General features: G+C 55.2%; 43 protein-coding genes (1 of these 43 only partly in view). 20 read left to right on the plus strand and 23 right to left on the minus strand.

Annotation, left to right across the window (positions count from 1 at the left end; translation table 11 throughout):
• Positions 1-26: 26 nt before the first annotated feature.
• Together HCH_RS21430 and HCH_RS21435 are read right to left on the minus strand one after the other, a co-directional pair.
• Positions 27-4,889, minus strand: a complete 4,863-nt coding sequence (locus HCH_RS21430; RefSeq protein WP_011398536.1) for an NAD-glutamate dehydrogenase — start codon at positions 4,887-4,889, stop codon at positions 27-29.
• A gap of 371 nt (positions 4,890-5,260) precedes the next feature.
• Positions 5,261-5,719, minus strand: coding sequence for a hypothetical protein (locus HCH_RS21435; RefSeq protein ID WP_011398538.1), 459 nt, complete (start codon positions 5,717-5,719; stop codon positions 5,261-5,263).
• Positions 5,720-6,132: 413 nt separating this feature from the next.
• Here HCH_RS21435 and HCH_RS21440 point away from each other — a divergent pair, with 413 nt between their 5' ends.
• The 10 genes from HCH_RS21440 (at position 6,133) to HCH_RS21485 (ending at position 15,730) form a co-directional block, all read left to right on the plus strand.
• Positions 6,133-7,092, plus strand: coding sequence for an AAA family ATPase (locus HCH_RS21440; RefSeq protein WP_011398539.1), 960 nt, complete (start codon positions 6,133-6,135; stop codon positions 7,090-7,092).
• Between the two features lie 29 nt (positions 7,093-7,121).
• Complete coding sequence (locus HCH_RS21445; RefSeq protein ID WP_011398540.1) at positions 7,122-8,048, plus strand: DUF58 domain-containing protein; 927 nt, start codon at positions 7,122-7,124, stop codon at positions 8,046-8,048.
• Positions 8,048-8,512 (plus strand): DUF4381 domain-containing protein, encoded by a 465-nt coding sequence (locus HCH_RS21450; RefSeq protein ID WP_011398541.1) that lies wholly within the window; start codon positions 8,048-8,050, stop codon positions 8,510-8,512. The genes HCH_RS21445 and HCH_RS21450 overlap by 1 nt, the downstream gene beginning before the upstream one ends.
• Positions 8,506-9,543, plus strand: coding sequence for a vWA domain-containing protein (locus tag HCH_RS21455; RefSeq protein WP_011398542.1), 1,038 nt, complete (start codon positions 8,506-8,508; stop codon positions 9,541-9,543). Before HCH_RS21450 ends, HCH_RS21455 begins: the two co-directional genes overlap by 7 nt.
• On the plus strand, positions 9,540-11,519 hold the full coding sequence (locus HCH_RS21460; protein ID WP_011398543.1) for a VWA domain-containing protein: 1,980 nt from the start codon (positions 9,540-9,542) through the stop codon (positions 11,517-11,519). The genes HCH_RS21455 and HCH_RS21460 overlap by 4 nt, the downstream gene beginning before the upstream one ends.
• Positions 11,513-13,249 (plus strand): BatD family protein, encoded by a 1,737-nt coding sequence (locus tag HCH_RS21465; RefSeq protein ID WP_011398544.1) that lies wholly within the window; start codon positions 11,513-11,515, stop codon positions 13,247-13,249. Before HCH_RS21460 ends, HCH_RS21465 begins: the two co-directional genes overlap by 7 nt.
• 13 nt (positions 13,250-13,262) lie before the next feature.
• Positions 13,263-13,865, plus strand: coding sequence for a DUF6940 family protein (locus HCH_RS32640; protein ID WP_011398545.1), 603 nt, complete (start codon positions 13,263-13,265; stop codon positions 13,863-13,865).
• Positions 13,866-14,183: 318 nt separating this feature from the next.
• Entirely contained in the window at positions 14,184-15,035 is an 852-nt protein-coding gene (locus tag HCH_RS21475; protein WP_011398546.1) for a substrate-binding periplasmic protein, read from the plus strand.
• Between the two features lie 113 nt (positions 15,036-15,148).
• Positions 15,149-15,451: a hypothetical protein gene (locus HCH_RS21480; protein WP_011398547.1), complete on the plus strand. Its 303-nt coding sequence runs from the start codon at positions 15,149-15,151 to the stop codon at positions 15,449-15,451.
• A 63-nt stretch (positions 15,452-15,514) separates the two neighbouring features.
• Positions 15,515-15,730, plus strand: coding sequence for a dodecin (locus HCH_RS21485; RefSeq protein WP_011398548.1), 216 nt, complete (start codon positions 15,515-15,517; stop codon positions 15,728-15,730).
• A gap of 95 nt (positions 15,731-15,825) precedes the next feature.
• Here HCH_RS21485 and HCH_RS21490 read toward each other — a convergent pair whose 3' ends face one another.
• From HCH_RS21490 to HCH_RS21510, 5 genes are all read right to left on the minus strand, one after another.
• Entirely contained in the window at positions 15,826-16,299 is a 474-nt protein-coding gene (locus HCH_RS21490; RefSeq protein ID WP_011398549.1) for a VOC family protein, read from the minus strand.
• A gap of 186 nt (positions 16,300-16,485) precedes the next feature.
• Complete coding sequence (locus HCH_RS21495) at positions 16,486-19,134, minus strand: family 20 glycosylhydrolase (RefSeq protein ID WP_011398550.1); 2,649 nt, start codon at positions 19,132-19,134, stop codon at positions 16,486-16,488.
• Between the two features lie 211 nt (positions 19,135-19,345).
• The gene (locus HCH_RS32645; RefSeq protein WP_011398551.1) at positions 19,346-21,073 is read right to left on the minus strand and encodes an RICIN domain-containing protein; all 1,728 of its coding nucleotides are present in this window, start codon (positions 21,071-21,073) and stop codon (positions 19,346-19,348) included.
• A gap of 447 nt (positions 21,074-21,520) precedes the next feature.
• Positions 21,521-23,545, minus strand: a complete 2,025-nt coding sequence (locus HCH_RS35045) for a glycosyl hydrolase family 18 protein (RefSeq protein WP_011398552.1) — start codon at positions 23,543-23,545, stop codon at positions 21,521-21,523.
• Between the two features lie 882 nt (positions 23,546-24,427).
• Positions 24,428-25,060 (minus strand): hypothetical protein, encoded by a 633-nt coding sequence (locus HCH_RS21510; RefSeq protein ID WP_011398554.1) that lies wholly within the window; start codon positions 25,058-25,060, stop codon positions 24,428-24,430.
• Between the two features lie 395 nt (positions 25,061-25,455).
• Between HCH_RS21510 and HCH_RS21515 the strand changes: the two genes are divergently transcribed.
• Positions 25,456-26,490, plus strand: coding sequence for a LacI family DNA-binding transcriptional regulator (locus HCH_RS21515; protein ID WP_011398555.1), 1,035 nt, complete (start codon positions 25,456-25,458; stop codon positions 26,488-26,490).
• A 103-nt stretch (positions 26,491-26,593) separates the two neighbouring features.
• Here the strand turns inward: HCH_RS21515 and HCH_RS21520 are convergent, their stop codons facing one another.
• From HCH_RS21520 to HCH_RS21550, 7 genes are all read right to left on the minus strand, one after another.
• On the minus strand, positions 26,594-26,794 hold the full coding sequence (locus HCH_RS21520) for a DUF2788 domain-containing protein (protein WP_011398557.1): 201 nt from the start codon (positions 26,792-26,794) through the stop codon (positions 26,594-26,596).
• A 112-nt stretch (positions 26,795-26,906) separates the two neighbouring features.
• Positions 26,907-27,668 (minus strand): SGNH/GDSL hydrolase family protein, encoded by a 762-nt coding sequence (locus HCH_RS21525; RefSeq protein WP_011398558.1) that lies wholly within the window; start codon positions 27,666-27,668, stop codon positions 26,907-26,909.
• Positions 27,665-28,030, minus strand: coding sequence for a hypothetical protein (locus HCH_RS21530; RefSeq protein WP_011398559.1), 366 nt, complete (start codon positions 28,028-28,030; stop codon positions 27,665-27,667). The genes HCH_RS21525 and HCH_RS21530 overlap by 4 nt, the downstream gene beginning before the upstream one ends.
• Positions 28,031-28,236: 206 nt before the next feature.
• Positions 28,237-29,007, minus strand: a complete 771-nt coding sequence (gene yaaA / locus HCH_RS21535; protein WP_011398561.1) for a peroxide stress protein YaaA — start codon at positions 29,005-29,007, stop codon at positions 28,237-28,239.
• A gap of 2 nt (positions 29,008-29,009) precedes the next feature.
• Positions 29,010-29,273, minus strand: a complete 264-nt coding sequence (locus tag HCH_RS21540) for a glutaredoxin family protein (protein WP_011398562.1) — start codon at positions 29,271-29,273, stop codon at positions 29,010-29,012.
• A 129-nt stretch (positions 29,274-29,402) separates the two neighbouring features.
• On the minus strand, positions 29,403-31,355 hold the full coding sequence (gene acs, locus HCH_RS21545; protein WP_011398563.1) for an acetate--CoA ligase: 1,953 nt from the start codon (positions 31,353-31,355) through the stop codon (positions 29,403-29,405).
• 151 nt (positions 31,356-31,506) lie between these two features.
• Positions 31,507-32,415: a LysR family transcriptional regulator gene (locus tag HCH_RS21550; RefSeq protein WP_083769809.1), complete on the minus strand. Its 909-nt coding sequence runs from the start codon at positions 32,413-32,415 to the stop codon at positions 31,507-31,509.
• Positions 32,416-32,542: 127 nt separating this feature from the next.
• Between HCH_RS21550 and HCH_RS21555 the strand changes: the two genes are divergently transcribed.
• Positions 32,543-32,980 (plus strand): DoxX family protein, encoded by a 438-nt coding sequence (locus tag HCH_RS21555; RefSeq protein WP_011398565.1) that lies wholly within the window; start codon positions 32,543-32,545, stop codon positions 32,978-32,980.
• A 127-nt stretch (positions 32,981-33,107) separates the two neighbouring features.
• Entirely contained in the window at positions 33,108-33,875 is a 768-nt protein-coding gene (locus HCH_RS21560) for a DODA-type extradiol aromatic ring-opening family dioxygenase (RefSeq protein ID WP_011398566.1), read from the plus strand.
• 46 nt (positions 33,876-33,921) lie between these two features.
• Here HCH_RS21560 and trhA read toward each other — a convergent pair whose 3' ends face one another.
• Both trhA and HCH_RS21570 read right to left on the minus strand, forming a co-directional pair.
• Positions 33,922-34,566, minus strand: a complete 645-nt coding sequence (gene trhA, locus HCH_RS21565; protein ID WP_011398567.1) for a PAQR family membrane homeostasis protein TrhA — start codon at positions 34,564-34,566, stop codon at positions 33,922-33,924.
• A gap of 193 nt (positions 34,567-34,759) precedes the next feature.
• Entirely contained in the window at positions 34,760-36,382 is a 1,623-nt protein-coding gene (locus HCH_RS21570; RefSeq protein WP_041598854.1) for a methyl-accepting chemotaxis protein, read from the minus strand.
• A 312-nt stretch (positions 36,383-36,694) separates the two neighbouring features.
• Between HCH_RS21570 and HCH_RS21575 the strand changes: the two genes are divergently transcribed.
• Both HCH_RS21575 and HCH_RS21580 read left to right on the plus strand, forming a co-directional pair.
• Positions 36,695-37,489 (plus strand): substrate-binding periplasmic protein, encoded by a 795-nt coding sequence (locus tag HCH_RS21575; protein WP_041599830.1) that lies wholly within the window; start codon positions 36,695-36,697, stop codon positions 37,487-37,489.
• A 52-nt stretch (positions 37,490-37,541) separates the two neighbouring features.
• Positions 37,542-38,306 carry a substrate-binding periplasmic protein gene (locus HCH_RS21580; RefSeq protein ID WP_011398570.1) on the plus strand — a complete coding sequence of 255 codons (765 nt, stop codon included), beginning with the start codon at positions 37,542-37,544 and terminating at the stop codon, positions 38,304-38,306.
• A 24-nt stretch (positions 38,307-38,330) separates the two neighbouring features.
• Here HCH_RS21580 and HCH_RS21585 read toward each other — a convergent pair whose 3' ends face one another.
• Positions 38,331-38,702 carry an MmcQ/YjbR family DNA-binding protein gene (locus HCH_RS21585; protein WP_011398571.1) on the minus strand — a complete coding sequence of 124 codons (372 nt, stop codon included), beginning with the start codon at positions 38,700-38,702 and terminating at the stop codon, positions 38,331-38,333.
• Positions 38,703-39,087: 385 nt separating this feature from the next.
• Here HCH_RS21585 and HCH_RS21590 point away from each other — a divergent pair, with 385 nt between their 5' ends.
• Positions 39,088-40,665 (plus strand): carboxylesterase/lipase family protein, encoded by a 1,578-nt coding sequence (locus tag HCH_RS21590; RefSeq protein WP_011398572.1) that lies wholly within the window; start codon positions 39,088-39,090, stop codon positions 40,663-40,665.
• 149 nt (positions 40,666-40,814) lie between these two features.
• The gene (locus tag HCH_RS21595) at positions 40,815-41,738 is read left to right on the plus strand and encodes a recombination-associated protein RdgC (protein ID WP_011398573.1); all 924 of its coding nucleotides are present in this window, start codon (positions 40,815-40,817) and stop codon (positions 41,736-41,738) included.
• A 66-nt stretch (positions 41,739-41,804) separates the two neighbouring features.
• Here the strand turns inward: HCH_RS21595 and HCH_RS21600 are convergent, their stop codons facing one another.
• Positions 41,805-44,537: a bifunctional acetate--CoA ligase family protein/GNAT family N-acetyltransferase gene (locus tag HCH_RS21600; protein WP_011398574.1), complete on the minus strand. Its 2,733-nt coding sequence runs from the start codon at positions 44,535-44,537 to the stop codon at positions 41,805-41,807.
• Positions 44,538-44,783: 246 nt separating this feature from the next.
• Between HCH_RS21600 and HCH_RS21605 the strand changes: the two genes are divergently transcribed.
• The gene (locus HCH_RS21605) at positions 44,784-45,707 is read left to right on the plus strand and encodes a histone deacetylase family protein (protein WP_011398575.1); all 924 of its coding nucleotides are present in this window, start codon (positions 44,784-44,786) and stop codon (positions 45,705-45,707) included.
• A gap of 102 nt (positions 45,708-45,809) precedes the next feature.
• Here the strand turns inward: HCH_RS21605 and fliS are convergent, their stop codons facing one another.
• The 5 genes from fliS to HCH_RS21630 form a co-directional block, all read right to left on the minus strand.
• Positions 45,810-46,205 carry a flagellar export chaperone FliS gene (fliS, locus tag HCH_RS21610; protein ID WP_011398576.1) on the minus strand — a complete coding sequence of 132 codons (396 nt, stop codon included), beginning with the start codon at positions 46,203-46,205 and terminating at the stop codon, positions 45,810-45,812.
• A 61-nt stretch (positions 46,206-46,266) separates the two neighbouring features.
• Positions 46,267-48,237 carry a flagellar filament capping protein FliD gene (gene fliD, locus HCH_RS21615; protein ID WP_011398577.1) on the minus strand — a complete coding sequence of 657 codons (1,971 nt, stop codon included), beginning with the start codon at positions 48,235-48,237 and terminating at the stop codon, positions 46,267-46,269.
• 129 nt (positions 48,238-48,366) lie between these two features.
• Positions 48,367-48,813, minus strand: coding sequence for a flagellar protein FlaG (locus HCH_RS21620; RefSeq protein ID WP_011398578.1), 447 nt, complete (start codon positions 48,811-48,813; stop codon positions 48,367-48,369).
• An 80-nt stretch (positions 48,814-48,893) separates the two neighbouring features.
• Complete coding sequence (locus tag HCH_RS35050; protein ID WP_011398579.1) at positions 48,894-50,954, minus strand: flagellin; 2,061 nt, start codon at positions 50,952-50,954, stop codon at positions 48,894-48,896.
• Between the two features lie 177 nt (positions 50,955-51,131).
• Positions 51,132-53,195 (minus strand): motility associated factor glycosyltransferase family protein, encoded by a 2,064-nt coding sequence (locus HCH_RS21630; protein ID WP_011398580.1) that lies wholly within the window; start codon positions 53,193-53,195, stop codon positions 51,132-51,134.
• A gap of 568 nt (positions 53,196-53,763) precedes the next feature.
• Here HCH_RS21630 and HCH_RS21635 point away from each other — a divergent pair.
• Both HCH_RS21635 and HCH_RS21640 read left to right on the plus strand, forming a co-directional pair.
• Entirely contained in the window at positions 53,764-55,815 is a 2,052-nt protein-coding gene (locus tag HCH_RS21635; protein WP_011398581.1) for a flagellin, read from the plus strand.
• 35 nt (positions 55,816-55,850) lie between these two features.
• Positions 55,851-57,671, plus strand: the 5' portion of a protein-coding gene (locus tag HCH_RS21640) for a tetratricopeptide repeat protein (protein ID WP_011398582.1). 180 nt of this gene lie beyond the right edge of the window; only the first 1,821 of its 2,001 coding nucleotides appear in the window; its start codon is at positions 55,851-55,853; its stop codon lies beyond the right edge, outside the window.

Consider the following 57,671-nt stretch of genomic DNA (forward strand, 5'->3'; position numbering starts at 1 on the left):
CGTCGGCGTTACGTTACGTTACCTTATCAGATCTTAGTGGTGGCGTGCGTCGTGCTTTGCGCCAGATCCAACAGCTCCCGCAGAGCCACAGAGTACATGGGGAACTCAGGATCTTTGGTCGCTTTCAGCTCGGTCAACATACCGCGCCAGCGCTCGATCAGGTCCGTATTGCACCCAGACCAGGCGTCGATCCGCTGATCGATATCTTCCGGCGCCTCCGTCATACGCAGAATGCCGACGGTGAGCGCGCGTTGCTGCCAGTCGAGATCTTCACGGAAGCTCTCTCTGGCCAGCGCCTGCCAGTGCGTTGCGGGCTGCGCAATGTTGAGCTGGTGCGCAAACCACTGCATGTCCAGCCTTTCGCCCATACGGAAGAACATACGCGCCACATAATCCAGTTCGGCGTTAGTCTGTTCTTGCGCCTCAATGATGCCCAGCGCCGAGTACAGGTAAGGCGTTCCCGCCACTGTAGCAGCCAGTTCATCAGGCACGCCGGCCTGACGGTAGCCGTCATAACGCTCCTGCCACAGCTTGAGCTGGTCGCCGGAGAGCAGTTCCTTGAAGTGGTGCGCGATATAGTCGATACCAGTGGAGAATTTATCCATGTTCTCCATGACATTCAGCTCACTGCGACGATTTCTCAAGAACCAGCGCGTAGCTCTGCGCACCAGACGGATCAACTCGGACATCATCGCGACCTGCATGCCGCTGCCGACTTTATAATCCAAAGCCTCGATCGCCGCCCACTGGTTCTGCACCTGGAATACATTTCTGGCGATAACGTAAGCCTGAGCGATCGCCGCCACCGGCGCGCCGGTAGACTGGCGCAGGCGGTCCACAAAGGTGATGCCCATATGGTTGACCATATCGTTGGCGACCTGAGTGGCGATAATCTCGCGACGCAGACGGTGACTGCGCATCTGACGGCCAAACTTCTCCACCAGCACCTGAGGAAACTCAGTGTGCAGTTCGTTGGCCAGGTATTCATGATCCACCAGATCGCTATCGATCAGAGTTTCTTTCAACCAGCCTTTGACGTAGGAAATCAGCGTACAAAGCTCCGGTCTCACCAAGCCGCGTTTCATGGATTTACGCTCGGTGATGGTTTCATCATCCGGAATAAACTCCAGGCCGCGATTCAGCTTACCGATGGACTCCAGATGGTTGATCAAGCGGCGATACTCTTCGATACGGGTCGCCGCATCTGTTTCCGCGATACTCAACGCCTGGGTCTGACGATAGTTGTTCATCAGCACCAGATCAGCGACGGATTCAGTCATGTCCGCCAGCAACTTATTACGCTGCTTCATGGTCATGTCGCCGCTGGCGACAATCTCGTTCAGCAGGATCTTAATGTTGACTTCGTGGTCAGAACAGTCCACGCCGCCGGCGTTATCAATGAAGTCGGTGTTCAGGCGACCATAGTTGAAGGCGTATTCGATACGAGCCAACTGCGTCATCCCCAGGTTGCCGCCTTCACCGATGACCTTCACCTGCAGGTCGCTTGCATCAACCCGCAGCGCGTCATTGGCTTTATCGCCCACGTCCGCGTGTGTCTCTTCCGAGGATTTCACATAGGTGCCGATACCGCCGAACCAAAGCAGGTCAACCGGGGCTTTCAACAACTGGGAAATCAGCATGTTGGGGGGCAAGCGATCCTGCTTGATGCCGAAACGCGCTTTCATTTCCGGACTGATGGGAATCGACTTGGCGTTGCGTGAGAATACGCCGCCGCCCGCCGAAATCAGTTTGCTGTCATAATCCATCCAGGTGGAGCGTGGCAGCTCGAACAAACGCTGGCGCTCTACGAAGCTGGACGCAGCATCCGGATTCGGGTCAATAAAGATGTGCATATGGTTGAAGGCGGCCACCATAAGAATATGCTCAGAACGCAACATGCCGTTGCCGAACACGTCCCCGGACATATCGCCCACGCCCACCACGGTAAAATCGTCAGTCGCTGTATTCACGCCCATTTCACGGAAGTGACGCTCGACTGAAACCCAGCCGCCGCGCGCGGTGATGCCCATCTTCTTGTGGTCGTAACCCTGGCTGCCGCCGGACGCAAACGCATCGCTCAACCAGAAGTTATATTCTTCCGACAGTGAGTTGGCGATGTCGCTGAACGTTGCGGTGCCTTTGTCGGCCGCCACAACCAAGTAGTAGTCGTCTTCGTCGTGACGCACTACATCTATAGGTGGAACCACTTCGCCGCCAGAAAGGTTGTCAGTGACATCCAGCAGGCCGCGGATAAAGGTTTTGTAGCACGCAATACCTTCATTCAGCATTGCTTCACGGTCATTTTCAGGCAGTTGCTTGGCTACGAAACCGCCCTTCGCGCCGACCGGCACGATAACGGAGTTCTTGACCTGCTGCGCTTTCACCAGGCCAAGCACTTCCGTCCGGTAATCCTCAAAGCGATCAGACCAGCGCAAACCGCCGCGAGCGACTTTGCCGCCGCGCAGGTGTACGCCTTCCACTCGCGGAGAGTATACAAAGATTTCGAACATCGGCAGCGGCAGCGGCATTTCAGGAATGTCGCGAGGGCTGAACTTGAAGGACATGTACCCCTTCACGCCGTTGTCTTCGCCGCGCTGATAGTAATTGGTGCGCAACGTCGCCTTGATCAGCTCGACAAAGCGGCGTAATACACGGTCTTCGCTCAGGTGCTCGACTTCATCCAGCGCCTGATTGATTTCAATCTCCAGCTTCTGTTGCGCAGCGCCACATTGAGCTTCGCTCTGAATTTTCGCCGGGTTGAAACGCGCTTCGAATAGCTCGTAAATGGATTTGGCGATATGGACGTGGTTGACCAGCGTATTGGCGATAAAGTCCTGGCTGTAGCTGAAGCGAATCTGACGCATGTAGCGCGCGTAGGCGCGGAACATGGCGATCTGACGCCAGTCCATCTGCGCCGCCAAAACCAGACGGTTGAAAATGTCGTTTTCAGCTTCGTTGGTCCAGACGCGCAGGAACAGTTCTTCAAACTTCTTACGGATTTTCTGAATATCAATGACTTCACCGCCACGGCTTTGCAACGAAAAGTCATGAATCCAGACTATCTTGCCATTGCGATCAACCGCTTCAAACGGGTGCTCGCCCAGCACTCTCAAACCGAGGTTTTCAAACAGCGGCAACACGTCGGACAAAGGCACTTGCACAACGCCATGGAACAGTTTGAAGTGCAGAATGCTCTCATCTTCTTCCAATGCGCGATAGAAGCTCATCGCCAACGGACGCGCTTCGCTCAACGAGGCGATATGCTCGATATCGATCACTGCGCGACGAGGTGAAAACTCTTCTCTGTATGCGCCATTGAAAGCATTGGCGTAAAGATGAATATAGGAGTTCGCCTGCTCTTCACCATGCGCTTCGTACAAGCTTTCCATCAGGCCATCCTGCCAGGACTGAGCGGCGGCGATGATGCGCTCTTCCAGTTCCGCAGGACGCAGATCGCGACGCTCCGCCTGAGGTACGCGCAGGTTGAACTGCGTACGCGCCAGTACGGATTCAGAGAAATAAGTGGTGAACTCTACGTCTTCGGCGCCGGTGGCCTTGACCAGAATGTCGGAGATGCGCAAACGCAGATCAGTGCTGTACAGGTCTCTCGGCACATACACGATGGCGCTGACAAACTGTCCATACACGTCCTCGCGTATAAACAGACGGATTTTGCGACGCTCCTGGATATACAGAATACCCATCGCCACATCGAACAGATCATCGCGGCCCAACTGGAACAGTTCGTCTCTGGGATAAACCGCCAGAATCTGATCCAGCTCTTTACCGGCGTAGTCGCTGGGATTGAAACCGGAGCGCTTCAGAACATGTTTGACTTTGCGTCTCACCAACGGGATATCGTCAGGACGCTGGTGGTAAACCCGTGACGTATACAGACCAAGGAAGCGACGCTCCCCGATAACTTCGCCCTGCTCGTTGAACTTCTTCACTGACACATAGTCAGGATAAGCGGGCCGATGCACTCGCGAACGTTGCGATGATTTGGCGAAAGTGAAAATCTCGGATTGCAACAGTTGACGACGGGCTTTCTGCGGCAGATCGCTCATCTTCATCATCGCGGGGCGCTCTGGATGGCTCTTCAAGATACCCAGTTCGGAACCCGCAACCTGCTGAATGATAGTGTCCTTACCGGCTTTCTTGAATTGATACTCGTCGTATCCGAGGAAAGTGAAATGGTCTGCAGCCAGCCACTTCAAAAACTCGCTCGCTTCTTTTAAATCCGTTTTTTTGACGTTGGGAATATCTTTCTCGAACTCGCTGATAAGTTCTTGCGCATGCGACTTCATTTTTTCGTAGTCGCCCACCGCTGTGCGCACCTCGCCGAGAACCGTCTCCAGCTCCTCTTTGATGCGCTGATGATCAGCGGGATCGTTATGTCGGTCGATTTCCACATACACCATGGACTCGCCCAACTCCCGCGCCGGCTCTTCATCACGGCCGATAACGCGCTTGAGTTTGGCGGAACTATCGCGCTCGATGTACAGAACCGCGTGCTGAATGGAGTGCAGCGTCAGCTCCATGCGGTTCAGCCCCATACGCACCGAGTCAACGATAAAGGGAATGTTATTGTGAAGTATGCCGATAACGGTGTGGGTGGATTGCCAGCCGTGAGTTTCCAGGTCCGGGTTGAAGACGGTGACCTTGGGCTGGTCTTGATGATGTTCTTGCAGGAAGTGCCAACAGGCGACGACTGCGCCGTAGATATCCGCCAGGCGGCGACTACGGATTTCGTCCAGAGGCGACATTTCGAGATAAAGCCGGGCGAACCGGTTCACATCCTCCGCTAAGCCAGGTTCCAGTTTCTTTTTGAACTCCTCCTCTAAAAGTTCAAAAAACTGCTCCCTGGTCTCTACGCTAATCTGCTTCATTAAATTTGCACCTTTTTATTATTGGCTCAAAAAAAGCAACGACCCCAAAACTTCTTTTACAACGAGGCAGTGAACTGAGTGAGATGACGCCTGCAGTTTTAAGAATAGTTCAGGTATTGAAATCTGTTTATGCTGTTTGGGAGCCAAGAGCCTAGCAGGGCGGATAGGCGTTTTTAATACAGTTTAGTACCTACTACAAAAGATCAAAAATCGCCGCTAACGAAAATTTTTTCTTATTTTTATCATGAAGTTGCAGAACAAGCCTGACAAAAAAGCGATCTACCCCCAGCATCCGAATGAGTGAAAATACCTAGGCAATAACACGCAGTCAAAAGAGCGGTTTTTAACCACTCAATTTAGCCCCCGCATTATCAGAGCGCTTCGACTTTAATATTTGGATATGAAGTCTGCATTTTATTTATCAGCGTTTTGATATGAGGCAGGAATTTTTTTGAGAAGGGAGCTTCCTTCGCATAGGGGTATACGCCTTCAAAGTACACGAAGGTATCGCCATAACGTATCAACTCGACTTTAGAAATTAAAACCTCAATGGGGCGTAAATCTTTACGTTCAGGGCGAAGATTAAACACCGCCTTATCCCCGTCATACGACAACAATACGTCCAACACCCAGCGGCATTTGGTTCGTCGCGCAATGCGCCAAAGCGCGTATAATCCAAGCAAAAGAACTAACAGGCCCAGCACCGGATAGGGATTCCACAAGTCATGACCGGATGTAAAGATCAATAGCCACACAATGCCGAGCACTATTTTTTCCAGCCACAAAGGTTTCTCTTCAAAGGCCACCTTTCTCCATCTTTCAATTTTCATACACCCGCCGTTTACAACACTCTATTCAATTTCTACTGCAATTCGAAATGAATGCCAGGCCTCGCGGCCCACCTCTTAATCAAGGTTAAAAAATCTTAACCCCCCTTGAATCGGTATTCTACAGCACGCACTTTGAAAACATGATGGTTAGGCAGCTTTGGTTTCTCATTGCGCAACGAGCGTGTCGCTTGAGAACGACTGCCGGGGTCGCACCGATAGTTTAATGTTATGACGAATAATTAATAACGAAACTAAGTTAATTATTGCAGAATGCTGTCTCGTTGGCGCTGGACGCCTGCAGCTGAGTTTTCTAACATCTTAAGCCCTCTACAGGCCCGAAGCCTCCGACGGATGCGTCGAGGGTTTGTCGACGTTTTTGGAAGAACAACGCAAACACTGGTATTAGGTTAAGCATGTCCTTACAGGCCACTCTTCTAGATCTAAAGAACCAACTCAGCGAATCCATTATCGGGCAGTCGCACCTGCTCGATCGATTGCTGATCTCTCTGCTCGCTGACGGCCACTTATTGGTCGAAGGGGCGCCCGGCCTCGCCAAGACCAAAGCAATCAAAGAGCTGGCGTCAAACATTGAAGGCGACTTCCAGCGTATTCAGTTCACCCCTGATTTATTGCCGGCGGATATTACCGGGTCCGACATTTATCGTCCGGAAACGGGAAACTTCGAGTTCCGCAAAGGCCCTATTTTTCACAACCTGGTCCTGGCTGACGAAATCAACCGCGCTCCCGCCAAAGTGCAAAGCGCGCTACTGGAAGCCATGGCGGAGCGGCAGGTTACCGTAAGCGGACGCAGTTATCCGCTAAACGGTCTGTTTATGGTCATGGCCACGCAGAACCCCATCGAGCAGGAAGGCACCTATCCGTTGCCGGAAGCGCAGCTGGACCGTTTCCTGTTGCATGTCCGCATTGATTACCCTGACTCTGAGTCGGAGTTGAGCATTCTGCGTCTGGCTCGCCACGAAGCGGCGGGACCAAAAGTCAAAGAAGCTCAACCGCTGGAGCAGGAAGCCATTTTTCAGGCTCGCAAAGAAGTATTGGACGTGTATATGGCGGACTCTGTTGAGCAATACATCGTTCAGATTATTATGGCGACACGCTTTCCCGAGAAATACGACGCCAAGCTGGCGGAGTGGCTCGAATACGGCGGCAGCCCCCGCGCCACCATCGCCCTGGACCGATGCGCCCGCGCTCACGCCTGGCTGAACGGCAAAGACTTCGTCGCTCCCGAGGACGTGCAGGCGATGGCGTTCGACGTACTGCGTCACCGTCTGATCACCAGTTTCAAAGCGGAAGCGGAAGGGGTATCGACAGACAAGGTCATCGCCCGTTTGCTGGAGCAGGTTCCCGTTCCCTGACATTAATCCTGAAGCACCCACAGGACACAATGAATCAACATCGCGTTTACTGCCAATTGGATGAACTCATTCAACTGCGTATCGCCGCCGCGCGGCTCAGCTTGCGCTTTGACCCGCGCAAGCTGCAACAACAGGCGGGAGCGCACTTATCGCGCTTTCGCGGGCGCGGCATGGATTTCGCTGAGTATCGACCTTATCAGGAAGGCGACGACCCTCGCTCCATCGACTGGAAAGTCACTGCCCGACGCAGCCGCCCTTTCACCAAAGTTTTCCATGAAGAAGTTGAACGCCCCATATTGATATTGGTGGATCAGTCCATCAGCCTGTTTTTCGGCAGTCGCCGCGCCTTCAAATCTGTGCTGGCGGCGGAAATTGCGTCTTTGCTGGCCTGGGCGGGACTGGCGCAAGGCGACCGTATTGGCGGTCTGGTGTTTTCTCACCTGGGCCATCAAGCGCTGAAGCCCTCCCGCCATCCCCGTCAGGCGTTGCGTATTCTGGAGTGCGTCAACTCGTTCAACCAGGCGCTAAACCTGCAACATAGCGAGGTCAGGTTCAGCTTTAACGACGCATTGCTGGAGTTACGCCGCATCGCTCGCCCCGGCAGCCAGTGCTTTATTGTTTCCGACTGGCGTCAGTTCGACGCCACCAGCAAGAACCTGCTATTCGATTTGCGCCGACACAGTCAGGTGTTGCCGTTCCAGGTGTTTGATCCGCTAGAGCAAACCTTGCCGCCCGGCGCTTTTCGCATTACTGACGGTCACTCTCACCTGGACCTGGACACCCGCAACGAGCGGCTGTCTCAAGGTCTGAAAAATGAGTATGAGCAGTGGCAAAACCAGCTGTTGCAGGAACTCGCTTCGATTGGCCTGGCCTGCGCGCGACTCTCCACCTGGGAAGACCCGGCGGAGAAACTGCATCAGTTGCAGTTCTCCAGCGGCGCGCGAGGAGCCGCCTGATGGACCCGACGCAATCCATACAATTGGTGGATATCATGGACCCCTCTCCCGCCGACTGGTGGCCGCTGCCCTGGGGTTGGTGGTTCGTGATTCTCGAATGTTTTTTTGCGCTGGTGGGACTCATCTGGCTTGGATTATGGCTGTATCGTCGTCACAAGCGAACCAAAGCTTCTCTGTCCGTCCTTGATCAGCACTGGCGCGAATTCAGTGACCATGGCCGCCCCGGCGACTTTCTCGCCAACGTCAATCTTGTGCTTAAACGCCACTGCCGCACCCTGGGCTTGAAAGCCGCCCTGCCGCTTTCCGGCGACGCCTGGGGAGTTTTTCTGAAGCAACGTCTGCCCGCCAGTCAGCACAATCATATCGACGCCTACCTGCAAAGCCTGTATAGCCCGCGTCCCGCTCTGGCCCCTGACGCGGCTTATAAAGCCGCGCAGCGCTGGATAAGGAGGTTGCGGTGCTGACTCTCGCCTGGCCCTGGCTGTTGCTGGCGCTTCCACTCCCCTGGCTGATCAGGAAGCGCAGGAAGAATAATGAAGAAGGACGTAATCTGGCGTTGCGGGTTCCTTTCTATCAACAGGCCGCACGGGTGCTGGAAGGCGCTGACGCCAGTTCGAGCAGCGCGCCGAGCGGCCGCTGGAGCGCGATATTACAAGTGCTGGCCTGGACCCTGTTGGTGGTGGCGGTTTGCCGTCCGCAATGGCAGGGCGAGCCCATCCCCATGGACTATGAAGCCCGCGACCTTTTGCTGGCGGTGGACATCTCACCCAGCATGCAGGAAACCGACCTGCAACTGAAAGGCAATCAGGCCACGCGCCTGGACGTGGTGAAGTCTGTGGTCACCGACTTTATTCAAGTTCGCCAGGGGGACCGCCTCGGGCTAATTCTGTTCGGCGCGCAACCCTACATTCAGGCGCCGCTGACATACGATCTGGTTACAGTAGGCGAACTGCTGAATGAAGCCACCCTGGGCATCGCCGGCAACGCCACCGCCATCGGGGACGCCATTGGACTGGGGATTAAGCGCTTGCGGGAACGCCCGGCCGACTCCCGGGTGCTGGTGCTGTTGACTGACGGCGCCAACACTGGCGGCGAAGTCTCCCCCGAACAAGCCGCCAAACTGGCCGCCGACGCCGGCATCAAAATCTATACTGTCGGCGTCGGCGCAGATGAAATTATCCGCCGCGGCATTTTCGGCTATCGCAAGGAAAACCCTTCCGCCGACCTGGACGAAACCTTATTGCAAAGCATCGCCGACGAGACAGACGGGCAATACTTCCGCGCCCGCAATACCGGTGAACTGGAGTTGATCTACGAATCCATCAACCAATTGGAGCCGATCAAACAGCAACAACGATTCTTCCGCCCTACAACGGAGTGGTATTGGGGGCCCCTATTGGTCGCTCTCATCTTGCTGGCATTCTGCTGGCTGGTCCCCGCTCTCTCCGGGCTGTCTCGCCGAAGCGCGTCAACGCAGTTGGAGGAGGCGCCATGATGGAGTTTCTGACTCAATTTCACTTCCTGCGCCCTACTTTATTATTGCTGGCGCCGGCGTTGTTGGCGCTACTGTTTCTTATGCGCCATCGCAGAAACGGGCAAAACTCCTGGCGCACCTTATTGCCGCCGGAGTTCCTCGCCGCGCTGAGCGAAACGCCGCCACAGACCGTTAAGCGCAGCAGTTTCTGGCTATGGCCGCTGATTCTGGTTTTGTCCGTCGTCGCATTGGCTGGCCCCACTTGGTCAAAACAGGAAACGCCTGTCACCTTGAAGCAGGAAGCCCTGGTGGTCACGTTGGATTTGTCTCTTTCCATGCTGGCGACCGACTTAACGCCAAACCGCCTGACCCGCGCCAGGCAAAAAGTGTACGACCTGCTGGACGCTCGTAAGGAAGGACAAACCGCACTGGTGGCGTTTTCCGGCAGCGGCCATGTCGTCGCGCCGCTGACGGAAGACAGCAATACGCTGCGCGCTATGTTGCCTGCGCTGGACCCGTTCATCATGCCTGAAATGGGCAGCAACGCCGCCGCCGGAATTGAAAGCGCCCTGAATGTCATCAAGCAGGCCGGCGCCGTCAACGCCCGTATTTTGTTGATCACGGACGGCGTCGAAGAAGTGGACGTACAGCCGATCAATGATCTGCTCAGCAAAGCTGGCGTATCCATTTCCGTGTTAGGGGTCGGCGCCGATGACGGCGGCCCGATCCCCATCCCCAATCGGGGCTTTATCAAGCAGGGCGATCAGGTCGTCATCGCCAAGCCAAACTTCGCACTAATGCGCGAGATCGCTGGACGCCCCGGCGACCGTTTCAGCAAAATGACGCTGGACGGTTCAGATTTGCGTCGCTTGCTGCCCAACGCCAACTCCAAAAACTTTCAAGACGCTAACGAGGATAATAGGCTGCAGGGCGAACAATGGCATGACGCAGGCTATCTCCTGCTGTTGATCGTGATACCGCTATTGCTCTGGCAACATCGTCAAGCCGGCGTCGCGTTGTGTCTGTTGGTCTTACTGGCGCAACCGCAAGTCTCTCACGCCATTGAATGGGATAACCTTTGGTCAACCCCGGATCAACGAGGCTGGGAGTTCTATCAGGATAATAAATACGAGGACGCCGCGAACGCCTACAACAGCGCCCTGGGTAAAGGCGCGGCGTATTACCGCGCAGGCGACTACGCCAAGGCGGAAGCAGAGTTCAGCAAGCTGGATTCGGCGCAGGCCCATTACAATCGCGGTAATAGTCTCGCCCTTCAGCAGCGCTATCAAGAAGCGATCAAAGCATACGACGAGGCCCTGCAGCGAAACCCGGATATGGCGGAAGCGGCGGAAAACAAGCGTCGCCTGGAAGAACAGCTGGAAAAGCAAAAACAGCGACAGGACAGCAAGGACTCGCAAAAAGACCAGCAACAGTCGGATCAGAACAACGCCGATCAACAACAGAATCAGCAGCAAAATTCGTCCGACTCGCAACAGCAGAACAGCCAGTCCTCAGATCAGGACAGCCAGGGTCAGCCTGGCCAGCAGGGCGGAGATCCTTCGCAACAACCACCTTCGCAACCGCAAGATCAAAGTACGGACAAACAGGACAACGCCTCCTCCCAAGATACGGATGAGCAGAAAAACGCCGAGCAGGCGCAAAACGCGGTTAAAGAAGACAAGGCTGATCCCAAGGACGCCCAATCTAAAGCCGCTGACGCAGAGCAGCAGGAGGCTGAAAAGAAGGACGGCGACAAAGAGGCTCAGACAGCCGGACAGGCCGGCGAACCTGAAGACGCCCCGGACAAAGAGCCATCGGAAGATGCTTCCGCCGCCCTATCAGACAACATTTCATTGAAGGACCAGCAGACGGAGCAATGGCTGCGCAGGATACCTGACGATCCCGGCGGCCTGCTGCGCAGAAAGTTTCTGCAACAATATCAACAAGGCTCGCGTCCTTCTTCGTCCAAACAAGACAGCGGTAGACCCCTATGGTAACTCCTGTAAACCGGATTTTATGTCTGTTCATGCTATGCGTTCTGAGCCTGGGAGCCTGGGCGGAGGACAGCCTGAACGTCAGCGTGGACCGCCAGGAAGTCAGACAGAATGAATCCCTGCAACTGACGATCACCAGCAAACTGGAAGTCGACTCCGCTCTGGACTTCTTTAACCTGAATACTCTGTCCGTACCACAGCCGGATGTCGGCGAGCTGGACAAAGACTTCGAGGTCATGGACCGCCAGCAAAGCTACCGGGTGCAAATAGAGAACAACAAGAATAGCTCCGTCATTACCTGGGTCTACACCCTGTTGCCCAAACGCAGCGGCGATCTTGAGATTCCAGCGGTCAAGTACAAAGACAATGAATCTCAGCCGATCGCCATAAAAGTGGTCGACACCAGCCAGCAGGCGACGGCGAAAGAAGAAAAACCCGTCTTCCTGGAAGCGGAGGTGGACAACAAGTCCGTCTACGTGCAACAGCAACTGATCTACACTATCCGCCTGTTTTACAGCGACGATATGCTGCGGGGCGAGCTGACGCATCCCGACCATACGGACATTCTGGCCAAACAGCTTGGCAAGCAGAAAGAGTACACGCGTTACCTCGGCTCCCGCCGCTTCAGCGTGGTGGAGCGTCAATACGTCATCTTCCCGCAGAAGGCGGGCAAGATCGTCATACCTGAGCAGATTTTTACCGGCACGCTGATCCAGCGTCGCATTGGACGCCGCTTCTACAGTGAGGAGAAGTCCCCTGCGGTGGAAATTGAGGTAAAAGCGCCGCCAGCGTCCTTCTCAGGCAAGCAGTGGGTGCCGGCGCAAAGCCTTAGCATTCGCGATGTGTGGAGCGATCCAGCGCGGGAAATCAAAGTGGGCGACTCGCTGACCCGTACTATCAGCGTCCAGGCGCTGGGCATTGAAGGGGTGCAGATTCCACCGCTGAACACTGATAGCGCGGAAGGCATCAAAGTCTATCCAGAGCCTGAAAGTATTGACACGGAAGAGCATGCCGCAGGCGTTACCGGCCAGCGCAAGGAAACCCAGGCCCTGGTGGCGATCAAGCCGGGAACCTACACCCTGCCCGCCGTCAGCATTCCCTGGTGGGATGTGACGAACGATGTAGAGCGGGTGGCGACGCTGCCGGAACGCACGATTACAGTACTCCCTGGCGCTCAATCCGCCATCGTCAATACGCCTACCGCGCCGTCGCAGACAACGCTGGCGGACGACAATACCGACTTAACCCTGGACTCAACGCCTGAACCGCTGTCGACGCCCACTGCCGCGCCCTCAGACGCTGGCGTATTCTGGCCCGCCCTGTCCGGGCTGTTGCTGATCGCCTGGCTGGCCACGTTATACGCCTGGTGGAAAAAGCCTACTATCGTCAAACCCGTCATGCGGGAGCACCCACGCCAGGGCGCGCAGCATATCGAGCTGAGCCAATTGAAGAAGCTGGCGAAAAACGATGTCGTCAAGTTCGTGGACCTGTATACGCGCTGGTTGCAACAAGCCGCCCTGGAGCAACGCTACGCTCATCATGTGCTCAATCAGCTGCGCGAACTCAGTCGAGAACCGCTCAACCAGCTGCAACGCGACCTGTATGGACCGAACGCCAGTACCGCCAACGCGGATTTAAGCGAGTTGGCGCTGAAATTAGTAGCGAGCAGCGAACAGGCGATCAAAGCCGAATCCAATACCCAGGGCGAGCCTGCGCCCTTGTATCCCACTTAGGCCGATCATCGTCATGGCGCCATTCAGCGTAGAAGAAACCCGACTCGCGCATTATGACGGTCGTCGTTACGCCCTGTTTCATCAAGGCGCTCCGCTCAGCTACCTGGAAGCCTTGCGGCGCCTGGAGGAGAACGCAACGTTCCGGGCCTTCTTCAACTCAATTTTCGCCTCCGCCGATAGTCCGGGCTATTTCTGGGAGTCGCCGCCATTGTCCGTCGCCAATGCGAACCAGGCATGTGAGTTCGTATTGATCAATAGTGGTCCGCTCACGCGTTTGCAGCCTGATTGGCGACCTTTCGCCAAACCGTTTCGCGCCTCTCGTCAATCCGATCTGGTGACGGCGTTCAACAATCTGGGCGGGGACGCTCGACTGGTGTCGCCCCGTCCGCAGACGAAACAGTGCGACTACGCTCACTTGGCTCGCTTTATCCACAACGCGCCGCCGCAACAAGTTGAAGCCTTCTGGATATACCTGGCCCGGGAGACGCTGGCGCGCATTGGCGAGCATCCCGTCTGGCTCAGCACCGCCGGCCTTGGCGTGTCCTGGCTGCACGCGCGCATCTGCGTCACCCCCAAGTACTATCGATACGCGCCCTACGCAGCGCACCCAGCTTGATTCGCCGCCCGGAAATATTCCCATCGCCTGCTAAACTTATTAATCAGGCGGACAAATAGCTTCCTTCTATTTACCTGAAACGACAAGGCTGGCGCATGTCAGGCCCGGTCTCCCGCGGCTTGTCGCCGCGCAGGCGCGTCCATGCGCCTGGTGATTAACATGGCAATATCATTGCCATGTTAATAATAATCGATGCGCAGTATTCTCTGTGTCCATCAGTGAATAATGCTTTGAGGGAATCATCAGCCCCTGATCCAGCCGCCAACAAGGGATGTTGTCAAAGGAGGGTCCCGGTATTGACGCGTAGAGGCATATTAATTGAGCCACATACTTTTTCTAATACAGCGCTTCCTGACCGGCCTGTTGTGCCTGTTGGCCGTCATCACATCCCTACCGGCCTGGGCGCAAAACGAGACGGTTAAACTAAAAGTCGCGCACTTCGCCGAAGCCGGAAAAGACGGCGCTTATTACAGAGAGTTGATCGAAAGCGCTCTGTCGCAGGCGGGGTACGACTACGAAATCATCACCTCCCCGCCATATCCCCAAAAGCGAGTGATCCAGATGCTGGAAAAGGGCGACGTCACTATCGCCTGGATGCTGCCTACGGCGGAGCGCGATGCCGATTACACCCGCGTCCCGGTCCCCATTACCAATGGATTGATCAGCAAACGCGTGCTTCTGATCCCCGAAGGCCGTCAGGCTGTTTATGATCAAGTCCGCGACCTGGACAGTTTTCGCGCCCTCGATAAAGTAGCAGCCATCGGCAAAACCTGGTACGACCGACAGGTCTGGGAACACAATCGCCTGCCAGTGATGGTTTTCGACGGCGACTGGACCGCCGCCTTCCGCCCGCTGGCGCAGGGAAATCGCGGCATCGACTATTTCCCCCGGGGGGCCAACGAAATTATCCGCGAGTCACATAAATATCCCGGCCTGGATATTGAGAAAAACCTGTTGCTGCAATATCAAAGCGACTTCTATTTCTATCTTTCCCATGACGCCAAAGCCCATGTGGACGCCATGACAAACAGCATGGAACGCGCACGCAGCAGCGGTTTGATAGACCGTTTAATCGAGAAATACTGGGGAGAAGACCTTGCTGAACTGAACTTGTCGCAGCGCAGGGTCATCCCTCTGGATTCGCCTCCTGATGAAGTCGTTTCGCCTTGAGCAATGCGTTTTCCGCATCCCTTTCTCACCTCCCTCTCCACCAAGATCAAGCCTTCAAACCAAAACGCTTAGGGTTTATCCTTGCAGCCCACAACATCAAAGGGTTCAGAATTATGAGCAACGTTAAATACAAAGTGGACGGCGTGGAAGTCAGTGTGGAAGAGTTTCGCCAGGATGAAGACAGAAGCGCAGCGGAAGACTTTCTGGTCAACGCCTACCAGGAAACCCTGGGCGACATGGTCTGCTCCGAGCATGGCGAAAAAACCGGCTATGAGCTGAATTACGAATCTGCGAGCGGACAATGCAAAATCCGCACGGAAGCCTGCTGCGAGAACTTCGACCGCGACCTAAACATGGCGCTGATGATGAAGATGTCCGAACAGGCGGAAGCAAGCCGTTCCGACGAAGACATTTAAGCCAGGGCATTTCTTGCTACACTGACGAGGGAGCGTCCGTCAAAGAAACAAAGGAGAGTTCACATGTCAGATCATCATACCTACAAGAAAGTGGAAGTTGTCGGTTCATCCAAGAACAGCATCGATGAAGCCATTCAAAACGCCATACGAGAGTGCTCCCGCACCATTAATCATCTTGAATGGTTTGAAGTCACGGAAACCCGCGGCCATATCGTCAACGGCGAAGTCGGCCATTTTCAGGTCTGCCTGAAAGTCGGCTTCCGGGTCGAGAACAGCTAGTACTTTGCGCTACCCACTTTATTGATCAGGGCCCTCAGGGGCCCGTCAGCGCCGAAATCCATCGCGCAGGAGTTCCGGCGAACCAGCAGAGCGAATCAGCTTTGGCTTTCCATAAATTTCTTCGCCCGTTCCATCAGCTCTTGCTCACTGAAGTCTTCAACATGGGTGGCGATATGCCAGACATGACCAAAAGGGTCTTCCAGGCTACCGCTGCGGTCGCCGTAAAATTTATCCTCTATCTGAGTACGCACTTTGGCGCCGGCGGCTAATGCCTTGGCGAAGGTGGCGTCGACATCGGGAACGTACAACATCAGACTGACCGGGCTGCCTCCAAGTGTCTGAGGGCTGAGGCACTGCATGTCGGGGAATTCATCGGCCAGCATGATGCGGGAGTCGCCGATCTGTATTTCCGCGTGTCCGATGGAGCCGTTGGGACCATTGATGCGGAGAGTTTCTTCCGCGCCGAAAGCGCGTTTGTAAAACGCCAGAGCGTCGGCCGCTCCTTTGATAATGAGATAGGGTGTGACGGAATGAAAACCGTCTGGAATGGGTTTCACTTGCTTGCTCATAGGACCTCCGTGGCAGGGTTGTTTCTTATCCGAATACCGCGCCCTATTCGTACGCCTACTGCAGCCTGTTATTGATCCGGAACAGACATTGTCCGCCTGAATAAAAGCCCGCGCAAGTGAGAAAAAGACACCCCGGAGTTCCCAGCAAAAACTCCGGAGTGTAGGTCAAGAGTTACCAATCCGCGGCTAGTTCAGTTCAACTGTGCGGCTGGCGCGACCCGAAGGGGTAAAAGTTTTGAGTTTAACGCCGCCGCTGACGGCCACAGGTCCGTCATACAGTGGCGATTCGGTAGTCGGCTCGGAACCGTCCAGGGTGTAACGGATCTCCAGACCGGGGAAGGACAGGTTCGCTTCCAGCATGCCGTCAGCCACCCTGGCGCCAGGAGGCGGCACGCGGAAGTCATAGCCGCCGTTCCAGCTGTCCAGACGCTTCAGATCATAGGCGCCCACGCGCGCGGCGAATCCGCTCCAGGCCTGGTTAAGACCACTCAGACGCTGCGCCTGATCCGCCTCATTCGCCCAATCCGGTTGCGGCGACCAGGCTCTCTCCGCCAGGCCCAGCAATTTAGGCAGCGCCAGATAGAACAGGTCCGATTCCGTCTTCACGTTCTCGCTCCACAGTTCGCCCTGTACGCCGAGAATCATGTCCTGCTTATCCGCCGCCAGACGGGTGCGGTCATTCCACATATCATCCGTCAGCGGGTTGCCCATACGGTCCACCCACGCGGCTTTGAATACATCCATCGGCGTAAATTCATACACGCGACGGGTGTCCACAAAGCCAGCCCAGTAATAGCCGGGTTCTTCCGGGGCTTTTTGATAGGCCAGATCGAAATACAGGTTGGTGGCGTTGGCCAGCACAACAGGATAACCGGCGTTAGCCAGTTTGTAGGCGTTGTCCTCCGTGCCCCAGCCCCACACGTTGTTCCAGACGTATGGAATCATGATGCCGCCGACAAAGTGCGGATTGACGACTTTGCCGCCGTCTTCGTGCATAAACGCCAACTCTTCCCAGCCGGCGATCTTGGTCCCATGCGCAGCGACGATGCCGGTCACCGTAGCGTTAAAGAAGCGATTCAGCGTTTCCACTTCGTCCGCACTCAGCTCCTCAGAACCGAACATGCGGGTACAGGCAGGAGATTTCTTCCAGACTCCGGCTGGAACTTCATCCGCCCCCACGTGGAAAGCAGGCATGCGCAAACCGGCCTGACGATACATCCGCGACACTTCGCCGACCACTTTGTCAATGAAGAAATAGGTGGTTGGCATACAGGGGTTGATCACGTTGTCTTTCCAGCCCTGCACGGACTTGTATTCCGATTTATCCTCCGGATCGCTCAACAGAAAGTTGCGTCCCTGATAGGGTTTGCCCGCCTCAGCGAAGTGCTTGGCGCGAGCCTCCATGGACTTGATCGCCGCCCTGGCGTGTCCGGGCAGATCGAATTCCGGCACTACTTCGATATGGCGCTCGGCGGCGTAGCGCAGCAGCTCAATATACTGCCGACGAGAGAAATAGCCGGAGCCATTATTGCTGTCAGCAAAAGGCCCTGAGCCAAATGACGGAACCAGATTATCCAGTTCGTTCTCAGAATGTCCCCGCTTACCCCCGACGGAAGTCAGTTCAGGCAGGCCGGGAATTTCCAGACGCCAGCCTTCATCATCGGAAAGGTGCAGATGCAGCTTGTTCAGCTTATACAGCGCCATCACGTCGATGAGCTTTTTGACGCTTTCAGGCTGACTGAAATGTCGCGCCACATCCAAATGCATGCCCCGGTAGGAAAAACGCGGCGCATCAGAAATCTCCACTACCGGTAAACGCACCGGCAGCCCGCCCCCCTGATAGGTATCCAATGGAATCAGGCCCAGCAGCGATTGCACGCCATAAAACATACCCGTGGGAGAATCCGCGGCGATGCGAACACCGGAAGCGGCGCTGGTGCTCAACTGATAGCTCTCATCGGAACCCGCGCGCCCTGAGTTTTGGGCGCCTTGCAAACAAATAGCGTTAGCCGCGTCTGCGCAACGGCGCACCACTTCCACCGGTACGCCCAGCGCCTGCAGTTGGCTTTGCAGATAGCGACCTTCGCGCATGAAGCGACGATCGAAATAAAGTTTGAACGGCTCCGCCACCGTCAGGCTTTCCGCCTCATTCACGGTCATGGAGGCCGGCGTAGGCAGCAGAGCCGGGCCGGTCTGCGCCGCAGCCAGATATTGACGGTTGCGTTCAAAGCGCACTTCCGCAGTGTCCAGCGGCATATTGTCGCCATCAAAGCGTTGCGTTTGCTCCGGCGTGGTTTGCGCGCCCAGCGTCACGTCAGTGATCGCCTCCACGCTTTGGCCGCCGGCGCCGTCGTTCTTAACGATATAGAAGCCAGCTGGGGCGTCGGATTTACTGATCGCCCAGAAGCTGGCCTTAAGTTGAATCTTGAGGGACTCTCCCGCTTTCAGGCCAGTGAAGCCCGCCGCCGGAGTAAGCTTGAAAAAGTCGCCGTTGATGTGCTCGACATTGAATTGATCCGAAGGCGTCACCGCCAATACGTCGCGTACAAAGTTGAAATAGATGGTCCACCCGGACGCTTCCAGGTCCGCGGCGCCGCGGTTATGAATGGTCAAGTCCGCCAGAAAGCTGTTATAGCTGTCCTGCAGATTGTCCGTCACTTGCCAGGTCACCCCCAATTCGGACACCGTCTGCGCCGACTGTCGCGCATCGAAGCCAGTGGGCGCCGCAGCGGCATGCAGAGTTTCCGCCATGGCGTTTTGCGCCTGCATTGCGGCCAGCATGGCCACACACAGAGATAAACGCTTCAGGCGGGTTTGATTTCCTCGGTATGTCATAAGAACGTTCTCCTTTATATGCCCTGGGAGGCGTTGCGTTGTTACACATTGTTGTTATCTATTCAGTGCCGAACGCTGTGCCGACCAACCCTAACTGCAAACAGGCGGGCCGCGGTTTTAGCCCCGCCGGCGACCGAAGCCGCGGCGGAGGCTTTCTTGTTGTTAACGAGATACTGTCTTAATCGGTCCATACTGAGGAAAGTCGTTTTCCTCAGTTTTTGCGGTACACCCTCACGTAATCCACTTCCATCGACTGGGGGAACACGGTTGATCCATCCGGATTGCCCGGCCAGTTACCGCCCACGGCAAGGTTCAGAATCATATGGAAGCGTTGGTTATAGGGCGCGGGATAAGGCGCCGCCGTGGAGTACCAGCTGTTTTGCGTCTGATAATGGACGCCGTCGATATACCAGCGAATTTCATTTTCCTCCCACTCCAGCGCGTAGGTGTGGAACTGATCCACCACGCTGGAGGAAGGCGCCATGTGATCGCCGGTGTGGGTATTGTTGGGCCACTCGCCGCCATAATGCAGCGTGCCGTAGATATTATTGCCGCCGGCCCCTTTCAGGTTGACCGCCTCCATGATGTCGATCTCGCCGCTGGCCGCCCAGCCGCCATAGACCCAGTCCGTCGGCAACATCCAGATGGCCGGCCACATGCCTTGTCCCCATGGCAGCTTGGCGCGGATTTCAAAACGGCCGTATTTCCAGTCGCCTTTGTTGAGCGTGCGTAGACGGGCGGAGGTGTAATCACGGGTCCCTTCGGGTCCGGTGTAGCGCTCTTTCAGCGCCTGAATGTGCAACTTGCCGCCAGACACCCAAGAGTTTTGCTGACGCGCCGTGTAGTACTGCAGCTCGTTATTGCCGCCGCCATTGCCGTTAACTTCATGTTCCCACTTGCCCGTGTCGATGCTGTCGCCATTGAACTCATCCCGCCATACCAGCGTCCAGCCTGGCGGATCGGTAGGGTCTGTGGGACCATCGCCTTTGGCGAAGTTGATGTAATTCAGGTTAACGCCATCAGTCAGGAAAGCGACTTCCAACTGATGCGCGCCCGCCGACAGGTTTGCATTGAAGCCGATGTCCGCCCAGTTTTGCCAGCCGCCCGTGTTGGGCACGGCAAGCGCGCCGCTCACGTCAGCCCCATCCAGTTTCACCGCCAACTGCTTGCCGGCATAAATGGAAGCGACCCTTAAGGTGACTTTATAGTCGCCGGATTCGGCGGCGTTCAGGTTATAGCGCAGGTATTCGCCAGGGGCCGTCCAGCCGACATTGAAGCCGCCGTCCTGATCCGCCGTCGCTTCGATATCCACATCATCCTGACGGTAGCCGCCGCCAGTATTGCCTGCCGTGGTGTCGGAGAATGCACTGTAATCTTCGGCTTCTATCTTGCCTGGAATGGACGCTCCAGGAGGTGTGGGTCCGCCATCGGTCAAAAGATAAAAGCGCTGATGATCGCCGCTGTTCCAGTCCCATTGCTGCAACCTGACCCCCGGCTCAACGCTGGCTTCTTCAATATCCAGGGATTTGCCGCTGCCGCTGTTGATGATGCGAAATTCATTATTGCCGAGATCTTCAAATTTGAAGCGCTGCGCCCCGGAGCCGTTATCCGGCCACTGCTGTAGCCCTGCCCCGTTTGCAGTGGAGGCGGATTCCACATCCATCGCCAGACCACTGTGCATGGCCAGCAAACGGTAATTACCGCCGCCTGCAGGCGTAATTTTCCAGCGCTGATTATTGCCGTCGTGGCACTGCCATTGGACGATGCGCGCCGCCTGCTCGGGGGACCCGCTCCATACATCCAGGCATAAACCGCTTTTTTTGGATTTAATCTGATAGACCCCTTCCGGGACCTCCGCATTGGCGACGAAACTGCCGCAACCCGCGACGACGATGGACGCCGTCATTAGCGCGGAAACCGGCCAGTGTTTCTTGTTCATCGAGTTCTCCTTATTTATTGGTTTTTTGAATGGAGAAACCAGAGCACTTTTTCGGATAGACGCTTCAGCTCTTCCAAAAGGAAAAATGCGCTGACTTACCACTCTTTTGCATGAAAGCGTTTTCATTTTTCACTCGATGGACAAAGGCAGTCAATGCCGGGTTAGCGTTTATCCGAAAAAATGTTGATTACCGCACGCGATCTCATCGCTGTCCTTTGGAAACCGGATGGGGGCTTAGCCCATCCGGTTTAGCGTTACGGCTACTACTTGATCTAAGTCAGTGATGATTTAGCTACAACCTTCACTGCTTGTTAAAACCATCCGTGGTTAAAACTGTCTCTAGTTAAAATCGTCACTAGTCAAAACAGTCATTAGTAGAAACCGTCGTTAGTAAAAACCGTCATTGGTAAAAAAAGGGGGTAGTGCCGATTCTACCCCCAACAAGGGCTACTGTTGCGGATGTCCCAAACCTTCATGAACGGCGTTGAGGATATTTCCGTTATCCGCATCGACTTCCCAGGTGAATATGCCGGCGAGACCTTTGTCGCGCACATATTCGCCTTTGGCTTTGACCGAGCGGGCGTTATCGTAGGTGATCAACGAGCCATTAGAGAAGTTCCACAAGAATGGCGCTTGCGCCTTTTCATCGTAGAAATACTTGTAGCCGTCGATGCCCTGACCGTTGGCGCCGCCCAGGAACTTCTGCTCAATGGCGCGGTAATCCAATACGCCGTCTTCCCAGGTGCCAGCATGCTTACCGCCGCCGGTTCCCGCGAATGGGTCGGTTTCCGTTCCACCCGTGACGCCTTTCCAGCCGCGGCCGTACATGGCTGCGCCCAACACCAGTTTGTTGGCGGGCACGCCAGCGCTCATCAGGTTATTGATAGTGGCGTCGGAGCTGAAGCCTTCGTGGATCTCATGATCGCCTGCATACAGGCCAGTCTGATGACCCAGTTGATCGTTCCAGCCGCCGTAGTAGTCGTACGTCATAGCGAAGACGTAATCCATGTACTGCACCGCAGTGGAGTAGTTCACGGAGTCAATCTTGCTTGGCGCGGCCCCTACCGCCGAAGTTAACTGGTATTCTCTGCCGGTTTCCGCTTCCAGCGTATCCAGCGCTGCGCGCAGGTCACGCATCAGCTCCGCGTAGCCGTCGCGGTCCTGAGGCGAGCCCAGCCCCGTGTTGGCTCCACCACCGCCAGGGTATTCCCAGTCGATATCAACGCCGTCAAAGAACTTGTAGGTCTTCAGGAAGTCGACCACCGAGTCGACGAACACCGCGCGCTTCTGCGCGTCGTTGGCGAAGTAGAAGAATGGATCAGACAAAGTCCAGCCGCCAATAGAGGGCAGGATTGTGATGTCAGGGTTGGTTTTCTTCAGACGTCTCAACTGACCGAAGTTACCGCGCATGGGGTCATCCCACTTGTCGCCGGGATAGCTCTTCTCGAGCGCCGCGAAACGGTCGTGGATGGTGACTGTGTAGTCAGCCTGGTCGCTACACTCGTTCATCAAAACGGAGTGGCCTTGCGGGTTGGCCTGACGCAAAGATTCATTCGGTCCGCACACGGCGATAAACGCGTAAAGCAAATGAGTCAGGTTCTGCGCGGGTATTTTCTCGACCGGGAAGTTGCGGCCGTAGACGCCCCACTCTACAAAGTATGTGCCGACGACACTGCCTGTAGTGTTCTGATAGGGCTTGTTGTTCTCCATCAATGGCTTCGGCCAGCCAGTGGTGTCGATCGGATCATCGGAGCCATTGTCGCCGCCGTCTCCATTATCTCCGCCATCGCCATTGTCACCGCCGTCGTCGCCTCCGTTATCCCCGCCATCGCCAGGGCAGCCGGACGCATCCACCAATTCCCATGGCCCCCATTCGCTGGCGCCGGGCTCATCGCCTTGCGTCCACCATTTAGCCTTGTAAACAGCGCCTTTGTGGAAGACTTCCTTACCTTGGGTATAAACGGTGGCGGAGTTCCAGGCGGGCGCACTGGCGTCGCAATCATCGCCGCCGTTGTTGTTGCCGCCGCCGGTGTCATCGCCTCCAGTGTCTCCACCGCTATCACCACCAGTGTCGCCTCCGTTATCACCGCCAGAGTCACCGCCAGTATCTCCGCCGCTATCGCCACCATTGTCACCGCCGGTGTCGCCCCCATTATCGCCGCCAGAGTCACCGCCGTTATCTCCACCGGTGTCGCCACCGCCATCACAATGATCCGGCTCTTCGTAACGCCACAATGAACCGACCGCCGGCGTCCAGCCAGCGCCCAGATGAGCAGTGTGGTTTACTAAAGCGGAGTAAATGCCGGAGTTATAAGTGACATACTGACCGGCGGAGTAATTTCCGCCATCCCGCCAGGCGCCGGACACCTGGGTGCATTCAACGCCCCAGGAGGCCTGGGATGCGGCGATGAGGCCCGCACAGAGCGCGGTCTTCATAAAGCCGGATTTGCTGTGTTTTTTGTCCATATACATAGGATCGTCCTAAGGTTATCGATTCGTTATTAGAAGTAGGAAAAGTCCGTTCGCCATCTTAACGATCACAATCGGCGCAACTCCGGCGCAGGCTTCATCTATGAAGCCTCATCAACCAGAGCTTTTCTCCCGTTCGCCCATCAGCCGACGCTACACAATCCATCACTGAACGAAAGCGCTTTCATAACGCAATCCAACCCGGACTTATACAGTCGCCCCTTTTTCGGAACCTCTTTTAAATTTTCCTTTTTCTCTCCGAAAATCAGGTCGCATTGCCCTATGTATTCCTCACAATATCCGTAAGCGGCAAATCACAAAAAAGCGCAAGGAAATGCTTTCATATACCAGATAATACCTATTTGAGACTTTCAGTCAATTTAAAAATACCATTTAGATACCATAAAAATGATAACTAGTTCCTATCTTCTCGTATGGTAGTTTTTTGGTATTTAAATTGCTTAACTGTTGTCTTCTGTTTTTTCTAACAGGTATGCATGCGACGTACTAAGGCGCATACCAGTGTAGGGATTCCCCCTGGCAAGACAATCCGCCCAAGAGCCTAGTCAATTTGTGTGAACAATTGCATAGCGTGACAATGCTTTAGATTTCAATCATTCGGCGTTAGTGTCCCTATCACGCCGAAAGTTGCAGGCTGAAGATCACCAAGTCTATCTGGGAGAAAAAGTGGTCTTATTGGTCAACAAAAATGGTATTGAAGAACCAAGACCAGCCTTGAATTGGACTTATAGTCGAGTTGAGGCAGGAGAAGAGAAGAGAAGAGAAGAGAAAAATATAAACACTGGCGGACAGCCCCTATATAAAAGAAAAGCCTCCGGCCTTGCGGCGGGAGGCTTACTCACACGAGAACTGGCTTGCAGCTAATTAGAACAGTGCGACCACGTTAAAGCCAATGTGGTTACCGCTGAACTCTTTCTTGGCGCCCTCGATAGAATCAAAGCGATAGCCATTCACATTCACAGAGTCGACCTCATACTTTTCCGCCACGCCACGCACGTTCAGTATGACATTGGATGAAATGAAGTATCCGGCTTCAACAACAAAACCAATGCTGGGGTCCAACTCAGCCGTCAACTTGCTCCCACCACCCTCTATCTCGACTTCCGGGCTGGCAATGTAGCGTACGCCAGCGCCAAAGCGCCATTTATCCACGCCAGTGTAATAAACAACGGCTTCGATAGGCATACGGTCAAAGGTAGCATCAGCATTCTTAGCGTCAGCATAGTCAAATTGATAGTTTAGGGTAACTTGCGCTGCAACCGGCTGGGAAGCTGATTGCCAGTATGCGCCCAGCCCCATATTAAACAGGCCGCCAGCACGGATATCGTCGAGACCGCCTACATCATCAACCTGAACCAACTCGTCGCCGCCAAAAGTCATACCGCCAGTCAAAGCAAAATACAGGCTGCGGGAGTCTTGAATTTCTTCCGCTTGAACAGACATACAGGAAACTGACAGGGCTGCGACAGCCAGCGCATTAACAACAAAAGACTTCATGAAAATATTACCTTGATGGGATCAACCCAAAACTACAAAGGAACCTCCCCGAAAATAGGGAGAACAACAAAAGGGAGGCGCATTATATTCAGCCTTATAAAAAAGTGAACACTCGTTAACAATTTTCCCACAATACAAGTCTATCTGCATAAATCGACCCACCTATTCTCCTTTTACGTAAAAATACCTAATTTTTACCGCAAAATTAGTAGACATAAATTTCCAGCCAATTAGACTCCCTATGCCACCATGTCGCGCTGCACCCCTTGCGCGGCAGGACCCTCTGTTTATCCGTATGCCCTCACGAGGGGCCGAACCGGACTCATCAACATACAAGGAAGTGGAATGTTTATTAAAACCTGCCGGACGACGGCGACGAATAACAAGGAGCAACAGTGAAGAAATTGACCTTGAAAGATGTGGCGTCGGAGCTGGGTGTATCAACCGCGACCATATCCAACGCTTATAATCGGCCGGACCAACTATCGGCCAAGCTGAGGAGCCATATCCTCAAAGAATGTTTGCGACTGGGCTATAACGGCCCTAACGCCACAGCCGCCAGCCTGCGTCGCGGCACCAGCGGCATTATTGGCGTCATGGTGGCGGATCGGCTGCATTTTAACTTTACTGATCCAGTCGCCAGTCAGTTTCTACAAGGCGTCGCCGAGGTATTCGACAGCAATGGCGTCAACATGTTCCTGCTGCCTACCCGCGCGGATTATTACAAGCACCGCTCCATTGAGTCCGTACCCGACGCATTTATTATGTACGGCCGCCCCAATGACGAAAGCATCGTAGAGCGCATTCTCCAGCAACAGAAAACGCTGATTACCGTCGACTTTGACCTCGGCGAGAGCCATGCCTCCATCAATGTGGATAATTTCAGCGGCGCTCGCGAAAGCGCGGAGCACGCCTTCAGGCGTTCAGACGGCGAAGCGGCCATAATCGGTTTGCGACTGCTTAACATAAATGAAGTGCGGCGTGTTAAAGACGCCGAAATGTTTAGCGATGAGATATCGATTTCAAGGCGCCGCCTCAACGGCTATCTGGCGGCGGCCGAAGCCATGGACCGGAGTATCCGGCCGGATATGATCTGGCACACTCCCGACAGCAATTTCCAGAACGGCTATCAGGCTGCCCGCGAAGCCTTGTCCGCCAGCCCGCGTCCCCGCATTCTGCTGTGTATGAGCGACCGCCTCGCTCTGGCTGCGATTCAGGCCAGCCTGGACCTGGGCTTCAAAGTCCCGGACGACGTTAAAATCGTTGGGTTCGACGATATCCCGGACGCCGCTCACTGGCGCCCCAGCCTGACCACCGTCCACCAGCCCAGCGTCGCCAAAGGCCGTTTGGCCGCACAGGCGGTTCTGAAAGGCGACACCAGCAACAACCGATTGCTGACAGCGCAACTGGTGGTGCGCGAGTCCTGCTGACCCATCCCGCTTGCGCTATCCTCTCTTTCAGACAGATTATCAGGCCATTAAAAAAGCCGCCGCGGATCTCTCCGGGGCGGCTTTTTTGAAAATGTCAGCCTGACTATACGTTCAACACTTCAACCAGAACGGTTTTGATTACAAAACCCAGTACACCCAGTCCCAAAGCAGTGAACAAGATAAAAGTGCCGAATTTGCCTGCTTTGGAGCGCTTGGCCAAATCATAAATGATGAAGGCCATAAAGCCGACCAACACCGAAATTAAAATCACCAGGCTCAGGTTTTCAAACTGCTCAACGGACATAAGTTTCTCCTCCCAAATTCGGGGCCCATTATACGCAGCAAGGTTAATAAGTAAACAGACAAAGAACCGGGCCGCCTAAAGCTTAATGTTATATAGCCCACCACCTAATTTGTTATTGCAACCGCCCCTGCAGGCTCTTCCAAAGGAGATCCGCAACCACTTTATGGCCGGCGGGTGTGAAGTGTCCTTCATTTGGATGATACCAATCCCCCCCACCCTGCTGCGCCTGCGCACTCAGCTCCGCCGCCACGTCCAGAACCGGTACGCCCATCGCTTCAAACCTCTGCTTCAGAGCCCCGCGAACAAACTCCTGATAGTAAGCCGGCAATGAACGGGTCTGAGCGATATAAGAGCGCCCCGGCAGCAAGGCGACCATGAATGCGTCATCGCCTTCGCCGACGTTTTCCGCTTCTTTGCGCATGGCGCTGACCAACGCCTGCATGAGCTGTAAATCCGGTTCAAACTTTTCAGCGAAATGGGAGCGGTATTGCTCAGGATCATCCACCAAGGCCAATATCCGCTGGCCTATATGCAAGGCGCGTAAACTGCTTTTCCAGCCGGCTTCAGGTAGGCCTCGGGTCATCTCGCTGGTGAAGGTGTAAGGATAGGCCGCAGGCTTCGGGGCTTGCGGTACCGGCGTATTATTCAGCTCAAGCTCACCGTTGTTCAAAGAGTAAAATGGCTTACCGTATATCGCCTGCAATGGGTACGCCAGACGGTTGTCCAACAGATCATTGCCAAGATACACCACCAATAATGTCTTGGTGGGTTTGAATTTGCTCACCAAGTCCCGGTACAGCAGCAATTGTTGGTCGGTACTATAGCCAGGCGTTCCAAAATTGGCGAAACGCCACTCCGGGCTGCGCTCGTTCACAGATCCGTAAAGGTCTCTCCGTCATTAACCCCCAGCCCGAAGGCAAAGCTATCGCCCACCACCGCCACTTTTTTATCCGCCGACAAAGTAGACACGGGCGTGCGCAGCCCCAGAGGGTTAGTCTGATACTGCACCTTGAAGTCCTGGTGCTCGTGAATTCCGCTCCAGCTTCGCGCCAGCCGCCAGCCTAGTTGAGCGTCGTATTGCAGGAGTCCCGGTTCCATTTTTTCACTGCCGGCGGCCTGTTTTGACAGGTAGCCCAGAGCGAACTCGACGCCAGTCAGCCCCACCGCGACGGCGATTATCACGGAGATCAGGGTAAAGAGTATTTCTCGTTTAGGTTTGCTGGTGTTTGCACTCACGTGGATCAACCCATGTCATTATTAATATGGCAATGATATTAGCATGTTAATACTCAGGCGCATGGATGCGCCTGCGCGGCGGCCAGCCGCGGGAGACAGGGCCTGACATGTGCGGGCCCTGTCGTTGCAGACAAATAGAAGGAAGCTATTTATCTGCCTGGTTAATAAGTATCGTTATTTCCCAGGCGACGCCCCGAACGCCTTGCTCAGTGATCCCGGGTAAACGCCCACTGCGCGCCGTCGGAGAGCGCCGGATTATAGCTATAGCCGTCCGTATCAAAGTTTTTGATCTCTTCCGGGCGCTGTAATCGGTTTTGCAGTATGTAGCGGGTCATCATTCCCCGCGCCTTTTTCGCCCAGAAACTGACGACTTTATACTTACCGCCTTTCATATCCAGGAACATCGGCGTAATTACCGGCACGGCCAGTTTCTTCTCATTCACCGCCTTGTAGTATTCGTTAGAGGCGAGGTTAATCAGCACATCCGCCCCCGTCTCCCGCACTTCTTCGTTGAGCGACTGCGTCAGGGTATCGCCCCAGAAACGATACAGGTTTGCGCCTTTAGCATTTTGCAGACGGGTTCCCATCTCCAAGCGATAAGGCTGCATCAGATCCAAGGGACGCAAAACGCCATACAGGCCGGACAGTATGCGCAGCTGTCGCTGGGCAGCGCTTATGGCGTCCTGCTCCAGGCTGTAGGCGTCGAGCCCGGTGTACACATCCCCCTTGAAAGCGAACAGCGCTTGTCTGGCGTTGTCTTCATTGAACGGCAGCGACCAGGATTGATAGCGGTTGGCGTTCAGCGTCGCCAATTCATCGCTGACGCCCATCAGTTCGCTCAGACGCCAGGGCTCTTTTTGCTTGAGGATATCCACCAGCTCGGCGCTCTGCGGAAGAAATCTCGGCTGTGTATTCTCAGTAGTGGGTACGGGGGTTTCGTAATCCAGCGTTTTGGCTGGAGACACAACAATCAGCATCTTTACCTCAGGTTCTGATTCAGAAAATTCACAAACGCCTGATGATCAAACGGCCAGGCCAATTCGGCCTGGGTCTCCGCGCAGGCGAGCACCGGAATACGTTCAGCGTAGGCCGTCATCAGATCATCGCTATCGCTGATATCGACCTTTGCAAGGGTAATAAAGTTCAATGCGTCAGGATTGGCTTCCAGCACATCGTTGATCACTTCTTCCGCCAGATCGCATAAATGGCAGCCCAGAGTTCCGTACAGCTTGAAAGTGCGCATAGGCGATTGTTCCGGTGGACAGTTCAACAAAAACAGGCGGCTATTCTAGCCCGGATTATCCGGCGGTAACAAAAAAAGCCCCTCGCGCCTGACGGCGGAGGGGCTGTGTTGTCATATCAGACGCCAGGATCAGGCTCTGACGCGATTACTGATCAGATCGTCCACAACCGAGGGGTCCGCCAGTGTGGAGGTATCCCCCAGGGAATCCGTCTCGTCCGCAGCAATCTTACGCAGAATGCGACGCATGATTTTACCGGAGCGGGTCTTCGGCAGGCCTGGCGAGAACTGAATCACGTCCGGCGTCGCAATGGGACCAATTTCCTTGCGCACCATCTGCTTCAACTCATCCAGCAAGGTATCGGAAGGCTCGAAGCCTACGCCCAGGGTGACATAGGCGTATATGCCCTGCCCTTTGACGTCGTGAGGGAAGCCCACTACGGCGGCTTCGGAGACCGCATCATGTTCCACCAGCGCACTTTCCACTTCAGCGGTGCCTAGTCGGTGACCGGAAACGTTCAGTACGTCGTCCACCCGCCCCGTGATCCAGTAGTAACCGTCTTCGTCGCGACGGGCGCCGTCTCCGGTGAAATACATACCGGGATAGCTGGAGAAATAGGTCTGCACAAAGCGCTGATGATCGCCGTACACCGTGCGCATCTGTCCTGGCCAGCTGTCCAGCAGCACCAGGTTGCCGGACACGGCGCCGTCCAATAGCGCGCCTTCGTTATCCACCAGCGCAGGCTTGACGCCAAAGAACGGCAGCGTGGCGGAGCCCGGTTTCAACGCGGTGGCGCCCGGCAGCGGCGTGATCAGAATGCCGCCGGTCTCGGTTTGCCACCAGGTATCGACGATGGGGCAACGTTTTTCTCCGACCACATCGTAATACCAATCCCAGGCTTCTGGATTGATCGGCTCGCCGACAGTACCGAGCAGTTTCAGTGTTTTACGGGAACTTTTGACGACAGGGTCGTCCCCCAGACGCATGAGCGCGCGAATCGCGGTTGGCGCAGTATAGAAAATATTAACGTTGTGCTTATCCACCACTTGCCAGCAGCGTGAGGCGTCAGGATAGTTCGGCACGCCTTCAAACATCAGCGTGACGGCGCCATTCGCCAACGGTCCGTACACGATGTAGCTGTGACCGGTGATCCAGCCCACGTCCGCGGTGCACCAGTAGATATCGCCGTCTTTATAGTCAAACACGTACTGGTGCGTCATGGAGGCGTAAACCATGTAGCCGCCGGTGGTGTGCAGCACGCCTTTAGGCTTGCCGGTGGAGCCGGAGGTATAAAGGATGAACAGCGGATCTTCCGCCGACATTTCTTCCGGCGGGCAGTCCGTTGACGCATTGGCGACGGCGTCGTGATACCAGACGTCGCGACCTTCGCTCCAGTTCACCGCATTGCCGGTGCGTTTGACCACCAGCACTTTATCCACTTCCGCGCCTTTGCCGGCGGTGATTTCCGCGGCGGCGTCGACATTCTTCTTCAATGGCACAATGCGTCCGCCGCGCACGCCCTCATCCGCCGTGATGACAAAGCGCGACTTGCAGTCCTCAATGCGTCCGGCCAGCGCTTCCGGCGAAAAACCGCCGAACACCACTGAGTGCGGCGCGCCAATCCGGGCGCAGGCCAGCATCGCCATGGCGGCTTCAGGAATCATCGGCATGTAGATGGTGACTACGTCGCCTTTTTTGACTCCCATGTCCTTGAGTGCGTTGGACAGTTTGCAAACCTTGTCGTAGAGCTCTTGATAAGTGATTTTGGCGTCATCGGCGGGGTCATCGCCTTCCCAGATGATGGCGGTCTGCTGCGCGCGTTGCGGCAGGTGGCGATCAAGACAGTTATAACAGGCGTTCAATGTACCGTCGTGGAACCAGCGGATGTGCAGGTTCTGCTGTGAGTAGTCGACGTCTTTAACTTGGCTGTAAGGCTTGATCCAGTCGATTCGCGTTCCATGCTGCCTCCAGAAACCTTCCGGGTCCTCGATGGACTCCTGATACATGCGCAAGTAGGTCTCTTTGTCGGCCCATGCGTTTTTTGCAATATCGGCCGGCGCAGGATGGGTTTCGTGTGTACTCATAAACTCCCTCTATCTTGGTTTGCGATCTTTGTTATCTAATTGTGTGATCCTGGTTAACAGTTATTTTTTTCGGCATTTTTTATTCAAGTCGTCACATAGATAAAACTACGTACGACCATTGTATAAGCAAAGTTCGCCCTTGAACGGGCATTCATACTAAGGGAGGAGTCGGTGGATTGGTACCGAAATAAACTTTCGCCTCCTCCACGAACAATCTCACCCGCGCGGACAGGTGTCTGCGATGGGGATAAACCGCATAAACGGCGGACGCCTCCGGCCAGTATTCCTGCAGCACCGGGCGCAACTCCCCGGACGCCAGCTCATCGCCGATGACGAACGCAGGCAGTCGCGCCAGTCCCATACCGGCAAGCGCGAGTTCCTTCGCCGCCCTCGCGCTGTTGACGCTGACGCGCTTGCGCATAGGCTGGCGGGTAACGCCGCCCTCCCGGGGAACAGGCCAATAGTCGCCGCCGCTGTAATTACTGTCGAATATCACACAATGCTCCGCGAGATCGTCAGGAGACTGCGGTGCTTTCCGGCGCTCCAGATAGGCCGCGCCAGCGCACCAGACGATGGGGATATCGGCCAGCTTCTGCGCCACCAGACTGCTGTCTTGCAGATAACCAATACGCACAGCGAGATCCACCTGCTCTTCCAATAAATCCACGTAGCGATCCGCCAGACGCACATCAAGAGTGAGGCCGGGATATTTTTCCAACATGAGCGCCACCAGCGGCATGAGATGGATTTCCGCAAACGATGCCGGCGCGGCGATCCGTAGCAGTCCTTCCGGCTCGCCATGCTCATCCCGCACCCTCGCTTCGATATCGTCCAATTCACGTAATAAGGGCGAGACTCGCAAATAGTAGGCCTCACCAGTGGGCGTCAGCCTGACTTTACGGGTGGTGCGATGAAACAGTCTCGCGCCGAGCCGGTCTTCCAATTGCCCAACATACTTACTCACCAACACCTTGGAAAGGTTCAACTTTCTGCCAGCGGCGGAAAATCCGCCTTCCTGCACCACCGCGCAAAAAGCCCTCATGGAAGTCACGGTATCCATATCAGAAACTCGACCATTGTTAATATATCGTTAACAGTGTTACCACAATACGATCAATTGTTAACCATTAAAAGAAGAATCATACTGTTCACAACTTAACCCAATAAACATTTTCGGAGTAACAGTCATGATTATTACCTCTACCGCCCCCTACGCTGCTTTGTTGTTGCGCCTGTCTCTAGGTGTGATGTTCCTCGCTCACGGTCTGTTGAAACTACTGGTGTTCACTCCCGCCGGGACCGCCGGATTTTTCGGCTCACTGGGCCTTCCCGGCTGGTTCGCCTACCTCGCCATCATGGCCGAGCTGGGCGGCGGAGCCTTACTCATCGCAGGCTATCGCACGCAATGGGTGGCGCTGGCGTTGACGCCGATTCTGCTGGGGTCCATCGTTTTCGTGCACGGAGCCAATGGCTGGGCCTTCAGCGCCGAGGGCGGCGGTTGGGAATATCCCGCTTTTCTGCTGGCTGCGTCCCTGGCGCAGGCGCTTTTGGGCGACGGCGCTTTCGCCATCCGTGATCTGGTTAAGGGCAAATCCGGGCCTCGCGCCGCGTTGAGCCAGTCTTGATCGCAAAAAAGTCCATTCATACGGTTTATTAATCAGGCTCTCCGCCGAGCAGGCGCATCCATGCGCCAGATATCAACATGTCAATATCATTGCCACATTAATAATACAACTCACTCAGGAGATCACGATGCAAGCGCCATCCTGGTTTATTTCTCACGGTTCGCCGGACCTGGTCACTCACGCCAAAGCGCCCGCCCACCAGTTTCTGCGCGGGCTGGGTTCAAGCATGGCGGGACTGCGCGGCGTCGTGGCGATCTCGCCCCACTGGCGCACGGAAGCGCTGACGGTGAACGTCACTGCGCCGGCGCGCATTCAATATGATTTTTATGGATTTCCCGAGGCGCTTTACGCCTATCAGTGGACGCCTGCCAGCAGCGATAAACTGAACGATCAGGTTTTAGCGACATTGGCCCCGCTGTCGCCCCAAGCCGCAGCAACACTGCCGCTGGATCATGGCGTTTGGGCGCCACTGAGCCTGATGGACCCACAAGGGAGCATTCCCGTTGTCGCCCTTAGTCTGCCGCGACGCTTCTCGCCGCGACAGCTGTTCGAACTCGGCGCCGCGCTGGCGCCCTTAAGGGAAAACGGAATCGCCGTAATGGGGTCCGGTTCCGTCACTCATAATCTGCGTGAAATCGGACCCAATGAAGCGGAAGAACCCAAGTGGGCTCGCGAGTTTGTCGCCTGGATGGAGGAAAAGCTGGCGCAGAACGACTGGGAGGCGCTATTCGAATACCGACGCTCAGCGCCGCACGCCCTGCGGGCCCACCCCACCGACGAGCATCTGGCGCCGCTTTTCATCGCCGCCGGAGCAGGCCAGGGGAAGTTTGCGCACAGGCTGCACGCGTCCTACACCTATCAGTCTCTGCATATGGGAAGCTATGAATTCGTTTGACGCGGTTTGAAGCGAAAGTATGGCGCAGCCCCGGCTGCGCCATACTTTACAGTACGCCGTTATAGACGGCTATGTAGTGACAGGTGCTGCCGCCAAGGACAAACAGATGCCAGATCGAATGGGCATAGGGAAAACGATCCCACACGTAAAAGAACACCCCGATGGTGTACGCCAGCCCGCCAGCGATGATCATGGCGAATGCGTTACTGGACAAACTCTCCATCAACTCTGGCGTCGCCACAATACCGACCCAGCCCATGACCAGATAATTAAACAGGTGAATGGTCTTGAAGCGTCCGTGGAAGCAAAGCTTGCAGACAATGCCCACCAACGCCAGTCCCCACACCACGCCAAACATGCTCCAGCCCAGCGCACCGCGCAGATTAACCAGCAAAAATGGCGTATAGGTGCCGGCGATGAGCAAATAAATAGCGCAATGATCAAACAGATTTAAAAAGAATTTGGCCCGTGGATGCTGTACGCCGTGGTACAGCGTGGACGCCAGCAGCAACAGAAACAGCGCGCCGCCATATATGGACACGCCCACGATCTTCCAGGGATCTTCCTGCAGACTGGCGAAGACGATCAACAGCGTCACTGCTGAAACGCTTACCACGGCTCCAATGCCATGAGTCAACGCGTTTACGATCTCTTCGCCCAGGGTTTGCTGCCGCCTATTTTTCGTTGACATGTTCGTCTCCCCTAGTTGACGTCACATATTGGCATGGAGCGGCGGGGAATAAAACTTAACTTTCGGATGACCGGCTTCACGCGCGAGCTGATACCTATCGTCGCATCGTATTATGGCGCCAGCCTGCCATAACCAAATGAACGGCGTTTGATATTTTTATGACCGTTTACCGACTTGCGCTCTTGCGTTTGCTTCAGGCGACATTTTTATAAAATTCACAGCATTCTTTCACATAGCGCGCGGAGGATTGACTCAGGTCGATGAAGTGCACGCCGTAGCGGTAGCGCCCCTGGCTTTCCGTTTTCCGCCACACCACCTTGGCGTTAACAGCCACCGGCTGCTGCTGATCGTAACGGTTCTGATCCCGACTCGGCAGACGGATCGACAACACCAGCCTGTCTCCCACGTCATAGTATTCTTTCACCACCAGATTCATTCCGGTCTCGCTGACGTCCTGACTCAGCCCTTCACTGCCGCCGCCGTCTGATTCAATACGCACCAGCAGCGTTCCTTCCACTCGCGGCGCCGCTCTTCTTTCCGAGTCCTTGGTTTTAACATCTGCGACTTTCTGCCGCCGGAAGTCCAGCCCGGACAATTCGTGGTCAAGCCGCTGGGTCAATCCAAACAACGAATCGCTGATATTGGCGGTATTGCCGATCTTGGCGCTGTTTTCCCGCAAGGTTTCAAATAGACAGGCCAAGGTCGTCTCCAGCGCGGAAAACTGATTCAGCTGGGTCTCCACATTGCTGAATATTTCTTCCGAACTGCCGACAAAGCCTTTCACATGCACTTCCAGATCGCTGATGATGCCCCGGGTGCGCTCCGCCTTGCCACGATTGGACTGCACTTCATCCACCAATCGCGACATGGTGTTGCAACTGGTCGTCACGTTCTGATCCAGTTCGTTAATAATGCGAGAGACCTCTTCCGCTGACTCGGCGGTTCTGTGGGACAACGCCCGTACTTCATCCGCCACCACCGCGAAGCCGCGCCCCTGTTCTCCCGCCCGCGCCGCCTCAATAGCCGCATTGAGCGCCAGCAGGTTGGTCTGATCGGCGATCTCCAGAATATCTTTCAAGGCGGTAACGATTGTGCCCACTGAGGACTGCAGGCTGGACACCTGGCTGGCGGCGTTGCGAATCTCTCCCGCCAAGCGCACCAGCAAGTCCAATACTTCCTGCACCAGAGCGATGCCTTCCGTGCTGCTTTGCTCGGATTTGACCGCCTCATGCCGATTGGTCTGAGCGATTTCCATCACCTTCTCGGATATCCGATGCAGACTTTCCGTGGCGTCATTCACCTCTTCCGAGCGCGTCGCCTCCGCGTGGCTGATACGCTCGATCTCCCGGGCGACGGCGGCGATCTGATAAGCAGACTGTCCCATGTGCACAGAACAGTCATTGACGCTGGCGATAACCCGGTTCAACGTCGCCAGCATCTGGTTGCACTGACGGCCTAACTGACCGATTTCGTCTTCACTGGTGATTTCCACTTCAATGGTGAAGTCGCCTTTTTCTACAGACTTCAGCGACTTTGTCAGCGACAGGATCGGGCGCACGAAATAGTTGCCCAGAACAAAAATGACGGCGAACTGAACCAAAAACTGCAGACCGGACTCCCAGATCGCATTGACCATGAACGAGCGATACTCTTCCTGCATGGCGGCGATGGTTTCCGCCGCTACCTGGCGACTTTCCGCCAGATCGATCAGCGCCTGCAACTCCACGGCGGCGAGAGTGCGGTTGTAAATAATCGTCACCACCGCCACCGCAAAAAAAGCAATTTGAATCTTCCAGCGAATACTCAGGTTTGACACCTTAGTCACCCTTTTCCCGTCTTCAATGAAGCAATAGTTCTATACAAGTGAAGACGAAAAACGCCCAACGGGCAAAAAAACGTGGCGGTTAAACGTCGTCGCAATCGCTTATTCTCGGGCTTACTCGGCTGGAGCGATGTCGGAAAAGCCTAGTGTTCAGCCGTCACAATAGTTGAAAGTCTGCGAGTCATCTGACTAGCCGCCGCACCATTTTCTCCGCCATTACCTTCATCCATCTGGATTAACCCTGTTTGAAAAACACTCAACGCTGATCTATATCTTCTAATAAACCGCCTCCAGCATATGGGCAATATGAAAGCACTCAGCATCATCGCCTTTCTTCTCCTGCTGGCCGGGTATACGAGGGCTGACGCACAAAGCATAGTCCTGCTAATGGACGAGTCGTATCCGCCATACAGCTATTCCGAAAACCGTGAAGCCAAGGGCATCTATGTCGACTTCATTAGAGAAGCGATGCGGTCAATTCCTGACTATAAAGTCAGCTTTAAGCCGCTTCCCTGGAAAAGGGCGCTTAATCTGGTGGAAACCGGACGGGCGTTCGCCGTATTCCCCCCCTACTACCGCCCCGTCAGTCGCAGCTGGATGGATTATTCCGTGCCGCTATTTAAGGAAACAGTGGTTCTCTTCACTCCCCCTGAACTGCTGGAGCGCCTTAAACCTACACGCTGGCCGGAGGACTATAAAGGACTGCGCATTGGTTTGCAGTTGGGATTCGCCACGCTGTCGCCGCAACAGAAGGAACTATTCGTCATTTCCGAGTCGCCCAACATTCTGACTAACCTGAAGCAAATTGCGCTGAACCGTATAGACGGCCACCCCAATGACTATTTATCAGTAGTGTGGACGCTGGAGCACAACCGTAAAGACCCGGCTCTGGTCAACCTGGAAATCACCCCCGCAGCGATTATCAATGAGGAGGTCGCCTACCTCGCCTTTTCCAATATCCATCCAGAACAGTGGACGTATCGGGAGGACTTCATCGCCAAAATGAATCAGTCCCTGGCGCGTATGAGGGATAAGAACCGGCTGCAGCAGATCGTCGACAAATGGACCCGGGACGTGAACGCGCCAGCCGCCGGTTATTGAGGTTTCCCGATGCTCGCTTTTCACTCATGACAACCACTGAAGAGGAGTCCGTATGAAAAGAATCATTCTATTCGCCGCCCTGATGTTAGGATTCGTGGGGTTCGCCGCCGCACAGTCCGTCACTCTGCTGATGGATGAAGCCTATCCGCCTTATAGCTACGCGGAAGGCGGCAAGCCCAAAGGAATATATGCGGACATCATCATGGAGGCGGCCAAGCTGACTCCGGACTACACAATCACGCTCAAACCCCTCCCCTGGAAACGCGCGCTGGCGCAAATGGAAAGCGGCGAAGAGTTTGCGCTGTTTCCTCCCTACTACCGCCCGGAAGACCGCCCCTGGATGGATTACTCCATCCCTTTGCTGACAGAGACCGTGGCGATGTTCGTCACTCAGGACATGGCCAGTAAAAAGCAGTTGAGCAAGTGGCCGGATGACTTCAAAGGCATACGGGTTGGATTGCAAAGCGGCTTCGCCACCTTATCCGATGAAGAGAAAGCCATGTTTAATATGAGTCAGGCGTCCGACATTCTCGCCAACCTGAAAAAAATGGCGGCGGGGCGCATAGACGGCCACCCCAATGACAAGCTGTCGGTGATGTGGACATTGGAAAACAATCGCTCCGACCCCACCCTCAAAGACCTCAAAATTGAAGCCGCCGCCGTAATCAGTGAAGAGGTCGCTTACCTGGCGTTCTCGAACACCAGGAACCAGAGCTTTCCTTATCGAGAAGACTTCATTTCCAAAATGAAAGCAGCGGTTGAGCAATTAAAGCAAAGCGGTAAACTGCAGGAAATCGTCGACGGCTGGACCAAGTAGCGATTTAGTCCGCCGCCCGCCGCTTTATGCCTCCGACGCCAGTTGCGCCAACGCCAGACGGCGTTTTTTCGGCAATCCCGCGGCGGCTTTATCGTAGGACCAGTCGATCAGCTCACGCAAATAGTCTTCGTTAAACGCGGTTGCGTCAACGATGGACACCCAGTGAAACCGGTGCATGTAGCGCGCCGGTTTCACGCCATCCTGGTCCGTCAATTCCAAAAACCGCTCAGGCGTGGTTCTCACACTGAAGCGCCAGCGTTCCGGCTCGCTGGTTTTGAAATAGGCGAACTTTCGTCCCAGCACGTAAAACACCAGCACATTGGAAGGCGCTCCATATTCGGTCCGGTCCACGCCGGGCAGTGCGAGGCAATAGTGTTGGATTTGTTCAATATTCATTGCAGTAAAACTCTGAGGCTGAAAGCATTGGCTGGCCAACCCTTATAACGGACAGCAGGCTGGATTTCTATTGAAAACTGTCATTCGCGACATCGGATACAAATACAAGCCTCAGAAAGACTCTACGCCATACTCCGCAACGGGATTTCTAACACCCTGACTATAAAAGACTTTTAAATTACACGGGAAAAATATAACAAATGGACTATAGCAAGCAGGGCGCAAACCGCCCATAAATCAACGCCATGTTAATACGCAGGCGCATGGATGCGCCTGCGCGGCGTCCAGCCGCGGGAGACAGGGCCTGACCTGTGCAGGCCCTGTCGTTGCAGACAAATAGAAGGACGCTATTTGTCTGCCTGGTCAATAGTTCAAGGGTTTTAGAATGCACTCAGGAAACACCGGATACAAAGTCTTAACAACCTTGGCCAAAGCGATGCTGCTGTCCGGGTTATTACTGTCCGGCGCTCAAGCGGAAGACCTTAACGGCCCGTTGGCCCAGGTCAAATCAGGGCTGATCAGGGGCGTAAACGAACTTGGCGTACGCGCTTTCAAGGGCATTCCCTACGCCGCGCCGCCCATCAAGGAAAATCGCTGGCGGCGGCCGCAGCCGGTTCAACCCTGGAGCGGCGTCCGCGTCACCTCCCAGTTCGGCCCGGCCTGCGCCCAATCCGCGCAAGAAGATCCCAACACCAAGCTGCCGGCGCCATCGGTCAGTGAAGACTGTTTAACGCTCAATGTCTGGACGCCCTCTTCACCAGTCGGCGCGCCCGACGCGCCCAAACCCGTGATGGTGTGGCTGCATGGCGGCGACTTCCGTAGCGGCGTCGTCAGCTATCCCCTGAGTAATGGCGCCCAGCTGGCGAACCAGGGCGTTGTAGTGGTCACGATCAATTACCGTCTGGGATATTTCGGTTTCTTTGATCATCCCGCTCTGGTTCGCGAGGACGTCACCACTCCCGCCAACTTCGGGCTGCTGGACCAGATTGAAGCTTTGAAATGGGTGCAGGAAAACATCAGCGCCTTTGGCGGCGATCCCGGCAACGTCACTCTGGCGGGAGACGACGCCGGCGCAGTCAGCGCTTACTACCTCATGGCCTCCCCCAAAGCGCTGGGATTGTTTCATAAAGTCATCGCCCAAAGCGGCGATCCCTGGCTCAAACTGGAAGACCGTAATCAGGCGAAAAAGTCAGGCATGAAAGCCGCTACGCAAGCAGGCGTCGCCGCCGATGCGGACGCGGCTCAGCTACGCGCCATTCCCGCCGGAACCTTAATAAAGTTGAATAGCGAGTTGCCGCCGGACGCGGCGTTCGGACCGATCATCGGCGATGAAGCGGCGCCCTACGCCTTGCTGGATGCAGTGGACCGCAAGTTGATGGCGCCGGTACCCCTGCTGACTGGCGTCAACAGCTATGAAGTCAGCATTGCGCCGCAATTGAGTCTGACTCAGGAAACCATTCTCGCGCCACTGGGCGATCAGAAGGACGCCGCGCGCGCCCTGTATCCAGAGGACTGGAGCGACACGCAGTTTGCGGAAAAAGTATTTTCCGACATGCGCTACAACGCCCCCAACCGCTGGCTGGCGCTGGAGCAATCCCATCGCGCCAGCGCCTGGTTCTACTATTTCAACTACGCGCCACAGTATCTGCGCGAGCAATTTGCTGGAACGCCCCACGGCTGGCATCTGCCGTTCACTTTCGGAACCTACAGCCTGATTCCTGAGATGTACGCCAATTTCCGACCTCAGGACATCACCATGGCGCGGCGTTTTCAACGTTACCTGGTCAACTTTATGCGCAGCGCCTCGCCCAGTGATCCCACATTGCCCAACTGGCCTGCCTACAATGCCCAGAATCAGATCATGATGGTGTTGGGCGACGCCACCGAACCCATGGCGGGACTGTTCCGCCAGAGAATTGAATTTTTCACGACGCTTTACCGTAACAGCAATAAAAAATATTGATACGCGATCAGGGCCGGCGCCGATGCGCGCCTTCGCCCCGCCGTCGTCCGTGGGGGGGCGGGAATTACGAAACCTCAACTAGCCAAATTCCTCCTGGTCCACCATAATTCCCGGCCCGATTTCCTTCTTCACTAAGAATATAGAGACCTATGCTTTTCAAAAACGCACTGATTTACCGTTTCACCAAACCCGTGCCCTGGCCTTTGGAAGACCTGGAAACCGGTTTGAGCGAACATGCTTTCACCCCTTGTCAGGCTAATGACACGTATCGCCTGGGTTGGGTTCCCGCAGCGCCCCTGGTCAGCGATGCGCTGGTCTATCAACAAGGCCGCTATCTGTTGCTGACTCTCAAGCGGGAAGAAAAAATTCTACCCGCCAGCGTCATTAAGGAAGAAGTGGAAGAACGCGCTCAGGAAATCGAAGAGCGCGAGCAGCGCAAATTGCGCAAGAAGGAAAAGAATGAATTGAAGGAACAGGTCATCACGGTTCTGCTGCCACAGGCGTTCAAGCGTTCGCGCCTGATGTCCGCCTACATTGACCTGGACAAGGGTCTGCTGGTGGTGGATACCTCCTCAGGAACCCGTGCGGACGAGTTCACCTCCTTCCTGCGTCAGTCCATGGGCACGCTGCCGATTCGCTTTGTGGCGCTGAATGAGGCCCCTGCGGTGCATTTTTCCGACTGGGTGCAAAAAGACAGCACGCCGACGCCTTTTGTTTCCGGCGACAACTGTGAACTGCGTTCCGGCGACGGCTCCGATACCGTTATCCGCTGCAAGGGCACCGAATCGCTGACTGACGCCATCTCCACGCATATCGAGAACGGCATGCAAGTCACGCAACTGTCCCTGGAGTGGGACGAGAAGCTGAGTTTCGCCGTGGGCGACGATCTGAAGATCAAGCGCATCAAGTTTATGGACACCCTGCAGGAGCAGTTAAAGGACGGCGATACGGGCGAAGCCGCCGAGCGTTTCGCCGCCGATTTCAGCTTGATGACGCTGGAGTTCTCCCGCATGACGGACGACCTGATCAAGGTCCTGGGCGGGGAAGACCTGTCTGCGGTGATTCAAGAGTAAATCAAACTCTCAACGCGGGCCGAATCCAAACCTGACGGAGCGGCCCGCGCTGTTTCGCGCCTCAACTTATTTGGACTTCAAGCGTTCCGCCTGCCACTCGTCCGGCGCATTTAACGGCAGCCGCAGGGCCATGACCCCTTCTTCATCATCGTAGCGAATACTGAATCCCAACTTCTCCGCCAGACGCAGCATCGGCTTATTATCCGGCAGCACTGAGCCCACCATTTCCACCGTTCCTTTTTCCCGGCAGTACTCAATGATCTTGCGCATCAACACCCATCCCAGGTTTTCGCCACGCAGGTCGTCGCGCACGATGATGGCGAACTCGCATTGCAGGTTATCCGCATCAGTCCAGGCCCGCACCGTTCCCAGGGTATCCTCGCCGTAGCCGCTTTCTTTCGGAGACATGGCGATAAAGGCCATTTCCCGGTCATAGTCGATTTGCAGCATCTGCACCATTTCGTCATGGGTGAAGGATTTCCGATAATGGAAAAAGCGATAGCGAATCGACTCCGGCGACAGGCCGGAATAGAACTCGATGTGACTGGGCTCATCCTCTCCCCGGACGGGACGGATTTCCGCCTTGCGCTTGGATTTGGGCAACATGATCCACTCCCGCAACTCTTGCGGATAGGGTTGGATCGCCAGCTTCGCCGGCTTGTCGAGATCAATCATGGCGTTGACCGCCACCGCGCCGTGCTTGTCGAAGTACAGCGGCATGACTTCAAGGCCTTTGATCTCAGGAATATCGATAATGATCTGCGACAGAATCACCAGGGTTTCGCAGATTTTGGCGATATCCTGCTCCCGGTTATAGCTATAGTCTTTCAACAGGCGAAACATGTGCGTCTGTTGCAACAAATCCCGGGCCAGCACCATGTTCAAGGGCGGCAGGGCCAGCTTGCGATCCGTCGACACATTCACCGCCGCGCCGCTGGCGCCGCATACCATCAAAGGCCCAAACACCGGGTCGCGGGTCACCCCCAGACTGAACCCCACCCCACCGACGGTCTGAAAACTCGGCTGCACCGCAAACCCGAGGAAACCGCTGTCTGGGTAATGTTCTCTGTAATGCGTCAACAGATAACGGCAGGAATCGCGAATAGACGCTTCCTCCACCAGCCCCTTCACCCTGCCCTTGTAGCGGCCGCGGCCGGTCTTCTCGTCTTTGAAAGGGATACAACTGTGCTCGTGCAGAATGCGGATATCCACCGGCGCGCCAAACTCCCGCGCCACCTCCACGACTTGCTCTTCCGTTTCGCAATAACGCGTATCCAGCATATTGATGCCGTAGTCGGTGAGAATCTGCCGCGACTCCGCATTGGTCAACACACGTCGCCCTGATGCGTATATCTTCTGTATGGTCTTGCGCGCACGGGAACGGTCCACTATCGGATCAGTGTAGGATTCCGGTGTTTCCCGCAGCACCCGCTGGCTGCGCTGGTGATTAACCATGTGCATGAAGGCCTTCACCGCCTTGTCCGGCGTGGAGAACGTAGGCACGCCACTATGGAAAAACGCTTCCCTGGCGTCATACACCGTGCTGTGGCCCAACCAGCAGGTGAAAATATTCAGGTGAGAGCGTTTGCCTGCTTCTATCACTGCATCCGCCACCTGCAGGCTGTCTTCGGTCAGAGACGGTGCGTACAGCACCAGCACATTGGATACATGCGGGTCGCGCCCGAGAATCTCCAACGTACGCCGGTACAGTTCCGGATTGGCGTCATAGTTGAGATCAATGGGGTTGCGGCGCGTCCAATACGGGGGTAGATGCTTGCCCAGTTCACTCACCGTTTCCGGCGACAACGAACCCAGCTCGCCATTTAAAGAAGCCAGCCGATCCACCGCCAGCACCCCTGGCCCCAAACCGTTGCTGATAATGTGCAAGGGTTCGCCCCGCACGGGCTTCATCCGGGTCAGGGTCTCCAGGGCGTCGAACATTTCATCGGCGCCGTTCACCCGCAACACCCCGGCGCGTCGGAATACCGCATCGAAGATTTTATCTCCGTCCACCACGCCCAAGGGCAGCTCCGCAGGCCGCCATTGCGATGCGGGAGTGCGGCCGCTTTTCACGGCGATCACCAACTTGCCCCGTGACACCGCCCGCACGGCGGAAATAAAACGCCGGGGCGAATGAATATTCTCCATATGCAGCAAAATCGCTTTGGTGCTGCGATCCTGGGCCAGGTAATCAATCAGGTCGTCCAGCCCGACATCAATACCGTCCCCCAGGGTGGTAAGGTGCGAAAAGCCGATGCCCCGGGTGAACGCCCAGTCGATCACCGCGCTGGCGAGAGACCCGGACTGGCCGATATAGGCGATCTTGCCCGGCAGCACTCCCATATGCATGTAGGTCGCGTTCAGATTGCTGGCCGGGGACAACATGCCAATGGTTTCCGGCCCCAAAATACGGATGCCGTACTCAGACGCGATTTCCTGTACGGAATACATCAGCGGCCGACCGCTGCGGCTATGAGTGCGCGACAGACCGCCAGTGAGGATCATCGCGGTCTTAACCTTGACGTTTCCCAGCACCCGGACAATGCGCGGCACGCTCTCCGGCGGCGTACAGATAATCGCCAGATCCGGACGAAACGGCATCTGTTGCGGGCGCTTCACGCAGGGAACGCCATGTACGTCGTGGTAGCCCTTGTCGTTCACCACCACCAACCGGCCTGAATAATCCGTGGACATCAGATTGCGCAACACCATACCGCCCAGGTTATTGGAGCGTTCTGAGGCGCCGATCACGGCGATGGACTTAGGGTTGAACAACGCTTCTAAATGTCGGGTTCCCAATCTGTATTCTCCATTTGCGTTGACAGGCTCCGGACCCGGCGACTGCGGAAACGCCGCCGATATCTAAGATACATAGACCAATACCGGCCACTTTGACAGATATCAAGATCCCCCGCTTTGACTGACTTGGCGTAATTCGACGCGCCCGCCTCAATCGAGGGCGCGGACTATAACATTCGCCCCATCACCGGTTTCAAGCGGTTATGGCTTTGCAGTAGACTAAAAGCCTCTAAAAGGAAAACAAAGATGAAAACCGCCCTTTTCTATCATAAAGACTGTACATTGCACGACATGGGCGAGGGGCATCCCGAAAGCCCCATGCGATTGCAGGCGATTATGGACCGGCTGGAACATGCCGGCATACTGCAGGAAGTGGACTTGGTCGAGCCGCAGGAAACCGACCGCGACAAGATTATCCGGGTGCATCCCTCCCGCTACGTTGAACAACTGGAAAATCTGAATCCGGACAAAGGCCGCATTATGGTCGATCCGGACACCGCCCTGATGCGTCACAGCCTGCGCGCCGCCTATCTGGCGGCGGGCTCTGCGGTAGAAGCGGCGAATATGGTGCTCAGCGGTCAGGCGAACACTGCGTTTTGCGCCGTGCGTCCACCCGGCCACCATGCGGAGCGCAGCAAGTCCATGGGCTTCTGCTTTTTCAACAATATCGCTATCGCCGCCCGTCACGCCATGGACTTTCACGGCCTGGAGCGCATCGCCATCGTGGATTTCGACGTGCATCAGGGCAACGGCACGGTAGACATCTTTCAGGACGACCCCCGGGTGCTGTTCTGCTCCAGTTTTGAATATCCACTGTACCCTTTCAGCCATCACGCGGTGGACCGCCCCAATATCATCAACACGCCGTTGGACGCCCATACCCGTGGGTTACAGTTCCGCCGCAGCGTCGAGCGGGACTGGCTCGCCCGCCTGCAGGATCACCGCCCGCAGTTGATATTGATCTCAGCGGGTTTCGACGCCCATAAAAAAGATCCGTTGGCGCATCTGGAACTGGAAGAAAGAGACTACCGCTGGATCACCCGCCTGCTGATGGATGTAGCGCGGGTTTACAGTAATGGGCGCATTGTCTCTATTCTGGAAGGGGGATATAACTTGAACGCCTTGTCCGCCAGTGTAGAAGCGCATATGGAAGGCTTGATGGGGAACTAAGCATGCTTTACGAAGGGCGACTCAACATTTGATCAGGAACTCCGTCCGATTTCGGCGGACGGAGATCCCATAAGGTTGCGGGAAGCGGTTATTCAGACCTGACTAGACCAGCCCTTTTTCCAAGGCTTCCTGACGGATGCCGTCCCAGCCGTTCTTGACCTGTTTCAGCAAACCCGCCACTTCATCCAGAATCATCGCATCATTTTGCAGGTTGGCTTCGAACAAACGACGTTCCATGTATTCGTACAATGCATCCAGACGCTCAGCGATATCGCCGCCTTTGTCTTTATCCAGAAATTCGCGCAGTCCGCCGATAATCTCGACCGCCTTGCCGATCAACCGATTCTTGCCTTCAAAATTCTTGGCCAGGATCTGCCCTTTCGCCATGGTGATGCGCTCCAGCGCCCCATCGAACAACAGTTGGATCAACTTGTGTCCATCCGCATCGACGATGCTGGTCTGACGATTCACGCTCTGATACTGATGTAACGCGTTCATTGTAATAGCAACCTCATAATTACTCGTCTGTGATCTTAAGCGCCTGAATCAGGCCCGCCGCTTAACTCTTGCTTCCGGTGCTGCTGGCCAGCAACGCTTCCAACTGCGTGGACAGAAAATTTTCAGTGTTCTTAAGCTGGGAAATTATCAAATCCGCTGCAGTGAACTGACGCGCCAGTCTGTCGGTAAGGGCGGTGATTCTGTCATCCAGCTCCGTACGGTCTTCGGAGATTTTTTCCAGCTGTGAATTAAAGCCATTGATGGCGACCGTAATCAAACCTTCGGAGGACAGATAACTATTCACCAGGTCGACCATCTGGTCTCCCACCCCTTCAATATAAGTCGCCTCGCCTCGCGCACCGGTAGCGCCACCGGTAATTTGCAGTTTGAGTCCTTTGGAGTCTCCTTCTGAGGAGGTCAGGTACTGGCCATTGCCGGTAGCGGCTTTACCATTGATTGTGCCGGCGACATCCAGGCCATCTACGCCGGTGGCGACAGTCAAACCCAGCTGCGCTGCGGTATTGGTGTCGATAGCAGTGATCTCAACCGTGGATGAACTGCCATATTGTCCAGAGGTAAACACCAGCTGATTACTGCCGTCCAACGACACTGTCACCCCAGAGCCAGCGATATTCGCATCCGCATCCAGTTGTGTCTGAATTTCCGCCAGCAGCTCACTATCAGTGTAGGTGGCGGCGGTCAGGGTAATAGTGTTGGACTCTACCCCATTGACTTTGATCTTGAAGGTGTCGTTGTCCGCGTCAATAACCGTGGAGCCGCCCAACGCCACATTACCAGTAAAAGCCCCCTGGGTCGCAACCTGAGTGATATCTACGGCGTAGGAGCCAATCTTCGTGTTTATCCCGGCGCTGACATACTTAACTTGGGCGTCCGTGGTGCGGCCTTGATCGGCGAACAAGGCCGCCACGTCATTCGGGTAGCTTTGCAGCTTGGACTGAAATGTAAGGCTGTTGAACTCCAACTGTCCCGATTCTGAGTTGGTCGTAATTCCCAGCTCAGAAAGGCTACGCACGTTCGAGCTTTCCAGTCCGGGAACAATGGAACTCAGCGTAGAGCGCAATTGCGTGGAGATAGTGCGCACCGTGGAGCTGCCCAGCAAAGTGCCTTTTTCTCCGGTATCACTGTCAAAAGCAGTGACTTCATTAATGATTTCCTGCAAAGCATTATATTTATCCACCAAATCCTGGACCCTTTCGGTCACAGCATTCAGATCTTTGCTAACGGTAACGTTGACTGCGCTTGCGGTTTCTGCGTTTAAAGTCAGAGTCAGGCCGTCCACCACGTCATCGACAGTGTTCAACGAGCGGGTGATCGCCACGCCATTCAAAGTAAAGGCGGCGTCTTCCGCTGCGACGTCCTGAGTTAAATTCTGGTTGGTGGCGTTATAAATAAACTGGGAAATTCCAGAAGCGTCCGTACTGTTGCCGTCGTTATCCGTCGCCGAAATGGAAATAGCGTTCGCCAGGCCGGTTTTTGAGGCGGATAACACAAGCTGATAGGAGGAGCCGTTGTAGATAACGGAGGAGTTAACATCCAACCCCATATCGTTAATAGCGTCGGACAACCCCTGCAACGTGTTGTTGCTGCTATCTACGGTCAGGTTTTCGGTAACGCCGCCAACAGTGAAAGACAGTGTTCCAGTTCCTACCGTCGTGGTGTCTTTATCAGCGAAAGTCCCGGAACTCAATGATTGCGCGACAGCCAGGTTGCTGACGGTAAGCGCATATGAACCGGTTTTGGCGGAGGTGTTGGCGGTGACGCCAATAGAAGAGCCGCTGGAGGTCGCCGTATTGCTGGACATCGACTCCGGCGTACTCAATGTTCGGGCGGACAAACGCAGGTCGGTGATTGCGCTTTTCAGACGACTCAGATCGCTGAGTTTGGCCGTCACTTCATCTTCTTTAAGATCCAGCCTTTTTTCCGTCGGCTCACGCTCAGCACTGGCCAGCTGCTCGATCAAATCGCTGGTCAATACTCCCGAGCCGATGCCTATTGAAGAAACGCTTGCCATGTGACGCCAACCTCACGGGTTATGTGTACGATCATATCTCTATTTATCGGCAAAAAGGGGCAAATCTTTGCCCCTTTTTTTGTTACGGATCGTAAATCCCTGCCGAACCCTGTCTGATTCCGTCAAGCCTCACGCCTTGGCGGAAAACAGATTCACTGGTTCATCCTGCTGCAAGTTGCGCGCCAGCTTGAGCGCCAAGTCATCAGGAATCTGCCTCACTACTTCTTTTGTGGTTCTGTCCAAAACAGTAATGACCGTTCTTCCCGAATCCTCATCCAGTTCGAACTGCAGGTCGCGTTGCACAGATTGAACGTACTCGTTCAACTTCGTCACCGCTTCCCTCAGCTCCTGGCTCTGCTCCCTTACCAACTGTTGCTTCTGCTTGTCAGCGATATCGTTGCTGGGTTGGGCTGCGGCGCTCTGCTTCGCAGCCTGCGTATCAGGCGTAGACGTGGCTACCCCGGACTTAACCTTAGGTTCAATCGGAGGTGACGACGTCGCGGACTGAGCAGCCGGCAAACTCACGGGCTTCGTGACCGCCGACATACTCAGTTCATTAGTCTTAACGTCATTCATATCTCACCTCTTAGCATGTCTTAACGCTTAAACCGGCCGGAAGAGATCATCCGGCCGGTATGTCACGTTAGTTCACTCCGTTACTGCAGGAGCGACAAGACTTGCTGGGGTCTTGCATTTGCCTGCGCCAATATTGAGATACCGGCCTGTTGCAGTACCTGCGCCCTTGACAACGCCGCAGTCTCGGATGCGAAGTCTGCGTCCCTGATCCGGCTGTTGGCGGAGTTCAGGTTCTCGTTGTTCACTTCCAGGTTCGCAATCGTGTTCTGGAAGCGGTTCTGGATGGCGCCCAGTTCCGCCTGTTTGGACGTTACAGTCTGCAATGCGTTATCCACCGCTTTCAGGGCTGACTCAGCGCCAGCTACCGTCGAGATGTCCACATCTTGCAGCAGAGAGCCGCTTTCGGCGCCGCCGAATGTGCCGATTCTCAAACCTGCTTTCGCCAGACCGGCGGAGTTGGTGTTGGATTCAACATCTATTTGACCGCCAGACAACAGAGTCACAGAGCTGACAAAGGTCGTGGTGGTGATGCTGGCCATCGCTGTGGCGCCGCTGATGTCGATGTTACGACCGTCCGCAGCCACCAGAGTGAAGGAGTCAGAGTCCAGTACTTCCGCAGTCACGCCAGTCTGGCCGGATTTCTGATTGATCGCGTCAATGATCGCCGCCTGCTTCACAGCAACATCGTCAGTGGTGCTGAAGCTCGCGGTGATGGACACGCCGTTAACCGTGATTGTGGCGGAGGCTGTCGTGGTCGTCAGGTTGCCTGAGTTCACGCGGTTTTCGTTAGCCAGCGCAGTGACGCCAGTCTGATCAGAGGCGCGGTTGATCGCAGCCGCTTTCGCGATGGCGCTACCGTCCGCATTCGCAGTGGAGGCCGTGTCGTCAGTGGTCAAGCTGGGTCCGATAGCCACGTTGTTGATGACGATGTCGCCAGTCACCAGAGCAGTGGTAGAACCGTTATCGCTCACAATACCCGCGTTATTTCCGCTGAATGAGCCCACTTCAAAACCGGCGTTATCGATGTTGCCTGTAGTCGTAGTCAGTGCAATGTCGCTGCCGTCGTCGCTTGAAAGCGAGTAGGTGCCGACATAGGCGTTACCCAGGGAGCTTGCAGCGGCCAGACCAAAGGTGGCCAAGGTGTTGCTCGTAGTTTCAGTCAATACGATGTTACGACCGTCGTCGGCCACCAGAGAGATACCCTTGGCGGTGTCGCCGTCGAAGACCGCACGCACGCCAGTGGCGCCGGATTTCTCGTTAATAGCGTCTGCTGTCGCTTGCAGGTTCTGCTCGACAGTCAAGGTGGTGCCTTTACTCAGACTGATGCTGACCCCGTTCAGGTTCAAGGACACGTTCGCCGCAGTTGCGTCGGCGGTCGTGGTGCCGGCGACATAGTTTGCATCGACAGAAGCGGTGACGCCGGTCTGATCGGCGACGTCATTAATGGCCGCCGCCTTGGCAATGGCGCTGGAAGCGGCATGGCTGGTGGAAGCCGTGTCGTCAGTACCCACAGAAGCGCCCACAGAGATACCGTTGATAACGATGTCCCCTGCAACCATTTCGTTGCCGGTGCTGCCTACAACCAGAGCGGTTGTAGTCGTTCTGCTGGAAATACCGCTGGTGTCCGCCGTTCCCAAAGTGCTGGTATCCAGCTTGGAAATGGACACGTTAATAGTGTTCCCCAAATTGGCGCCGGTTTGGAAAACGGAGTTCTGGAAAGAACCGTCAAGCAGTTTCTTACCGTTGAAGTTGGTCGTCTCAGCGATGTTTTCAATCTCGCTGATCAGCTGATCAACCTCTTCCTGCAAGGCTTCACGGTCGATAGTTGAGTTAGTGTCGTTCGCAGATTGCAGTGACAGTTCACGAATACGCTGTAAGCTGTCTTTCATTGAACTCAAGGCGCCTTCTGCTGTCTGCGCCAACGAGATCGCGTCCCCCGCATTACGAACCGCGACGTTGGTGCCGCGAATCTGAGCGTCGAAACGTGTTGAAATCGCCAGACCTGCCGCGTCATCTTTTGCGCTGTTGATGCGGAGACCCGAGGAAAGCCGCTGCAGCGCCGTATCCCCTGACCGCTGTGAAGCGTTCAGGTTACGCTGCGCATTCAACGACGCAATGTTGGTATTAATTATTTGAGGCATATTTGCTTCTCCTGTAACCCTTCTCACTCGGTTAAGAGGTTCTCGCTTCTACACAGCAGGGCCGGTCGAACTGCGCTAACCCGTTGTCCTTAGTAACGGCTTCAGGAGAAGATTCTTTAGTTAATTTTCGCCTGCTCTTTGTAATGAAATGTAAGCCTTAAGCCCATGACATCACGCTCACGAAAAGTCATCGGGATCGTTGATCGAGCGACGCACCCAGGGGTCCGTTGCAAGGTCGAATTTTTTGTACATAACCTGAAGAAAATGTTTATGCACATCAAGAAGAAAGCGCAGCATTGTATGTCTCCATTCCTCCATGAAGGTCAACCTCTCTGCATCATTCTGAATAGCCAGCGCATGCGCGAAACCGATATAAAGAAAATGTCTGATAGAGCCCCGTAACAGAAAATAAAATTCTTTCGCTTTGGTTTGCACCCGATCTTCCATGTATGTGTTGATGCGGTTACAGACTCTGTTCATTTCATCCTTGCTGGTAATAGGCGCCTGCAGAAATGTGGAAACATCGTCGCTGAACTGCCCGAATAAGACATTTAAGCGGTCTCGCTTCTTCTCCAGCACGTCTACTGGTATTTTTTCGTGCTGCGACGCGTAGAGGTAATCCACCACCTTCTGCTTCTTGTCGCTGCTCGCGCTGAGCGCCGTCAGGGAGAGCGGCAAAGGTCCAGGCGCCACCCACTCAGCGCCCTCAATCTTGGCCCCATGAGAGAAGTTGTAGACTTTTCCGCGCTCTGGGTAGTCGCGCAGGCTGTTTTCCGCTTTGCGTTTGGCGGCGAAATATTGCGGGGACGTCAAAACGGAGCCGCCGTCAACGCCCTCCACCTGAAACACATGCTGGCCGTCGTAATCCACGCTGCGCTTGAACGCTTCATGGGCGTCGTCGTCATAATAGATCGAGCTTTGCGCATGGTGATGGCGTCTGTCCGTGAAGCCAAAGTCCATTCCAAACAATAATATGTTCTTGAATCCGTAGTGCAGCGCCCAAGCCAGTCCGAGGTTCGTGCAAGTGGGCGTCCCGCCGCGAATGATCTGTCCGTGTTCGGAAAACATGGTCGCCAGCCCGCACTCTTCCTTGATGTAGGCGCGCCGCTCGCCAAACAACTGATAAACGACCGGGCTGATGTGAATAGGCGCGATAACCTTTATCGAGTTCAGGTACTCAGGGTCTTTCAGGCGCTCCAACTGCCCCACGACATACTGATAGTCAGACTCAAGCTCTACATGTATATCCGGTCTGATTCCCATGGGGTGCAACGCAGTAATGGATGATCCGCATGAAATGATCAGCGCGCCGCGTTGCTGCATCTCCCGCAACTGGTCGATGCGAAGATCCAAAGAAGGGCCCGCCCCGACGATACACACAGGCACGTCGGTAATGTCATTGACGGGCGGCGGCAATAGTTCAACACCGCTATAAATGTTGTGCGCCGCCTGATTGAGCTGATTGACTTCATCGTCGTAATTGCCCCAGGAAACCAGGAACACATACAGGTCATCGCACACCTTCTCAGATAAATTATCGTGGGACTTCAAGCCGCGATGGTTATAAAACAGCGTCGCAAGAGGGAAAGCCGGCGGCGTCGTAACCAGATTGTTCCAAAGCAGCGCCCATTGTGAGTATTCGTCTTCCTGTCCGCCTAACAGAAAGTGGATAGTGCGTCCCTCTTCGCCATTATATCTTTTACAGATTTCCGCCCAGTCTACGGCATACAGGCTTGCAGCGAAGTGATCCAGGTTTGGCTCGAAAATCACCGCGTAATTCACTTTGTGCTGTTCCAGAAAGGCTTCGATGTGATAACCCACGCCGCACCCAAGGAAGACAATACAAGGATAGGAATCGCCCAACCAGAAGTGATTGAAGTTCTTCTTATTAATAGGAGACTTGCGAATGAGGGCGTCAGCGGTTTTGAAGAAAAATCTCGGAAAGCAATAATCGCCCGGAAATGGCGGATCTATGGAAACCACCTTGCCGCCTTCACTATAAACTTTGGTGAACTCCTTGATTTCGTTCAGCGCATAGGCCTTGGCTTTACCGCCATAAACGGAACGGCCTTCATCATGGATATCCACTTCACCGATATCAGGGATGATATTAAGCTTGGCTTTTTTCATCTGATAGTTCAGGAAGTGCTTGTAGATACCGGGAAAATGGTCTTTAAAGTAGGCCAGATTCTTTTCTCTGCGTTCGATGAAAGGCTTGAGTATTTCCGCTTGATCGGTCATTGCTTCTATCTCTTTTTAGTTTTCCGAACGAGAAAATTGGTGCGGCAATTTTCCGTCACTCGAAAAATTTTTAGTGAACAGACAAAGTTAGCGTAGCAGTGATCTGCCCATTACTCCTGTTTCCGCCACTTTTAACTCCTCTATCATTCAGGCTCGGCAATTATCATGCCGTCATATCCGCAGCCGCTTCAAAAAGGGAGGCGTCAGGTTACGCGCCTTTCTTTGCAAGGCCGCGTTATCTATATGAAGGGGCGAACAATCGTCATCTCCATTTACCTCATGGCGGCAAGCGGCAACTTTTTGACCGCCCCTTGGCAAACTCCTGCCAAAATCCATGGACCTCCCTTTCCTGGAAAACTATCTGCGTTTTTTTGCGGTTAAAAATCAAACACATAAAATTTCGCAACAGTTCTGGCAATGCTTTTGCATAGGCAGTGGAAACGCTCCTTACTGCGCAATTTTTATTCGTATAGAGGAGCAGGCAAAGTCAGGTAGCCGGTTGCTACGCATCCGAGCGGCTCTTACGAAGGAAACGGCCCGGCTGGTATAGACGCAATAGGGGGAAGTTATGCCTCAGATAATTAATACCAACATCGCCTCGATCAACGCGCAGCGAAACCTTAATAATTCGCAGTCAGCCAACCAGACCGCTCTGGCGCGCCTGTCATCGGGTCTTCGTATCAACAGCGCGCGGGACGACGCCGCCGGCCTGGCGATCTCCACCCGCTTTACATCGCAGGTGCGAGGATTAAGCGTGGCTATCCGCAACGCTGGCGACGCCGTGTCGCTATCGCAAACAGCGGAAGGCGCGCTTGGAGCGATGAGCGAAAACCTCCTGCGTATTCGCGACCTGGCGCTGCAGTCCGCTAACGCCACCAACAGCGGTTTGGATCGCAAGGCGCTGAACGAAGAGGTTCGCCAGCTGCTGCAGGAAATCAAACGGGTTTCGGACCAGACCAACTTCAACGGCACGAAACTGCTGGATGGCACCTTTACTGATGTGACCTTCCAAATCGGCGCCAACGAGGGAGAGTCGGTCACTTTCGGCATTGAAGGGGCGACCGTGGATAAACTGGGGGCGGCGGAAACCGACGGCATTTCCTCGGAGCCGGAAGCCGCAGCCCTCGCCGCAGGCGACCTGGTGATCAACGGCATCGCCATCGGCGCCTCCACCGGCGTTGACGACGCGTTCTCCAGCGCCAATCAGGATCAGAGCGCCATCGCCAAAGTGGCGGCCATTAATAAACTGACGGAATCCACCGGCGTAGAAGCCGTGATTAACGGCACATACGTCAGCGGCTCCACCACATTTATCGCCACCACTCAGTCGGCCTCCGTAACAATCAACGGCGTGGCGATCGCTGTGACCATCTCCTCTAACTTGTCATCACAGGTCAACCTTGAGAACGTCGCGGCGGCGATCAATGAAAAATCCGGACAAACCGGCGTCACCGCCTCGTTTGACGGCAACCCGACGGTCGGCATCAGGCTGACGGCGGAGGATGGCCGCAACATTGTCATCCAAAGCACCGCTCTCAATTCCACCGCATTCGGTTTACCCCCGTCTGATACCACGGCCTCCGCCGCCATCACCTATACGGGGACCTTTACGCTCATATCCCGCGACGGCAGCGCCATCGGGCTCGACACCACAACCGGCAACATTGGTAACGCAGGCTTGTCGGTAGGCTCGTTCAGCGGTAATAACAGCGGGGCCATCAGCGACCAAGTGGACGCTAATCCCTTCGCCGCCGGCGACCTGGTTATCAACGGCGTCCCCATCGGTCCGACGCAAACCAACTTTGACACATCCTCCAGCACGCAGACTGACTCCAGCGCCATCGCCAAAGCCGTGGCCATCAATAAGGTCAGCGATCAGACTGGCGTTGTAGCGGAAGTAAACGACACGATCCAAAACGCCACAGCGTTGGTCACCGGCAGCGCGCAAAACTTCAACTTCCAGATTAACGGCGTACAGATCAATATCTCCTACGGCTCCAACGACACCGTGGCGGATGTGCAGAGAACAGTCATCACTGCGATTAATAACAAGTCCGGACAGACCGGGGTGCAAGCAGAAGCCTTCGGCAGCAGCTACAGAATGATCGCCGACGATGGCAGGAACATTCAGATATCCAACGCGTCCACAACCACCTCCTTGATTGGACTCGGCACTGTGGACACCGTCACCGCCAGCACCATCACCCTGCTCTCGGCCGGCGCCATCGAGTTGGATACGCTGACCGGTCAGATAGAAAAGAGCGGGTTCGAAGTCGGCACTTACGGCTCCAACTCCACGGGACAATTGGTGCAAAACATCGACATCTCCTCGGTGGACGGCGCCATCCTGGCCCTCAGTGCGGTGGACAACGCGTTGAACACCATCAACTTCCAGCGTGCGAATCTCGGCGCCATACAGAACCGCTTCGAGTCGACCATATCCAACCAGGCGATCGCCTCAGAAAACCTGACCGCCGCCAACTCGCGAATCCGCGATGCGGACTTCGCGGCGGAGACCGCAGAGCTGTCCCGAACCCAGGTATTGCAGTCAGCCGGATTGTCGATTCTGGCCCAGGCCAATGCGCAGCCGCAGCAGGTGCTGCAGCTGCTGCAAGGCTAAACAGAGATTGAATTGAGCTAGCAGAGGTAAGCACCATGCAGGCAACAGCGCAAGCAAACGAAAAACTTCAATCCACCCGTGTTGAAGCCGCCCGTCTACTGATAGAGGCGAACGAGATATACCGCGCTTCCAACCGTCCAGGGGCGTCGCATCAACAGCGCAGTGAGGACAGAGGCGTCGCCAAAGCGTTGATAGAGCAAGCGCTGGCGCTGGACCCAGCGCACGCCTCGGCGTTGGGTCTGTTAGGTCGAATAGAGCTGGATGAAGGACAGCTTAATGAAGCGCGCCGGTTCTTCAATCAGGCGCTGGCCCAAGAGCGCAATGCGCCGCAACTGATCGCCAACCTCGGCTATCTGAACCTGATGGAGAATCAGCCCGCTCAGGCGCAGCAATATTTCCAGCAGGCGCTGCAGCAGGATAAAAGCTACGCCGCGGCCTTTCTGGGAATCGCGCACTGCCAGGCTGCGATGGGCAATTACGACATTGCCTATATGCACTATCGACGCTTACTGGAATACGGTCTGGAGTGGCCCACTCTGTACGCCGGTATGATCAAATGCTGCGCTCATCTGCAGGTTGGGCGGCGCTCCGAAACTATCGAGCGCGACTTGACCGATCTGTTGCAGCAAGAAGATCTGCCTCATCAGAATCTGGCTCGCCTTACCGCACAAGCGCTGGCGTTAAAGTACGACTTGCGCAACCCCGACGTGTGCATCGATATCAACGACGCCGCGCAGGACCCATTACTGCTATTAGCGCTGACCAGGACCGTCATGCCGAATGCAGACGTGGAGCAGTTCATCACCTTGATACGCAAAGCCATCCTTGAAGAGACGACGGCCTCCGGCGAATTACGCGAAGGGCTGCAGGAACTGGCCATCGCCGTTGGCGTCTATAATGTCGCTACCGGCGGAGCCCTCTACGCCGCCGAAGACGAAACCGCTCAAATCAGCGACTTGAACAGAAAAATTCTGCTGTCCTGCACAACGGAAAACAGCGTGACCGACATCGCAGGCGCTGTTATCGTCGCCGCCATGTACGTCACCCTCTTCCCGCAAGCCTATTCGCGCTACTTGTCGGCTTTCTCTCTTGGCGACTGGCCGGACGCAATGCAAACCCTGATGGAGGCCAGTTTCTACCTGCCAATGGAAGACGAAGGTTACAAGCAAGGGTTTCAGGAAAAACAACTTGAGCTGCTGGAAGACGCAGCGGAAGTCGCCATGGCCTGCCCGGTATGGCGTAACATTGAGTTCTTCAGCGAGCAGTCGTTGCGCAAACAATTGGAAAGCGTACTGGGTGCGAAGGCGCAACAGTTGCCTGAACGCTTGTGCGCGATGATTCTCGGCGCCGAGTCGTCACAAAGAGCGGTGGAATTCGCCCGCTACTTTGACGACGTGGATGTGATCGCCGTCGACGAAAACCTGGCGAACCTCGCTTTTGGCGCTCGCAAAGCGGAACAGTATGATCTGGAAAATATCGTATTCTGGCCCTACTCCATCGCTCAGCGCTTTATTGAGGACGGCGCCAGGATTCACTTCCTGAAAATCGAAAAGTTTCCTTCACTCAGCGTCGCGGAATTTAACTTAATTGAAAGTATCCAAAAAATGGTGTGCAAAGGAGGCGTCGTGCAGGTTTCGACCGGCGACAGCGAACTGACCCAGGTTACCGATAAAGCTCAGACAATCATTGAGCACTACCGACTGACGCGTCGCTCCAATGATATCCGCTTGCTGCGCCGGGCCATCATCGAAAATGCAGACGATCCCGCCTGGGCGCCATTGCTCAGTCATCCGCACTTTTACAACCTGACAGGGTGTCGCAGCACCTGGTTCGCTGGTGAAGACCGCGCGCAGATT

Origin of the sequence: Hahella chejuensis KCTC 2396 (assembly GCF_000012985.1) — a bacterium.
Lineage (GTDB): Bacteria > Pseudomonadota > Gammaproteobacteria > Pseudomonadales > Oleiphilaceae > Hahella > Hahella chejuensis.

Excerpts from the sequence above, each read along its gene's own strand:
- HCH_RS21550 (WP_083769809.1), bottom strand. The coding sequence starts at position 32,415 with ATGGATACCGTGACTTCCATGAGGGCTTTTTGCGCGGTGGTGCAGGAA.
- yaaA (WP_011398561.1), bottom strand. The coding sequence starts at position 29,007 with ATGCTGATTGTTGTGTCTCCAGCCAAAACGCTGGATTACGAAACCCCC.
- HCH_RS21435 (WP_011398538.1), bottom strand. The coding sequence starts at position 5,719 with ATGAAAATTGAAAGATGGAGAAAGGTGGCCTTTGAAGAGAAACCTTTG.
- HCH_RS21560 (WP_011398566.1), top strand. The coding sequence starts at position 33,108 with ATGCAAGCGCCATCCTGGTTTATTTCTCACGGTTCGCCGGACCTGGTC.
- HCH_RS21490 (WP_011398549.1), bottom strand. The coding sequence starts at position 16,299 with ATGAGCAAGCAAGTGAAACCCATTCCAGACGGTTTTCATTCCGTCACA.
- HCH_RS21620 (WP_011398578.1), bottom strand. The coding sequence starts at position 48,813 with ATGAATGACGTTAAGACTAATGAACTGAGTATGTCGGCGGTCACGAAG.
- HCH_RS21480 (WP_011398547.1), top strand. The coding sequence starts at position 15,149 with ATGAGCAACGTTAAATACAAAGTGGACGGCGTGGAAGTCAGTGTGGAA.
- HCH_RS21460 (WP_011398543.1), top strand. The coding sequence starts at position 9,540 with ATGATGGAGTTTCTGACTCAATTTCACTTCCTGCGCCCTACTTTATTA.
- HCH_RS21575 (WP_041599830.1), top strand. The coding sequence starts at position 36,695 with ATGAAAGCACTCAGCATCATCGCCTTTCTTCTCCTGCTGGCCGGGTAT.
- HCH_RS35050 (WP_011398579.1), bottom strand. The coding sequence starts at position 50,954 with ATGCCTCAAATAATTAATACCAACATTGCGTCGTTGAATGCGCAGCGT.
- acs (WP_011398563.1), bottom strand. The coding sequence starts at position 31,355 with ATGAGTACACACGAAACCCATCCTGCGCCGGCCGATATTGCAAAAAAC.
- HCH_RS21510 (WP_011398554.1), bottom strand. The coding sequence starts at position 25,060 with ATGAAGTCTTTTGTTGTTAATGCGCTGGCTGTCGCAGCCCTGTCAGTT.
- HCH_RS35045 (WP_011398552.1), bottom strand. The coding sequence starts at position 23,545 with ATGTATATGGACAAAAAACACAGCAAATCCGGCTTTATGAAGACCGCG.
- HCH_RS21595 (WP_011398573.1), top strand. The coding sequence starts at position 40,815 with ATGCTTTTCAAAAACGCACTGATTTACCGTTTCACCAAACCCGTGCCC.
- HCH_RS21580 (WP_011398570.1), top strand. The coding sequence starts at position 37,542 with ATGAAAAGAATCATTCTATTCGCCGCCCTGATGTTAGGATTCGTGGGG.
- HCH_RS21440 (WP_011398539.1), top strand. The coding sequence starts at position 6,133 with ATGTCCTTACAGGCCACTCTTCTAGATCTAAAGAACCAACTCAGCGAA.
- HCH_RS21495 (WP_011398550.1), bottom strand. The coding sequence starts at position 19,134 with ATGACATACCGAGGAAATCAAACCCGCCTGAAGCGTTTATCTCTGTGT.
- HCH_RS21605 (WP_011398575.1), top strand. The coding sequence starts at position 44,784 with ATGAAAACCGCCCTTTTCTATCATAAAGACTGTACATTGCACGACATG.
- HCH_RS21465 (WP_011398544.1), top strand. The coding sequence starts at position 11,513 with ATGGTAACTCCTGTAAACCGGATTTTATGTCTGTTCATGCTATGCGTT.
- HCH_RS21635 (WP_011398581.1), top strand. The coding sequence starts at position 53,764 with ATGCCTCAGATAATTAATACCAACATCGCCTCGATCAACGCGCAGCGA.
- HCH_RS21540 (WP_011398562.1), bottom strand. The coding sequence starts at position 29,273 with ATGCGCACTTTCAAGCTGTACGGAACTCTGGGCTGCCATTTATGCGAT.
- HCH_RS21430 (WP_011398536.1), bottom strand. The coding sequence starts at position 4,889 with ATGAAGCAGATTAGCGTAGAGACCAGGGAGCAGTTTTTTGAACTTTTA.
- HCH_RS32640 (WP_011398545.1), top strand. The coding sequence starts at position 13,263 with ATGGCGCCATTCAGCGTAGAAGAAACCCGACTCGCGCATTATGACGGT.
- trhA (WP_011398567.1), bottom strand. The coding sequence starts at position 34,566 with ATGTCAACGAAAAATAGGCGGCAGCAAACCCTGGGCGAAGAGATCGTA.
- HCH_RS21450 (WP_011398541.1), top strand. The coding sequence starts at position 8,048 with ATGGACCCGACGCAATCCATACAATTGGTGGATATCATGGACCCCTCT.
- fliS (WP_011398576.1), bottom strand. The coding sequence starts at position 46,205 with ATGAACGCGTTACATCAGTATCAGAGCGTGAATCGTCAGACCAGCATC.
- HCH_RS21445 (WP_011398540.1), top strand. The coding sequence starts at position 7,122 with ATGAATCAACATCGCGTTTACTGCCAATTGGATGAACTCATTCAACTG.
- HCH_RS21485 (WP_011398548.1), top strand. The coding sequence starts at position 15,515 with ATGTCAGATCATCATACCTACAAGAAAGTGGAAGTTGTCGGTTCATCC.
- HCH_RS21520 (WP_011398557.1), bottom strand. The coding sequence starts at position 26,794 with ATGTCCGTTGAGCAGTTTGAAAACCTGAGCCTGGTGATTTTAATTTCG.
- HCH_RS21630 (WP_011398580.1), bottom strand. The coding sequence starts at position 53,195 with ATGACCGATCAAGCGGAAATACTCAAGCCTTTCATCGAACGCAGAGAA.
- HCH_RS21555 (WP_011398565.1), top strand. The coding sequence starts at position 32,543 with ATGATTATTACCTCTACCGCCCCCTACGCTGCTTTGTTGTTGCGCCTG.
- fliD (WP_011398577.1), bottom strand. The coding sequence starts at position 48,237 with ATGGCAAGCGTTTCTTCAATAGGCATCGGCTCGGGAGTATTGACCAGC.
- HCH_RS21585 (WP_011398571.1), bottom strand. The coding sequence starts at position 38,702 with ATGAATATTGAACAAATCCAACACTATTGCCTCGCACTGCCCGGCGTG.
- HCH_RS21590 (WP_011398572.1), top strand. The coding sequence starts at position 39,088 with ATGCACTCAGGAAACACCGGATACAAAGTCTTAACAACCTTGGCCAAA.
- HCH_RS32645 (WP_011398551.1), bottom strand. The coding sequence starts at position 21,073 with ATGAACAAGAAACACTGGCCGGTTTCCGCGCTAATGACGGCGTCCATC.